At 65.3% G+C, this 54,413-nt stretch carries 64 protein-coding genes and 1 pseudogene (3 of these 65 only partly in view); 54 read left to right on the plus strand and 11 right to left on the minus strand.

Annotated features, from left to right (window positions below; translation table 11 throughout):
- The 4 genes in view from ML540_RS16770 to ML540_RS16785 are tightly spaced (at most 24 nt apart) and all read right to left on the minus strand, a layout consistent with a single transcriptional unit that may run on beyond the window.
- Window positions 1-651 carry the 5' portion of a sigma 54-interacting transcriptional regulator gene (locus tag ML540_RS16770; protein ID WP_243364105.1) on the minus strand. 906 nt of this gene lie to the left of the window's left edge, so the window shows 651 of its 1,557 coding nt (coding positions 1-651); the start codon lies at window positions 649-651; its stop codon lies off the left edge, out of view.
- Between the two features lie 16 nt (window positions 652-667).
- Window positions 668-1,255 carry an indolepyruvate oxidoreductase subunit beta gene (locus ML540_RS16775; RefSeq protein WP_243364108.1) on the minus strand — a complete coding sequence of 196 codons (588 nt, stop codon included), beginning with the start codon at window positions 1,253-1,255 and terminating at the stop codon, window positions 668-670.
- A complete protein-coding gene (gene iorA, locus ML540_RS16780; protein ID WP_243364110.1) occupies window positions 1,256-3,097 on the minus strand; it encodes an indolepyruvate ferredoxin oxidoreductase subunit alpha in 1,842 nt (613 codons plus the stop codon). It lies immediately after the preceding gene.
- A gap of 24 nt (window positions 3,098-3,121) precedes the next feature.
- Window positions 3,122-3,751: a tetratricopeptide repeat protein gene (locus ML540_RS16785; RefSeq protein WP_243364113.1), complete on the minus strand. Its 630-nt coding sequence runs from the start codon at window positions 3,749-3,751 to the stop codon at window positions 3,122-3,124.
- 179 nt (window positions 3,752-3,930) lie between these two features.
- Between ML540_RS16785 and ML540_RS16790 the strand changes: the two genes are divergently transcribed.
- From ML540_RS16790 to ML540_RS16915, 26 genes are all read left to right on the plus strand, one after another.
- Window positions 3,931-5,190, plus strand: a complete 1,260-nt coding sequence (locus ML540_RS16790) for a glutamate-5-semialdehyde dehydrogenase (protein WP_243364117.1) — start codon at window positions 3,931-3,933, stop codon at window positions 5,188-5,190.
- Window positions 5,191-5,847: a nicotinate (nicotinamide) nucleotide adenylyltransferase gene (nadD, locus tag ML540_RS16795; protein ID WP_243364119.1), complete on the plus strand. Its 657-nt coding sequence runs from the start codon at window positions 5,191-5,193 to the stop codon at window positions 5,845-5,847.
- A gap of 19 nt (window positions 5,848-5,866) precedes the next feature.
- Window positions 5,867-7,063 (plus strand): alginate O-acetyltransferase AlgX-related protein, encoded by a 1,197-nt coding sequence (locus tag ML540_RS16800; RefSeq protein ID WP_243364122.1) that lies wholly within the window; start codon window positions 5,867-5,869, stop codon window positions 7,061-7,063.
- The gene (locus ML540_RS16805; protein ID WP_243364124.1) at window positions 7,060-7,917 is read left to right on the plus strand and encodes a substrate-binding domain-containing protein; all 858 of its coding nucleotides are present in this window, start codon (window positions 7,060-7,062) and stop codon (window positions 7,915-7,917) included. The genes ML540_RS16800 and ML540_RS16805 overlap by 4 nt, the downstream gene beginning before the upstream one ends.
- A 112-nt stretch (window positions 7,918-8,029) precedes the next feature.
- Window positions 8,030-9,082 (plus strand): hemolysin family protein, encoded by a 1,053-nt coding sequence (locus ML540_RS16810; RefSeq protein ID WP_243364126.1) that lies wholly within the window; start codon window positions 8,030-8,032, stop codon window positions 9,080-9,082.
- A complete protein-coding gene (locus ML540_RS16815; RefSeq protein WP_243364128.1) occupies window positions 9,082-9,501 on the plus strand; it encodes a cytochrome c maturation protein CcmE in 420 nt (139 codons plus the stop codon). Before ML540_RS16810 ends, ML540_RS16815 begins: the two co-directional genes overlap by 1 nt.
- 43 nt (window positions 9,502-9,544) lie before the next feature.
- Window positions 9,545-11,431: a heme lyase CcmF/NrfE family subunit gene (locus tag ML540_RS16820; protein ID WP_243364144.1), complete on the plus strand. Its 1,887-nt coding sequence runs from the start codon at window positions 9,545-9,547 to the stop codon at window positions 11,429-11,431.
- 1 nt (window position 11,432) lies between these two features.
- Window positions 11,433-12,092, plus strand: a complete 660-nt coding sequence (locus tag ML540_RS16825) for an ABC transporter ATP-binding protein (RefSeq protein ID WP_243364147.1) — start codon at window positions 11,433-11,435, stop codon at window positions 12,090-12,092.
- Window positions 12,086-12,757 carry a heme exporter protein CcmB gene (locus tag ML540_RS16830; protein WP_243364149.1) on the plus strand — a complete coding sequence of 224 codons (672 nt, stop codon included), beginning with the start codon at window positions 12,086-12,088 and terminating at the stop codon, window positions 12,755-12,757. Before ML540_RS16825 ends, ML540_RS16830 begins: the two co-directional genes overlap by 7 nt.
- Window positions 12,758-12,759: 2 nt before the next feature.
- The gene (ccsA, locus tag ML540_RS16835) at window positions 12,760-13,422 is read left to right on the plus strand and encodes a cytochrome c biogenesis protein CcsA (RefSeq protein ID WP_243364167.1); all 663 of its coding nucleotides are present in this window, start codon (window positions 12,760-12,762) and stop codon (window positions 13,420-13,422) included.
- Between the two features lie 8 nt (window positions 13,423-13,430).
- Window positions 13,431-13,571 carry a CcmD family protein gene (locus tag ML540_RS16840; RefSeq protein ID WP_243364168.1) on the plus strand — a complete coding sequence of 47 codons (141 nt, stop codon included), beginning with the start codon at window positions 13,431-13,433 and terminating at the stop codon, window positions 13,569-13,571.
- A gap of 7 nt (window positions 13,572-13,578) precedes the next feature.
- Window positions 13,579-14,166 (plus strand): tetratricopeptide repeat protein, encoded by a 588-nt coding sequence (locus ML540_RS16845; protein WP_243364170.1) that lies wholly within the window; start codon window positions 13,579-13,581, stop codon window positions 14,164-14,166.
- 288 nt (window positions 14,167-14,454) lie between these two features.
- The gene (locus ML540_RS16850) at window positions 14,455-15,615 is read left to right on the plus strand and encodes an ABC transporter substrate-binding protein (RefSeq protein WP_243364172.1); all 1,161 of its coding nucleotides are present in this window, start codon (window positions 14,455-14,457) and stop codon (window positions 15,613-15,615) included.
- 180 nt (window positions 15,616-15,795) lie between these two features.
- Entirely contained in the window at window positions 15,796-16,683 is an 888-nt protein-coding gene (locus ML540_RS16855) for a branched-chain amino acid ABC transporter permease (RefSeq protein WP_243364175.1), read from the plus strand.
- Between the two features lie 10 nt (window positions 16,684-16,693).
- Entirely contained in the window at window positions 16,694-17,722 is a 1,029-nt protein-coding gene (locus ML540_RS16860) for a branched-chain amino acid ABC transporter permease (protein WP_243364176.1), read from the plus strand.
- A 3-nt stretch (window positions 17,723-17,725) separates the two neighbouring features.
- Window positions 17,726-18,511 carry an ABC transporter ATP-binding protein gene (locus tag ML540_RS16865; RefSeq protein WP_243364179.1) on the plus strand — a complete coding sequence of 262 codons (786 nt, stop codon included), beginning with the start codon at window positions 17,726-17,728 and terminating at the stop codon, window positions 18,509-18,511.
- Window positions 18,504-19,211: an ABC transporter ATP-binding protein gene (locus ML540_RS16870; protein ID WP_243364181.1), complete on the plus strand. Its 708-nt coding sequence runs from the start codon at window positions 18,504-18,506 to the stop codon at window positions 19,209-19,211. The genes ML540_RS16865 and ML540_RS16870 overlap by 8 nt, the downstream gene beginning before the upstream one ends.
- A gap of 18 nt (window positions 19,212-19,229) precedes the next feature.
- On the plus strand, window positions 19,230-20,693 hold the full coding sequence (guaB, locus tag ML540_RS16875) for an IMP dehydrogenase (protein ID WP_243364183.1): 1,464 nt from the start codon (window positions 19,230-19,232) through the stop codon (window positions 20,691-20,693).
- The gene (guaA, locus tag ML540_RS16880) at window positions 20,693-22,246 is read left to right on the plus strand and encodes a glutamine-hydrolyzing GMP synthase (protein WP_243364184.1); all 1,554 of its coding nucleotides are present in this window, start codon (window positions 20,693-20,695) and stop codon (window positions 22,244-22,246) included. The genes guaB and guaA overlap by 1 nt, the downstream gene beginning before the upstream one ends.
- Before the next feature lie 4 nt (window positions 22,247-22,250).
- Window positions 22,251-22,730 carry a Sec-independent protein translocase protein TatB gene (gene tatB / locus ML540_RS16885; protein ID WP_243364186.1) on the plus strand — a complete coding sequence of 160 codons (480 nt, stop codon included), beginning with the start codon at window positions 22,251-22,253 and terminating at the stop codon, window positions 22,728-22,730.
- On the plus strand, window positions 22,723-23,304 hold the full coding sequence (gene hisB / locus ML540_RS16890) for an imidazoleglycerol-phosphate dehydratase HisB (protein WP_243364189.1): 582 nt from the start codon (window positions 22,723-22,725) through the stop codon (window positions 23,302-23,304). Before tatB ends, hisB begins: the two co-directional genes overlap by 8 nt.
- A complete protein-coding gene (locus tag ML540_RS16895) occupies window positions 23,304-23,954 on the plus strand; it encodes a hypothetical protein (protein WP_243364192.1) in 651 nt (216 codons plus the stop codon). The genes hisB and ML540_RS16895 overlap by 1 nt, the downstream gene beginning before the upstream one ends.
- Window positions 23,951-24,688 (plus strand): 1-(5-phosphoribosyl)-5-[(5-phosphoribosylamino)methylideneamino]imidazole-4-carboxamide isomerase, encoded by a 738-nt coding sequence (gene hisA, locus ML540_RS16900; RefSeq protein ID WP_243364195.1) that lies wholly within the window; start codon window positions 23,951-23,953, stop codon window positions 24,686-24,688. Before ML540_RS16895 ends, hisA begins: the two co-directional genes overlap by 4 nt.
- Before the next feature lie 144 nt (window positions 24,689-24,832).
- Window positions 24,833-26,128, plus strand: coding sequence for a S1C family serine protease (locus ML540_RS16905; protein WP_243364198.1), 1,296 nt, complete (start codon window positions 24,833-24,835; stop codon window positions 26,126-26,128).
- An 82-nt stretch (window positions 26,129-26,210) separates the two neighbouring features.
- Window positions 26,211-26,423 carry a heavy-metal-associated domain-containing protein gene (locus tag ML540_RS16910; RefSeq protein ID WP_243364200.1) on the plus strand — a complete coding sequence of 71 codons (213 nt, stop codon included), beginning with the start codon at window positions 26,211-26,213 and terminating at the stop codon, window positions 26,421-26,423.
- A gap of 114 nt (window positions 26,424-26,537) precedes the next feature.
- A complete protein-coding gene (locus ML540_RS16915) occupies window positions 26,538-27,173 on the plus strand; it encodes a class I SAM-dependent methyltransferase (protein WP_243364202.1) in 636 nt (211 codons plus the stop codon).
- A gap of 148 nt (window positions 27,174-27,321) precedes the next feature.
- On the opposite strand, the gene ML540_RS16920 is transcribed toward ML540_RS16915, so the two are convergent.
- Window positions 27,322-28,260: an MDR/zinc-dependent alcohol dehydrogenase-like family protein gene (locus ML540_RS16920; protein WP_243364204.1), complete on the minus strand. Its 939-nt coding sequence runs from the start codon at window positions 28,258-28,260 to the stop codon at window positions 27,322-27,324.
- Between the two features lie 96 nt (window positions 28,261-28,356).
- Between ML540_RS16920 and ML540_RS16925 the strand changes: the two genes are divergently transcribed.
- The 10 genes and pseudogenes from ML540_RS16925 (at window position 28,357) to ML540_RS16965 (ending at window position 36,444) form a co-directional block, all read left to right on the plus strand.
- The gene (locus ML540_RS16925) at window positions 28,357-28,743 is read left to right on the plus strand and encodes a cupin domain-containing protein (protein WP_243364206.1); all 387 of its coding nucleotides are present in this window, start codon (window positions 28,357-28,359) and stop codon (window positions 28,741-28,743) included.
- A gap of 114 nt (window positions 28,744-28,857) precedes the next feature.
- Window positions 28,858-29,076, plus strand: a pseudogene (locus ML540_RS18020) (AraC family ligand binding domain-containing protein); the annotation flags it as partial.
- 111 nt (window positions 29,077-29,187) lie between these two features.
- A complete protein-coding gene (locus ML540_RS16930) occupies window positions 29,188-29,634 on the plus strand; it encodes a helix-turn-helix transcriptional regulator (RefSeq protein ID WP_243364210.1) in 447 nt (148 codons plus the stop codon).
- On the plus strand, window positions 29,631-31,229 hold the full coding sequence (locus tag ML540_RS16935; RefSeq protein ID WP_243364213.1) for a dephospho-CoA kinase: 1,599 nt from the start codon (window positions 29,631-29,633) through the stop codon (window positions 31,227-31,229). The genes ML540_RS16930 and ML540_RS16935 overlap by 4 nt, the downstream gene beginning before the upstream one ends.
- Window positions 31,230-31,331: 102 nt before the next feature.
- Entirely contained in the window at window positions 31,332-32,516 is a 1,185-nt protein-coding gene (locus ML540_RS16940; RefSeq protein WP_243364222.1) for an acyltransferase family protein, read from the plus strand.
- 25 nt (window positions 32,517-32,541) lie between these two features.
- Entirely contained in the window at window positions 32,542-33,264 is a 723-nt protein-coding gene (locus ML540_RS16945; protein ID WP_243364225.1) for a rhomboid family intramembrane serine protease, read from the plus strand.
- 102 nt (window positions 33,265-33,366) lie between these two features.
- Window positions 33,367-34,125, plus strand: coding sequence for an ABC transporter ATP-binding protein (locus ML540_RS16950; RefSeq protein WP_243364228.1), 759 nt, complete (start codon window positions 33,367-33,369; stop codon window positions 34,123-34,125).
- Window positions 34,126-34,138: 13 nt separating this feature from the next.
- The gene (locus ML540_RS16955; protein WP_243364238.1) at window positions 34,139-35,296 is read left to right on the plus strand and encodes a SufB/SufD family protein; all 1,158 of its coding nucleotides are present in this window, start codon (window positions 34,139-34,141) and stop codon (window positions 35,294-35,296) included.
- A gap of 226 nt (window positions 35,297-35,522) precedes the next feature.
- Window positions 35,523-35,891 (plus strand): response regulator, encoded by a 369-nt coding sequence (locus tag ML540_RS16960; protein ID WP_243364241.1) that lies wholly within the window; start codon window positions 35,523-35,525, stop codon window positions 35,889-35,891.
- Window positions 35,892-35,994: 103 nt separating this feature from the next.
- Window positions 35,995-36,444 carry a metal-dependent hydrolase gene (locus ML540_RS16965; protein ID WP_243364244.1) on the plus strand — a complete coding sequence of 150 codons (450 nt, stop codon included), beginning with the start codon at window positions 35,995-35,997 and terminating at the stop codon, window positions 36,442-36,444.
- 76 nt (window positions 36,445-36,520) lie between these two features.
- On the opposite strand, the gene ML540_RS16970 is transcribed toward ML540_RS16965, so the two are convergent.
- The 5 genes from ML540_RS16970 to ML540_RS16990 all read right to left on the minus strand — a co-directional run bounded on the left by ML540_RS16970 (window position 36,521) and on the right by ML540_RS16990 (window position 39,691).
- Window positions 36,521-36,982 (minus strand): hypothetical protein, encoded by a 462-nt coding sequence (locus tag ML540_RS16970; protein ID WP_243364245.1) that lies wholly within the window; start codon window positions 36,980-36,982, stop codon window positions 36,521-36,523.
- 89 nt (window positions 36,983-37,071) lie between these two features.
- On the minus strand, window positions 37,072-37,842 hold the full coding sequence (locus ML540_RS16975; RefSeq protein ID WP_243364247.1) for a J domain-containing protein: 771 nt from the start codon (window positions 37,840-37,842) through the stop codon (window positions 37,072-37,074).
- Window positions 37,839-38,309 (minus strand): YkgJ family cysteine cluster protein, encoded by a 471-nt coding sequence (locus tag ML540_RS16980; RefSeq protein ID WP_243364249.1) that lies wholly within the window; start codon window positions 38,307-38,309, stop codon window positions 37,839-37,841. Before ML540_RS16980 ends, ML540_RS16975 begins: the two co-directional genes overlap by 4 nt.
- The gene (locus tag ML540_RS16985) at window positions 38,296-38,718 is read right to left on the minus strand and encodes a CoA-binding protein (protein WP_243364258.1); all 423 of its coding nucleotides are present in this window, start codon (window positions 38,716-38,718) and stop codon (window positions 38,296-38,298) included. Before ML540_RS16985 ends, ML540_RS16980 begins: the two co-directional genes overlap by 14 nt.
- 85 nt (window positions 38,719-38,803) lie before the next feature.
- Window positions 38,804-39,691: a DMT family transporter gene (locus ML540_RS16990; RefSeq protein WP_243364261.1), complete on the minus strand. Its 888-nt coding sequence runs from the start codon at window positions 39,689-39,691 to the stop codon at window positions 38,804-38,806.
- Here ML540_RS16990 and ML540_RS16995 point away from each other — a divergent pair.
- Window positions 39,678-40,904, plus strand: coding sequence for a M24 family metallopeptidase (locus ML540_RS16995; RefSeq protein ID WP_243364271.1), 1,227 nt, complete (start codon window positions 39,678-39,680; stop codon window positions 40,902-40,904). The genes ML540_RS16990 and ML540_RS16995 overlap by 14 nt on opposite strands.
- 55 nt (window positions 40,905-40,959) lie before the next feature.
- On the opposite strand, the gene ML540_RS17000 is transcribed toward ML540_RS16995, so the two are convergent.
- Entirely contained in the window at window positions 40,960-41,397 is a 438-nt protein-coding gene (locus tag ML540_RS17000; protein WP_243364281.1) for a CBS domain-containing protein, read from the minus strand.
- Between the two features lie 279 nt (window positions 41,398-41,676).
- Between ML540_RS17000 and ML540_RS17005 the strand changes: the two genes are divergently transcribed.
- On the plus strand, window positions 41,677-42,321 hold the full coding sequence (locus tag ML540_RS17005) for a protein-L-isoaspartate(D-aspartate) O-methyltransferase (protein ID WP_279343512.1): 645 nt from the start codon (window positions 41,677-41,679) through the stop codon (window positions 42,319-42,321).
- A 23-nt stretch (window positions 42,322-42,344) separates the two neighbouring features.
- Entirely contained in the window at window positions 42,345-43,280 is a 936-nt protein-coding gene (locus tag ML540_RS17010; RefSeq protein WP_243364283.1) for an Mrp/NBP35 family ATP-binding protein, read from the plus strand.
- An 87-nt stretch (window positions 43,281-43,367) separates the two neighbouring features.
- Window positions 43,368-43,907 (plus strand): CDP-diacylglycerol--glycerol-3-phosphate 3-phosphatidyltransferase, encoded by a 540-nt coding sequence (pgsA, locus tag ML540_RS17015; RefSeq protein ID WP_243364285.1) that lies wholly within the window; start codon window positions 43,368-43,370, stop codon window positions 43,905-43,907.
- Window positions 43,908-44,034: 127 nt separating this feature from the next.
- A complete protein-coding gene (locus ML540_RS17020; protein ID WP_423747900.1) occupies window positions 44,035-44,364 on the plus strand; it encodes a hypothetical protein in 330 nt (109 codons plus the stop codon).
- Window positions 44,365-44,370: 6 nt separating this feature from the next.
- On the plus strand, window positions 44,371-44,688 hold the full coding sequence (locus ML540_RS17025; protein WP_243364287.1) for an FtsB family cell division protein: 318 nt from the start codon (window positions 44,371-44,373) through the stop codon (window positions 44,686-44,688).
- Window positions 44,672-45,550 carry a tetratricopeptide repeat protein gene (locus tag ML540_RS17030; RefSeq protein ID WP_243364288.1) on the plus strand — a complete coding sequence of 293 codons (879 nt, stop codon included), beginning with the start codon at window positions 44,672-44,674 and terminating at the stop codon, window positions 45,548-45,550. Before ML540_RS17025 ends, ML540_RS17030 begins: the two co-directional genes overlap by 17 nt.
- Window positions 45,551-45,640: 90 nt before the next feature.
- Window positions 45,641-46,468: a hypothetical protein gene (locus ML540_RS17035; protein WP_243364290.1), complete on the plus strand. Its 828-nt coding sequence runs from the start codon at window positions 45,641-45,643 to the stop codon at window positions 46,466-46,468.
- A 114-nt stretch (window positions 46,469-46,582) separates the two neighbouring features.
- Window positions 46,583-47,596: a class 1 fructose-bisphosphatase gene (gene fbp / locus ML540_RS17040; protein WP_243364292.1), complete on the plus strand. Its 1,014-nt coding sequence runs from the start codon at window positions 46,583-46,585 to the stop codon at window positions 47,594-47,596.
- The gene (gene tsaD / locus ML540_RS17045; RefSeq protein ID WP_243364295.1) at window positions 47,593-48,651 is read left to right on the plus strand and encodes a tRNA (adenosine(37)-N6)-threonylcarbamoyltransferase complex transferase subunit TsaD; all 1,059 of its coding nucleotides are present in this window, start codon (window positions 47,593-47,595) and stop codon (window positions 48,649-48,651) included. Before fbp ends, tsaD begins: the two co-directional genes overlap by 4 nt.
- Before the next feature lie 6 nt (window positions 48,652-48,657).
- Window positions 48,658-48,825 (plus strand): hypothetical protein, encoded by a 168-nt coding sequence (locus ML540_RS17050; protein ID WP_243364297.1) that lies wholly within the window; start codon window positions 48,658-48,660, stop codon window positions 48,823-48,825.
- A gap of 6 nt (window positions 48,826-48,831) precedes the next feature.
- Window positions 48,832-49,245: a thioredoxin gene (gene trxA, locus ML540_RS17055; protein ID WP_341482671.1), complete on the plus strand. Its 414-nt coding sequence runs from the start codon at window positions 48,832-48,834 to the stop codon at window positions 49,243-49,245.
- A gap of 3 nt (window positions 49,246-49,248) precedes the next feature.
- Window positions 49,249-50,178: a thioredoxin-disulfide reductase gene (trxB, locus tag ML540_RS17060; RefSeq protein WP_243364309.1), complete on the plus strand. Its 930-nt coding sequence runs from the start codon at window positions 49,249-49,251 to the stop codon at window positions 50,176-50,178.
- 21 nt (window positions 50,179-50,199) lie between these two features.
- Window positions 50,200-50,937 (plus strand): outer membrane protein assembly factor BamD, encoded by a 738-nt coding sequence (locus tag ML540_RS17065; protein ID WP_243364311.1) that lies wholly within the window; start codon window positions 50,200-50,202, stop codon window positions 50,935-50,937.
- 37 nt (window positions 50,938-50,974) lie between these two features.
- On the plus strand, window positions 50,975-51,799 hold the full coding sequence (locus tag ML540_RS17070; RefSeq protein ID WP_243364312.1) for a hypothetical protein: 825 nt from the start codon (window positions 50,975-50,977) through the stop codon (window positions 51,797-51,799).
- A gap of 8 nt (window positions 51,800-51,807) precedes the next feature.
- The gene (gene fusA / locus ML540_RS17075) at window positions 51,808-53,862 is read left to right on the plus strand and encodes an elongation factor G (protein WP_243364314.1); all 2,055 of its coding nucleotides are present in this window, start codon (window positions 51,808-51,810) and stop codon (window positions 53,860-53,862) included.
- Between the two features lie 3 nt (window positions 53,863-53,865).
- On the plus strand, window positions 53,866-54,413 hold the 5' portion of the coding sequence (gene rsmD, locus ML540_RS17080) for a 16S rRNA (guanine(966)-N(2))-methyltransferase RsmD (RefSeq protein ID WP_243364316.1). The gene runs 49 nt beyond the window's last position; the window shows 548 of its 597 coding nt (coding positions 1-548); the start codon lies at window positions 53,866-53,868; its stop codon lies beyond the right edge, outside the window.
- On the plus strand, window positions 54,408-54,413 hold the 5' end (the start) of the coding sequence (coaD, locus tag ML540_RS17085) for a pantetheine-phosphate adenylyltransferase (RefSeq protein WP_243364318.1). The gene runs 507 nt beyond the window's last position; the window shows 6 of its 513 coding nt (coding positions 1-6); its start codon is at window positions 54,408-54,410; the stop codon falls past the right edge of the window. The genes rsmD and coaD overlap by 55 nt, the downstream gene beginning before the upstream one ends.

The following is a 54,413-nucleotide window of genomic DNA, read 5'->3' on the forward strand; positions in this document are numbered from 1 at the left end:
GTCGATCTGCCGGAGCACCAGGCGCATGCTCTTGGAGACCGCCACCACCTTGTGCTTGACGTGGGCCTCGGCCCCGGGTTCGTGCTCGGCGCGGGACTTGGACTTGGGTTTGACCAGTTCGTCGCGCAGGCGCTCTGCCGCGATGGCGAAGACGCCCCCAGCGGCCATCATGAAGTCCCGCTGGTGCTCAAGGAATATGGGCGGGGCCTTGGGCACGTCGGCGCACAGCGCCCCCATGGCGATCTGCTGGCCCGTGTAGCGCTGTCCGGCCACCAGCACGGGCACGCAGATGAAGGCCAGGTTTTCCAGCTCCTGGGCCGGGCGGCCGTAGAAGTCCGGATGGTCGGCCATGTTGTCGATGATGACGCTTTGCCGCGTGCCCAGGGTCTGGCCCGTGGCGATGGGACCCGGCCCCTGGGGCGCGTTGAAGAAGGTCTCCCGGCCGCGCGACAGCGACAGGCGCAGGTTCTTCAGCGGCACGTCCAGAAGTTCCAGGTAGACCCGGTGATAGCCCATGACCTCCACCATGCGGGCCAGCATGGCGTCCAGGCAGTCACGCGCGGAACGCGAGGGCACCGACTCGTCCAACAGGGCGCGCAGGGCCGTGAGGAACTTCTGGGAAAGGCTCTCGCCGGATGAGAAGACGTTCATTCTAATCTCCCCCAGGTCAGCCGCGGACGGCCTCGGCCCCCAGGGCCAGGGCCTTGAGGTTGATCTCGGCCAGGGCGGGCTTCAGGTATTTGCGCACCGAACGTTCCAGGGCCTCCATGCCAAACGGCAGGGCGTGAGCAGCGCAGGCCGCTCCGAGAAGCACCGTGTTGGCGCTCTGGGCCGATCCGGCCTTTTCGGCCAGGGTGCGGCAGGGCAGGAACCACGCCTGGGAGGCCACGGCCTGGGCCTTGGCCCGTACCGACTCCAGCGAGGGATAGTCCGCCTTGCCCGTGGCCACCGACAGGGGAGGCAGGGCCTCGGAATTGCTCAAGAGCTTGCCGCCGGGCTTCACGTAGCACAGGGCCCGCAGGGTCTCCAGGAGTTCGAATCCCAGGAGCACGTCGGCCTCGCCGTGGGTGATCTTGGGGCTCAGGTAGCCGATGAGCACCGTGGATTCCACCACGCCCCCGCGCTGGGCCATGCCGTGGATCTCGCCCGAGGTGACGGGCAGGCCCTCGTCCAGGGCGGTGAGCGAGACGAGCTTGGTGGCGGTCAGGGTGCCCTGTCCGCCCACTCCGGTGAAGAATATACGCGTGCGCTGCATCTATGCGCCCCTTTTCTTGGCCTTGAAGGACTTGTCCAACTGCAGGCAGAACATGCACCCGGAGCACATCTCCTCGTCCACGCGGACCGCGCCCCCATCCTTGAGGAAGGCCGGGCAGGCCAGGGAGCTCAACACGTCCAGGCATCCGGCGGTGGTCTCGGCCACCGTGGCCACCTGGGACTTGGGCTTGCCGCTGGTCCTGCGTTCGTGGATGACGCACGGGTCGCGGAAGATGATGACCCGGGGGCCGGAAAGTGCCTTCATCTCTTCCAAGGCCTTCTTGGCGGCCTTGTGGTTGAGCGGGGAGAGAGTCTTGACGTGCTGGACGCCGCAGGCCCTGACGAGGGGCTCGATCTCCACCGGGCGCTCGTTGGGGCCGATGGCCGTGTGGTCCACGCCCGGGTGGGGCTGGTGGCCGGTCATGGCCGTGGTGCGGTTGTCCAGGATGACCACCAGGATGTCGTGGTTGTTGTAGACGGCGTTGATGAGCCCGGTGACTCCGGAATGAAAGAAGGTTGAGTCGCCGATGAAGCCGATGGTAGGCCGGCCGGAAGCGGTGGCGAAGCCCGAGCCCGTGGAGATGCTCGAACCCATGCACACGAGGAAGTCGGCCGCGGAAAGGGGCGGCAGAAGCCCCAGGGTGTAGCAGCCGATGTCGGAGGAGTAGAACGCCCCGTCGCCGAACACCTCGCGCACGGTGAAGTAGGAGGCCCGGTGCGAGCACCCCGCGCACAGGTTGGGCGGGCGCATGGCCAGCCCCTGCTGCGGGGCGCAGTGGTCCACGGTCCGGGCCTGGCGGCCCATGGCCGAACGCAGGGCCTGGCGAGCCAGGTCCGTGGAGTATTCGCCCCACAGCGGCAGGGTATCGCCCTTGCCCAGCACCGTAAGTTCCACACCGTGGCGCTGCAGGAGCGCCCGGATGTGGTTTTCAACCAGGGGATCGAGCTCCTCGAGCACCAGAAGCGTTTTCAAACCCTTGACGAACTCAAGGATCAGCTCGTCGGGCATGGGGTAGCTGAATCCGAGATCCAGCACCTTGACCTGTCCCTCCATGCCTTCCTCGTGCAGGGCGTCCGCAAGGTAGCAGCGGCTGATGCCCGAGGCCACCACGCCCATGTCGCCCGCGCCCGAGACCTTGTTCCAGGGGGAGCGCTCGGCCTCGTGGCCGATGGCCTCCAGGCGGTCCAGCAACTGGCGGTGATGCACCCGAGAATGGGCCGGGATGGGCACGAACTGCGAAAGCTTGCGCTCGAAGGGCTTGTAGGGTTTCTCCTTGGGGAGGCTGCCCATCTTCACCGGACCGCGCACGTGGTTGACCCGGGTGGTGGTGCGCAGAAGCACGGGCTGGCCGGTGCGGGTGGCCAGGTGCAGCGCGTCGCGGGTCATGTCCTTGCATTCCTGGGCCGTGGCGGGCTCGAAGCAGGGCAGCCCGGCCAGGCGGGCGTAATGGCGGTTGTCCTGCTCGTTCTGGCTGGAATGGCAGCCGGGATCGTCGGCGGACAGAAGCACCAGCCCGCCCGGAGCGGTGATGTAGGAGAGCGTGAGCAGCGGATCGGCCGCCACGTTCACGCCCACGTGCTTCATGGTCACCAGGGTGGGCACGCCGGCCAGGGCCGCGCCCGCGCCTACTTCCAGGGCCACCTTCTCGTTGGTTGAGTACTCGAAGTAGTAGTCTCCCTCGCGGCTCAAGCGGAAGAAGGTGTCGGGCACTTCCGAGGAGGGAGTGCCCGGATAGCAGCTCACGAACCCGACGCCGCCTTCGAGGGCTCCGCGCACGATGGCTTCGTTGCCGAGCAGCAGGAGCTTTTCGCCTGCGGTGTCGGCCAACAGGGGGCTTGGCATGGATGCTGATCCTTTATGGAACGGTTATTTCATTTTGGCTTTGATTTCGGCGATCTTGGCTTCGTAGAAAGCCTTGTTGGCGCCCGCGCCGGCATCCTTCATGCGCTCGTAGGCGGCCAGGGCCTCGTTCCAGGCCTGGGCTTCCTCGGCCACTCCGGCGAGCTGGCGGGCCACCACGGGCTGGAAGCCCTTGGGAGCCTTGGGCAGGAAATCGGAGAGGATCTTCACGGCCTGGGCCTTGTCGCCGCCAAGAGCCACGGCGGAGGCCCGGCCTATGACGGCCAGTTCGCGGATGCCGTCGGGGGCGGTCAGGGACAGCTGGTTCCAGGCGTCGGCGGCCTTGTCGAAGACGTTCTGTTCCTGGGCGGTGCGGGCGAGCTCCAGGAGGGCCGCTCCCTTGGTGGAGGAGGGCGCGCTCTTCAGATAGGCTTCCAGGGCGGCCAGGCGCTCGGGGCCGGTCTTGGTGGCGATGATGGCCCCAAGGTCGTTCTCGGCCTTGATCTTGGCCTGCTGCGCGCTGGAGGTGTACCAGGCGTAGGCGGCCACGGCCACCAGGGCCGCGATCACTGCGGCAGCGGCGGTGCGCCAGTATTGGGACATGAAACGTGCCAGGGGGCTCATCTGCTCGGGACGCTCGAAGGTGATGTCTGCCATGGGGTGCCGCTTATTTGGGTTTGGGTGGTTGCAGATTGCAAAATACCCGCCGCGTTGGCGGCGGGCGGGGCCGAAAGGCGCTTCATCTATACCCAAAGGCCCGTGCCTGTCAAAAGGCACTCGTTGACGCGGGCGCTTGCCCGAGGCTATCTGATGGAGACCAGTTACGCGGAGGTCGCATGAGCATTCACGAGCAGATGGCGGCCCTGGCCCGACAGGCCAAGGACGCTTCCCGTTTGATGGCCAAGGCTCCCGGAGCCGCCAAGGACAAGGCCCTGGCCATCCTGGCCGGCCTTCTGGAGTCTCGCGCGGATTTCATCGCCGAGGCAAACGCCAAGGACATCGCCCAGGCCCAAAGCGCGGGCATGGACTCGGCCAAGCTGGACCGCCTGCGCCTGACCCCCAAGGTGCTGGCCTCCATGGCCAAGGCCTGCCTGGACGTGGCGGCCATGGACGACCCCGTGGGGGCCATCGAAACCATGTGGCAGCGGCCCAACGGCCTGATGGTCGGCAAGATGCGCATTCCGCTCGGCGTGGTGTGCATGATCTACGAGTCGCGCCCCAACGTCACCGTGGACTCGGCCATCCTGTGCCTCAAGGCGGGCAACGCGGTGGTGCTGCGTGGCGGCTCTGAAGCTTTTCATTCCAACATGGCCTTGGCCGGGCTTTTGAGCCAGGCCCTGGAGGAGGCGGGACTGCCCGGTGGGGCCGTGCGCCTGGTGGACACCACCGATCGCGCCGCCGTGCCCGCCCTGTGCAAGCTCGACGAGTTCATCGACGTGATGATCCCGCGCGGCGGCGAGGGGCTCATCCGCTCCGTGGTGGAAGCGGCCACCATGCCCGTGCTCAAGCACTACAAGGGAGTGTGCCACCTGTTCGTGGACGAGGACGCGGACCTCGCGAACGCGGTCACCGTGGCCGACAACGGCAAGTGCCAGCGCCCCGGCGTGTGCAACGCCCTGGAGTGCCTGCTGGTGCACGAGAAGGCCGCCAAGGCTTTCCTGCCCATGGTCGCCTCGGCCCTGGGGGGGAAGGGCGTGGAGTTTAGGGCCTGCCCGGCCTCGCTCCCCTTGCTCGGCCCCACGGCCAAGCCCGCCACGGACGCGGACTGGGGATACGAATTCCTGGACTACGTCCTGGCCGTGCGCGTGGTATCCGGCATGGACCAGGCCCTCGAACACATCGCGGCCTACGGCTCCAACCACACGGAGTGCATCCTGACCTCGAACCACGGCCGGGCCATGCGTTTTTTGCGCGAGGCCGACGCCTCCATGGTGGGCATCAACTGCTCCACCCGTTTCAACGACGGCGGCGAGCTGGGCCTGGGCGCGGAGATCGGCATCAGCACCTCCAAGCTGCACGCCTACGGCCCGATGGGCTTGAAGGAGCTCACCAGCCTCAAGTTCGTGGCCTTCGGCCAGGGGCAGGTCAGGGCGTAGATGCCGAAGCTCGGGTTTCTCGGGGGAACCTTCAATCCGGTCCACATCGGGCACGTGCGCCTGGCCCTGGAAATGGCCGAGGCCCTGTCGCTCGACCGGGTGGAGCTCATCCCGGCGGCGCGCCCGCCCCACAAGCGGGGGGAGGGCATGCTGCCCTTCGAGCTGCGGGCCGAGCTTCTGGCATTGGCGGTAGAAGGCATCGAGGGGCTTGCGGTCAACCTCATGGAGGCCGAGCGCCCGGGTCCGTCGTACACCTGGGACACCCTGACCGAGCTTGTCCGCCTCCATCCCGGGGCGGACATCCACTTCATCATGGGCGCAGTCGACCTGGTCAACCTGCACCTCTGGCGGCGCGGGCCCGAACTCGGGACCCTGGCCAACCTCGCGGTGTCCACCAGGGACAGCCTGGGCCGCGACGAAGTGGCCGCCTATCTGGCGGACCACCCGGAACTGGGCTGCGAGCCCGCCGGCCCCGGAAAATGGCTCATGCCCTCGGGCAATTGCGTGGAACTCGTGGACGTCCCCCGGCTTGACATCAGCGCCTCCTTTATACGAGAGCGCTTCCGGCGCGGATCCAATCTGCGCTATCTGGTCCCTCCCGGAGTGGAGGGGCACATCAACCGGCTGCGGAGCCAGGTTCTCGAGATTTGGTCCTGAACCTGCCCCGGCGCATAAGGTGCTGCGAGTGAATCACGTGTTCACGGGCCGCAGGCTCGTTTCGGCGGGCTGCGCGGCTTTGTTCTGCCTGGCCATCTACCTCCCGATTTCGGCCCAGGTGTTCAACCTGGCTCCCGCCGGCAAGCTGGCCGAGGCCACCAATACGCCTTTTCCCGAATTTTCCTGGGACGCAAGCTCCGCCAAGGCCATCGCGAAGGCGTTCACCTCGGGCTGGCTGGACAAGAACTTTCCGTTCCGGGGAGTGCTCATCCGCTGGTACAATTACTATTCGGCGTCGCTGTTCGGCTCCATGTCAGCCAACTCCCCGGTGGCCGTGGGCAAGGACGGCTGGCTCTTCCTGGCCCGCGACCGCACAATCGACGTGCTGGAGGAGCACCGCGCCGTCAACCCCTTGAGCGAGGCCCAGCTGCAGGGGCTCGCTGCGGGCTTCGAGGAGCGCAGGAAGTGGCTGGCCGAGCGCGGCATCAAGTATCTCGTGGTGGTGGCTCCCAACAAGGACACCATCTATCCCGAATATCTGCCCGACGCGTACCGGCAGGAGGGCAAGATCTCGCGCATGGACCAGGTGATGGAATACATCAATTCCAAAACCTCGCTCGACGTTCTCGACCTGCGCCCGGCCCTTCTCGAGGCCAAGAAGGCCGCCCAGGTGTTCTATTCCACTGACAGCCACTGGAACGCCTATGGCGCGTTCCCCGGCTACCAGGCGGTCATCGAGCGCCTGGCCCGCAGTTTCCCAGGCCTCAAGCCCATGCAGGCTTCCCAGTTCTACCCGCAGGAGTACACCTTTCTGGGGGGCGATCTCTCCTTCATGGTGGGCATCGAGGAACTGGTCACGGAGCACAAGATCCTGATGCTCCCCAAGACGCCGCTCAAGGCCAGGGGCGAGAGCACCGGGTTGTTCAAGCCCGGGTACTCGCAGGCCGCCCAGGCTTCGGTCCTGGACGATCTGAAGCTGCCCAAGGCCCTGTTTTTCCACGATTCGTACTTCTGGGAAATCCTCGGTTTCCTCGGGGAGCATTTCAGCCGGGGCGTCTACGTCTGGGTGAAGCCCGGTCTCGAGGGCAAACAGAGCCTCTTCGACAAGGAACTTATCGAGGCCGAAAAGCCGGACGTCGTGGTGGAGGAGATCGCCGAGCGGTTCTTCCTGCCCCCGCAACCCAAGGTTTCCGCTCCTGGGGAGGCGCCAGAGTGAAAATCCTAACGGCAATCCTCTTTTGTCTTCTGGCCGTCGTCGACACTTCGGCCGCCGCTTCGGGAACGGACGCCTTCGCAGGCCTATCGGGCGAACTGCGCATCGCGGGCAGCGACGTGGGCCTCGTGGCCGCCAGGGAGGCGGCCGAGCAAATCACGGCCGAGCACCCCTCCGTGAAGATCACCTTTTCCCTGACCGGCGCGGGCAACGGCCTTCGGCGCGTGCGCCTGCGCCAGGCCGACATCTGCCTCTACGACCGCGACCCGGCCAACGCCTCCCGGGCCGGCGCCCCGCTGGAGTTCATCGCCTACGGGATCGACCCCGTGGCCGTGGTGGTCAATCCGGTCAACACGGTGGGCTCGCTCAGCCTGGAGCAGATCAAGCAGCTCTTCGGAGCCAGGATCAGGTTCTGGAACGTCGTGGGCGGCCCCAGTTTCCCGGCCATGCCCCTGTACATCGAGGCGTCCGAGGAGGAGGGCAGGCCCTCCACCAGGGCGGGCAACGTGAGCGTCTCCAGCCAGCCGGCCATGCGCTTCACCCTGGCCCGCAACAAGGAAACCCTGGGTTACATCAGCATGCGCGACCTGGACGCCAGCCTCAAGCCCATCGCCGTGGAGGGCTCCGCTCCGAACCTGGAAGCCTTCCGCGCCGGGCGCTACAGGATCTACCGGGTCATGCACGCGGCTCTTCCCCAGGCCTGCCCCCCCCTGGCCAAGGCGTTCATGGACTACCTCGCCGGACCGCAGGGGCAGGCGATCCTCGCGCGCACGGGCTATGTTCCCCTGGCGGACAAGCCGTCATGGGCGAGCGTCCTGCCGGTGGACTTCCCGGACAGGCTCGCCGACGGACAGTAGGGCAGACTTTACAATGCCGGGGAATATCTTAGTATGTTCCAAAACCGGAATGTGACGGACGAACCCGTGTTCCTTCCCCGTCCCGCCGCAAAAGCACCATCGGCCGCCCACAATGTTTGAACTGCTGCTGGCCATCGCCGTGGCCCTGGTCATGTCGTCGTTCTGCTCCGTGAGCGAGGCCATGCTCTATTCCCTGCGCTGGAGCTGGATCGAGCGGATGCGCACCGAGGGCAAGCGCTCCGGCGAGATCATGTACCAGATGCGCATGAACATCGAGCGGCCCATCACCGCCATCCTCACGGTGAACACCATGGCCTGCGCCGCCGGTTCGGCCGTGGCGGGCGCCCTGGCCGTGGGGGTGCTCGGCGAGGATAAGCTCGTCTACTTCACGATCCTTTTCTCCGTGGTCATCCTCGTCTTCGGCGAGATACTCCCCAAGACCATGGGAGTGGTCTACGCCCGCGCGCTTGCGCCGTATCTGGCCGCGCCGCTCAAGGGAATGGTGGTGGTGCTCACGCCGCTCATCTGGGCCAGCGGCTTCCTCACCCGGATGATCACCCCCAAATCCAAGGGGCCAGACGCCTCCGAGGACGACATCCGCGCCGTGGTGACCCTCACCAGTCGCGCGGGCAAGATCAACGCCCTGGAAGAGAGGTCCATCACCAACATCCTCTCCCTGGACGTCAAGCACGTCAGCCAGATCATGACCCCGCGCACCGTGGTCTTCTCTCTGCCCGCGGGCATGAGCGTGGCCGAGGCCCGCGACGAAAACCCCCTCTGGCCCCACAGCCGCGTGCCCGTCTACGAGGAGGACGATCCCGAGAACATCGTGGGCATCGTCTTCCGCCGCCAGGTGTTCGAGGCCCTGGCCAACGACCAGCACGGCTTAAGGCTCGCCCAGCTCATGAAACCCGTGCAGTTCGTGCTGGACACCATGTCCCTGGACAAGGTGCTCATCCGGTTCATCGAGTCCCGGATGCACCTGTTCGTGGTGCTGGACGAATACGGCGGCGTGCAGGGCGTCATAAGCCTCGAGGACGTCCTGGAGGAAATCCTGGGCAAGGAAATCGTTGACGAGACCGACCAGGTCGCGGATATGAGACAGCTGGCCAGGGTGCGGCGGGAGAAACTCCTGCGCAACCAGACCCCGGCCAAGGAGAATTGATGGCCGGCAGCAGGAAAGGCGTCTACGCGGCCGCGGTGGTCCTCTTTCTGGGGGGCCTCGGCGGCCTGATCTATTCGGGACTGGACGAGGGAACCGTGTACTTCCTCAACGTGGGGGAAGCGCTGGCCATGACCCCCGACAAGCTCGCGCAGGCCCGGCTCTTCGGCACTGTGGCCGAGGACGGGATCGTGAACGAGAAGGGCCTTGGCGTGAGCTTCAAGCTCATCGACAAGGACGACAAGTCCAAGACCATCCCCGTTGAATACAAGGGGGCCGTCCCCGACACGTTCAAACCGGGCGTCGAGGTCATCGTGGAGGGCGGCGTGAACCCCGCCAAGGGCGTCTTCAAGGCCACCACGCTCATGACCAAGTGTCCGTCCAAGTACCAGAAAGAAAACAGGAAAGAGGCCAAGGGCTAATCCGCCCGGAAGTCTTGCGCCCTATTCGTCAGGGGGAGAACGTATGCATTTCGCCGCCTACTGGGCGCTTTTGTTGTCTTTGATGGGGGCCTTGGCCCTGGCCGGACTGGCCGCTTGGCAGCTGTGGAACCGCGACGCGGACAAGATCTCCTGGTGCGAGGCCGGGCAGAGCGTGCTCTTTTCGGTGTTCACCGCCGTGTCCGTGGTGCTCTTCGTGGCCCTTTTCAAGCGCGATTTTTCCTACGAGTACGTGGCCAGCTACACCGACCGCGTGCTGCCCATGTTCTACGCCGTCACGGCCTTCTGGGCCGGGCAGGCCGGCTCGCTCCTGTTCTGGGCCTGGATGACGGCGCTCTTCGGCCTGGCCTTCTCCATGACCAGGGGCTACGCGCGCCTCGCCCCCGAGACCAAGCTCCATTTCTGGATGTTCTTCCTGGTCGTGGAAGCGTTCTTCCTGCTCCTGCTCACCGGGCCCAGCAACCCATTCCTCAAGCTCTCCCCCGTGCCCGCCGACGGCAAGGGCCTGAACCCCCTGCTGCGCAACCCGGGCATGATCTTCCACCCGCCGCTCCTGTTCCTGGGCTATGCCGGGTTCACCGTGCCCGGATGCCTGGCCCTGGCCGCCTGGATCACCGGCGAGCGCACCTCCTGGATCAAGAATTCCCGGGCCTTCACCCTGGCCTCCTGGGTGTTCCTCACCGCTGGCATCATCCTGGGCTGCTGGTGGGCCTACATGGAACTGGGCTGGGGCGGCTACTGGGCCTGGGACCCGGTCGAGAACGCCTCCCTCATCCCCTGGTTCTCGGCCACGGCCTTCATCCACACGGCCATCGTGGAGACCCGGCGCGGCGCGCTCAAGCGCTCCAACGTGGTGCTCATGGCCCTGACGCTTCTTCTGTGCCTGTTCGCCACCTACCTGGTGCGCAGCGGGGTCATCGAATCCCTGCACGCCTTCGGCGAGGGCGGAGTGGGGCGGCCGCTTCTGGTCTTCATCCTGGTCGGGCTGGGCGTGTCGCTTTACGTGGCTTTCACCGGCAGGCCCGCCACCGCCTCCAAGCCCGTGGACGGGCTGGTGTCCCTGCCGGGCATGCTCATCGTGCTGGCCTGGCTGCTCATGGCAGCAGCAGCCGTGGTGCTTCTGGGCACCATGTGGCCGGTGATCTCCAAGCTCTGGAGCGCCAATTCCGTGGGCCTGGACGCCAACTTCTACAACCGCGTCTGCAACCCCCTGTTCGTGCTGGTCGGAGTGGTCCTGACCTTCTGCCCCTGGCTCGGCTGGAAGGAGGGCTTCCGCCAGCCCCGCTGGGCCATGGCCGCCTTTGCGGTCATGATCGTCTCCGGGGCCGCCTTCTTCGCCATGGGCTACCGTAAGCCCGTGCCCCTGGTGGGCATGGCCTCGGGAGTGTCCTCCCTGGTCGGGCTGGCCGCGCTGCTGGCCACCTCCAAGGGCGCGCGCAGCCTGAAGGGTGGCCTCGGCGCGTGGCTCCTGCACGCCGGGCTGGCCCTGGTGCTGGTGGGCGTGGCCTTCTCCGGGCCGTACCAGGAGGTCAAGGAAGCCGTGGTCTCGCCCGGCCAGACCTTCGAGGTGGGCTCCTACACCCTGACCTACGTCACCGTGGAGGACTTCTCCGAGCCCGGTTACACCGGCGGACGGGCCAAGATCCTGGCTTCCAAGGGCGGCCAGACGCTGGGCGAGCTGACCCCGGAGCGGCGCATCTACAAGGGTTTCCCCCAGCCCTTCGCCGAGGTGTCGGTGATCCCGTCGCTGGGCGAGGAACTCTACGCCACGCTGCTGGCCTTCAACGACGAGAAGAGCGCCAGCGTCAAGGTGAGCGTCAACCCGCTGGTGAACTGGTTCTGGATCGGAGGCACGCTCATGTGCCTGGCCGGATTCCTGTGCCTGACCCGCGCCCAGGGGCAAGAGGACTGATGTGCTGAAGCTCTCGGGCGTGGCCAAGTTCTACGGGGACCGTCTGGTCTTCAAGGGCGTGGACGTCCAGGTGCGCCCGGGGCGCGCCCTCATGGTGGTCGGGGCCAACGGTGCGGGTAAGTCCACGCTGCTTCGGATCATGGCCGGGCTGTCCAAGCCCTCCGCAGGAAAGGTGGAGGCTCGCGTGGACCGCCACGAAATGGCCTACCTGGGCCATCAGACCTTCCTCTATGCCGAGGCCACGGCCATGGAGAACCTGCGCTTCTGGACCGGGCTCTACGGCCTGGGCCTGGACGAGGCCGCCCTGGAGGCGGCGCTTACCCGCGTGGGGCTGAAAAAATTCGCCCATGAACGGGCCGGGCACTTCTCCCGGGGCATGGCCCAGCGGCTCAACCTCGCCCGGGTGTTCTGCATAGCGCCCAGGCTTCTCTTTCTCGACGAACCCGACACCGGCCTGGATGAGGCCTCCAAGATGGTGCTCCACCAGGAGATCGCCCGCGCCCGCGAGGGCGACCGCGCTGTGGTCTGGGTGAGCCACCACCTGGAGCGCGATCTGCCCAAGGCTGACGACGTGCTGCACCTGGACCGGGGCCGCGCCGCCTACCTGGGGCCGGTCTCCGGGTTCGACGCCTCGGTCATGGCCGGAGAGTGCGCATGCTGACCTCGTCGCTGCGTATCGCCTCCAAGGACCTGCGCCTGTGCCTGCGCGGCGCCCAGGGGCTGGCCCAGACGGCGCTTCTCGGGCTTCTGGTCATCTTCGTCTTCAGCCTCTCGCGCAAGCCTGGCGAGGAGGTTCCGGCCCTGGCCGCCGCGGCCATATTCTGGCTCTCCACCCTGTTCGCCCAGGTGCTGGTCTACAGCGGCCTGTACAACCTGGAGGAGGGCAACGGCTCGCGCCTGGGCCTGGCCATGTCCCCCATCCCGCCGCAGGCGGTGTGGTTGGGCAAGGCCCTGGCCGGACTCGCCCTGGTGCTGTGCTGCCAGGTGGTTTTTGCCGTGGCGGTCGCGGCCTTTTTGGGGCAGGGTGTGGCCGGTTCGCCGGTCCTGGGCTTGGCCTGCGTCCTGGTCGTTGACGTGGGGCTCGCCTCGCTGGGCTCGCTCATGGGGGCGCTGGCCTCGGGCAAGACCTCGCGCGAATCCCTGCTCACGGTGATCTTCTTTCCCCTGATCATCCCGGTTCTGCTCTCGGGGATACGGGTGCTGGAGGGGGTGATCCTGGGCGGCGATGCCGGGCTCGACTGGCTCGGGATCGCCGTGGCGTTCGCGGCGGTGTTCTCGGCCGCGGCGCTGATTCTGTTTCCGTTCATCTACACAGGCGAGGAATGAGGATGACAGTCGTTCTGGCCGCCTTGGCGGCCGTGGCACTGGCCGCGGCCCAATGGTTCATCTGGGTGTACGCTCCCGTGGAAGAGACCATGGGCGTGGTGCAGAAAATCTTCTACATCCACCTGCCCATGTCCCTGTGGGCCATGGCCAGCTTCCTCGTGGTGTTCGTGGCCTCGGTGATGGTGCTCCTGGACAAGGGCGGCAAGTGGGACCGGCTGGCCGGGGCCTCCTGCGAGCTGGGCGTGGTGTTCTCCGGGCTGGCCCTGGTGACCGGGTCGCTGTGGGGCAAGCCCATCTGGAACGTCTGGTGGACCTGGGACCCCAGGCTCACCACCACCCTCATCATGTGGTTCGTGTACGCGGCCTACCTGATCCTGCGCCAGAGCGGGGTGGGGGGCGAGCGTGGCCCGGTGGTGCGCGCGGCCCTTGGCGTGGTGGCCTTCGTGGACGTCCCGCTGGTGTTCTATTCGGCGCGCAAGTGGCGCTCCATCCACCCGACCGTCTTCGGCTCCCAGGGCGGGGGGCTCGAGCCCGAGATGCTCGTGACCGTGCTTGTGAGCATCGCGGCGGTGGGGATTTTCTGGGCCGCGCTCCTTTCCCTGCGCTCCCGGCAGCTGGGCCAGGCGTCGGCCATCCGGAACGTGTTTCTGCATCAGGCGAGGTGATGTGACCCATGGGCAAGGAAAACTATCTGCTGGCGGCCAACGTGCTGGTCTGGCTCGGACTGTGCGGCTACGTGGCCTTCGTGGCCTCGCGCCAGAAGCGCCTGGAGCGCCGCTTGAAACAACTGGAAACTTTGCAAGATGACGACTGAGGCCCCCATGCGTGTGAATAAGGCCGTGCTGGCCGTGACCTTCGTCGGCCTCTTGGCCATGTTCGCGTGGTCCTTCCTGTACCGCGCCCAGAACCCTTCCCTGACCGCGGCCCTGGACACGCGCGGCGCGCAGGCTCCCGGAGGCGAGGGGGGCATGGGCGGCATGGGGTCCATGGGAGGACCGGCCATGAAGGCTGTGGTGGACGCCATGGCCAAGCTCAAGGAGAACCCCGAGGACCCCGAGGCCCTGCACCAGGCCGCCGATGCCTTCGCCGAGGCCGAGCTGTGGGACAAGGCGTCGCAGATGGCGGAAAAGGCCCTGGCCAAGAATCCCGCCGACAAGGAACTCCTGAATCTCTACGGGGTGATCCTGTTCCGCCTGGAGCGCCCTTCGGAATCGGTCAAGGCTTTCGAGGAACTGCTCAAGCTCGATCCGGCCAACGTCCACGCCCGGTTCAACCTGGGGGCGGTCTACAAGTTCGGCCTGCAGGACCCGGCCAAGGCCAGGCCCTATTTCGAGGCCGTGCAGGCCGACCCCAAGGCCGATCCCGAGATCAGGGAACAGGCCAAACAGGAACTGACGGACGGAAAGTAGGCAGACGCCCGGCCCCGGAATGCGGGGCCGGGCGTTTTTTCTTGCGCGACGTACCCGCGCAATCCGTGGCGGGCTTCTCGTTGTTCCAATACTGGAGCGGGCCGGGCCGGTTTCGTTACGCAGAGCGGAACGTTACGGAAGCGTTGCATTTTCTGCTACCTTCGTTAAATAGCTGCTTGGGCAATTGCCGGTTTTTCCTTTCTTGTGAAATCCCGGTTTCAGCAGTCCGTAGTGGCCTTGCGTTCCCTGGAACGCGACCCAAAACCCTTTTTCGGAGGTAAGGCAGGCATGAACTTCAAGCGTGGCCTGGTCATGGCTCTCGCCATGGCCGCATTCCTGGCTGTCGGCAACCTGGTCCTGGCGGCCGATGTGATCAAGATCGCCGTCCCCTCGCCCTTCACCGGCTCCGCCGCCGGATACGGCGACAACGTCAAGGCCGGCGTGGCCATGAAGATCGAAGAGGTCAACGCCAAGGGCGGCGTGAACGGCAAGATGCTCGAGGCCGTCTACTTCGACGAACAGTGCGATCCCAAGGAAGCCGCCACCGTGGGCACCAAGATCGCCGGCGACAAGGACCTGGTCGCCATCGTGGGCCACCTGTGCTCCGGTGCCCACCTGGCCGCCCTGCCCAACTACGTGCGCGTGGGCGTGCCCGCTCTCTCCCCCACCGCCACCAACGTGACCATCTCCGACAAGGGCAAGGACGCCAAGGGCCAGCCCTGGAGCTTCCGCAACGTGTACCTGGACGACTTCCAGGGCGTCTTCCTGGCCGACTACATGCTCAAGGTGCTCAACCTGAAGAAAGTGGCCGTGTTCTATGAGAACAACGACTACGGCATCGGCCTCAAGGACGCCTTCGTGAAGCAGGCCAAGGCCAACGGCCTGACCGTGGTGGGCGAGGAAGCCTACATGAAGGGCGCCACCGACTTCACCCCCCAGCTGACCAAGCTGAAGGGCTCCGCCCCCGAGGCCCTGTTCATCGCCGGCTACTACGCCGAGGGCTCCCTCATCGCCGACCAGGCCAAGAAGCTGGGCATGAGCGTGCCCAAGTTCGGCGCCGACGGCCTGGACAACGCCGACTACATCAAGCTGGCTGGTCCCGCCGGTGACAACACCTACCTGACCACCCCCTTCCTGGCCGAGACCGCCGGTCCCGACGCCAAGGCCTTCATCGACGCCTACAAGACCAAGTACAAGCGCGATGTTGACTGGATGAGCGCGAATGCGTATGACGCCGCCGGAATGATCATCGAGGCCATTTCCAAGGTCGGCCCGGACCGCGCCAAGATCCGCGAGTACCTGGCTTCCATCAATTCCAAGGAAAAGGCCTACAAGGGCATCACCGGCCTGACCTACTTCAACGAGAAGGGCGACTGCGTGAAGCCTGCCTACGTGAAGATGGTCAAGAACGGCCAGTTCGTGCCCGCCGAAAAGCAGATGACGAACTAGCCGCCACCGGCTTAAGTTGATTCGAAACAGGCTGGATGACCGTCCAGCCTGTTTCTTTTCATAAGATTTCCGCATATACGACGCGGATCGCGGGCGCGGGGGGCCTGAATCTTCCCCCACGCCGGTCCACGCGGCGGCGCCGGGTCCCGGCTCGCCAACACAATTGGTTCGGAGAAGGCCGTGTTCGAACAACAACTCTTCAATGGCTTGACCCTGGGGCTTATCTACGCGCTCATCGCCGTGGGCTACACCATGGTCTACGGCGTCATCGAGCTCATCAACTTCGCCCACGGCGAAGTGTACATGCTCGGGGCGTTTCTGTGCATCACCTTCATCCAGGGCCTGGGCATCCCCCTGTTCCCGGCCATCGCCCTCTCCATGGCCTGCTGCGCGGCCATAGGCGTGTTCATCGACCAGATCGCCTACAAGCCCCTGCGCAAGGCCCCGCGCCTGGCCGCCCTCATCACGGCCATCGGCGTCTCCATCTTTCTGCAGAACATCGCCATGATCATCTGGGGATCGCGCCCGGTGCCCTTCACCCGGTCCGCCGTTCCCGCCGCCTTCAGCGAAACGGCCTTCACCCTGGGCTCGGTCAACGTCTCGGGCCTGCAGGTCTTCATCTACGCCGCGACCATCGCCATGATGGTGGGCCTCACCCTCATCATCAACAAGACCAAGGTGGGCACGGCCATGCGCGCCCTGGCCCAGAACCCGGTCAGCGCGGCGCTCATGGGCATCAACGTCAACCGGGTCATCTCCTTCACCTTCGCCCTGGGCTCGAGCCTGGGCGCGGTGGCCGGCATCCTGGTGGGCATGTATTACAACACCCTCTCCGCCACCATGGGCTACAACGCGGGCGTCAAGGCGTTCGCCGCGGCGGTGCTGGGCGGCATCGGCTCGGTGCCCGGAGCCATGCTCGGCGGCGTTGTGCTGGGCGTGGCCGAAACCCTGGGAGCGGGCTACGTCTCCTCCCAATACCGGGACGGCCTGGGCTACGCGGTCATGATCGCGGTCATTCTGCTTCGTCCCTCGGGCCTGCTCGGCAAGAGCGTGGCCCAGAAGGCCTAGGAGGGCGGACATGTCAGGAAACAAAACCGCAATCAAACTGCTCGGGCTGGCCGCCCTGCTGGCCTTCCCGATGCTGCCGGTCAGCAGCGAATACGTGATGCACGTAGCCGTGCTCATCATGGTCTACGCCGTGCTGGCCATGGGGCTCAACGTCCTGCCCGGATTCTGCAACCTGCTGGACCTCGGCTACGTGGGCTTCTACGGCATCGGGGCCTACACGGCGGGCATCCTGGCCCTCAACCACAACGTCAGCTTCTGGATCATCGTACCTGGGGCCGTGGCCATTGGAGCCTTGTGCGGCATGCTGCGCGGCGCTCCGACGCTCAGGCTCTCCGGCGACTACTTCGCCATCGTGACCTTCGGGTTCACCGAACTGGTGGTGCTCTTCCTCACCAACGAGATATGGCTCACGCGCGGTCCCCTGGGCCTGCCGGGCATCCCCCCCATCGGCCTGAGCCTGGAGTTCCTGGGCATCGACTGGCGCTACGACTTCCTGAGCGAGATTCCCTACTACTATCTTGGACTGGTCATGGTGGGCGCGGTCTATGTGGTCATGTGCCGCATCGAGGACTCGCGCCTGGGCCGGGCCTGGCTGGCCATCAAGGAAGACCCCCTGGCCGCAGCCAGCTGCGGCATCAACCTCATGGCCTACAAGACCGTGGCCTTCGCCTTCTCCGCCGGCGTCGGCGCCCTGGCCGGCTGCTTCATGGCCCAGTGGTCCATGTTCCTGGCCCCGGACGTGTTCAAGTTCTGGGAGTCCTTCCTGGTGCTGTGCATGATCGTGCTGGGCGGCCTCGGCAACATCAACGGGGCCATCGTGGGCGCCGTGGTGCTCATCGCCCTGGGCGAGATCCTGCGCGTGGTGCTGCCCAAGTTCGGGCTCCCCGCCGAGACGCGGTTTCTGGTCTACGGCCTCATCATGATTCTCATCATGCGCTTCAAGCCCGGCGGCTTCTTCCCGGCCATCGCCGCCACCAGCAAGAAGAGCAGGCTCATTTTGGACCTCAAGGCCAGGCTTCAGGCCGAGAGGGCGGGGTAGGGCATGGACACCATTCTCAAGATCGACGGCGTGAGCAAACGCTTCGGCGGCCTCCTGGCCCTGGCCGACGTGAGCTTCGATGTGGCCAAGGGCCGCATCCTGGGCCTCATCGGCCCCAACGGCGCGGGCAAGACCACCATGTTCAACTGCATCGCGGGCATCTACAAGCCCACCGAAGGCCAGATCGTTTTCGACAAGGACGGCGGCCCGGCGGACGTGAGCGGCTCGCGTCCCGAGCAGATGACCCAGATGGGCGTGGCCCGCACCTTCCAGAACATCCGGCTCTTCGGCTCGCTGCCGGTGCTGGACAACGTGCGCATCGGCCGCCACTGCCGCGCGGACCAGGGATTCTGGGGCGCGGTGCTGCGCACCAAGGCCCAGAAGGCCGAAGAAAAGCTCCTGGTGGAGCAAAGCATGGAGTACCTGGACTTCGTGGGCCTGAAAAACAAGGCCCTGGACCTCTCCAGCTCCCTCTCCTACGGCGACCAGCGCCGCCTGGAGATCGCCCGGGCCCTGGCCAGCGAGCCCAAGCTCCTGCTGCTGGACGAACCCGCCGCGGGCATGAACCCCCAGGAGACCGCGTCCCTGGTGGACCTCATACACGCCATCCTGGAAAAGGACGTCACCGTGGTCCTCATCGAACACGACATGAAGCTGGTCATGAGCATCTGCGAACATCTGGTGGTTCTTGACCACGGGGTCAAGATCGCCGAGGGCGGCCCGCGCGAGATCAGGGAAAACCCGGAGGTCATCGAGGCCTACCTGGGCAGGGGGGCGGCCCATGCTTAGTCTTACCGGCATCAACACCTATTACGGTTCCATACACGCCTTGAAGGGCGTGACGCTCACCGTGAACCAGGGCGAGATCGTCACCCTGATCGGCGCCAACGGCGCGGGCAAGACCACCACGCTCATGAGCATCTCCGGCGTGACCCAGCCCAAGCAGGGCGCAATCGAGTTCCTGGGCGAGGACATCACCAAGCTCTCCACGGAAAAGATCGTGGCCAAGGGCATCACCCAGGTGCCCGAGGGGCGCATGATCTTTCCGCGCCTCACGGTGCGCGAAAACCTGCTCATGGGAGCCTATCTTCGCAACGACAAGGACGGCGTGAAGGCGGACGAGGAGAAGGTCTACGAGCTTTTCCCCAAGCTTTTGGAGCGCTCCAAGCAGCACGGCGGAACGCTCTCCGGCGGCGAGCAGCAGATGCTTGCAATCGGACGCGCCCTCATGGCAAGACCCAAGGTGCTGCTCCTCGACGAGCCGAGCCTGGGGCTCGCGCCCATCGTGGTGGAGAACATCTTCGAGATCATCCAGCGCATCAACCGGGAAGGCGTGACCATCCTGCTCGTGGAGCAGAACGCGCAGATGGCCCTGCACATCGCCCACCGTGGATACGTGCTTGAAACCGGCGTGGTCACCCTTGAGGGGCCCGCCAAAGACCTGCTTGAAAACCCCAAGGTTCGCTCTGCGTACCTCGGACTCGACTAATCCGCCTCTGGAGGGCGTATGGACGACAAGATTACCGGCCTGGGCCTCACCTTCGACGACGTATTGCTGATTCCCGCCTATTCGGAGGTCCTGCCCGATCAGGTGGACGTCTCCACCTCGCTCACTCCGGAGATCCGGCTGAACATCCCGCTTCTTTCGGCGGCCATGGACACCGTCACCGAGTCGCGCATGGCCATCTCCATGGCCCGCAACGGCGGCGCTGGCGTCATCCACAAGAACATGTCCGTGGCCCAGCAGAAGCTCGAGGTCGAGAAGGTCAAGAAGAGCGAGTCGGGCATGATCATCGACCCGGTGACCGTGCACCCGGACATGACCGTGGCCGACGCCCTGAAGGTCATGGCCGAGTTTTCCATCTCCGGGCTGCCCGTGGTGGAGAACGACGGCCTGGTGGGCATCGTCACCAACCGCGACGTGCGCTTCGTGGACGACGACGTCACCAAGGTGCGCGACGTCATGACCAGCGAGAAGCTGATCACGGTGCCCGTGGGCACGCCCCTGGAGATCGCCAAGGAGCACCTGCACGAGCACCGCATCGAGAAGCTTTTGGTGGTGGACGAGAACAAGAAGCTCAAGGGCCTCATCACCATCAAGGACATCGACAAGATTCAGAAGTACCCCAACGCCTGCAAGGACCCCCTGGGACGCCTGCGTGTGGGCGGGGCCATCGGCGTGGGCCAGGGCCGAGAGGAGCGCGTGGAGGCCCTGCTCGAGGCCGGGTGCGACTTCATCGTCCTGGATTCGGCCCACGGCCACACCAAAAACATCATCACCGCCGTGGAGGCCATCCGCTCCCAGTTTCCCACCATCCAGCTGATCGCCGGAAACGTGGGCACCTACGACGGGGCCAAGGCCCTCATCAAGGCCGGGGCGGACGCCGTGAAGGTGGGCATCGGACCCGGTTCCATCTGCACCACCCGCATTGTGGCCGGCGTGGGCGTGCCCCAGATCACGGCCATCATGGAAGCCGTGCGAGCAGCCCGCGAGGCGGGCAAGTGCTGCATAGCCGACGGCGGCATCAAGTTCTCCGGCGACGTGGTCAAGGCCATCGCCGCCGGGGCCGACACGGTCATGATGGGCTCCATGTTCGCCGGAACCGAGGAAAGCCCGGGCGAGACCATTCTCTACCAGGGCCGCACCTACAAGATCTATCGCGGCATGGGCTCCATCGACGCCATGCGCGAGGGCAGCGCCGACCGCTACTCCCAGGACAACAAGTCCAACAAGCTGGTGCCCGAGGGCATCGTGGGCAGGGTGCCCTTCAAGGGGCACGTGGCCGAGTCCATCTACCAGATGGTGGGCGGGCTGCGCTCCGGCATGGGCTACGTGGGCGTTTCGACCATCAAGGAACTGCAGGTGAAGCCCCGCTTCACCCGCATCTCCCCGGCGGGGCTGCGCGAATCCCACGTCCATGACGTGATCATCACCAAGGAATCCCCCAACTACAGGGTGGAGAGTTACTGATGCAACACAACGACACTGTCGTCATCCTGGACTTCGGCTCCCAGTACACCCAGCTCATCGCGCGCCGCGTGCGCGAGGCCGGGGTCTACTCGGAAATCCATCCCTGCACCTTGAGCGCCGACAAGCTCAAGGCCATCGCCCCCAAGGCGGTCATCCTCTCCGGCGGACCGGCCAGCGTGCGCGACGTGGATTCCCCCCAGCTGGACCCCGCCGTGCTCGAGCTCGGCGTGCCGGTGCTGGGCATCTGCTACGGCATGCAGCTCCTGGCCAACACCCTGCCCGGAGGCGCGGTGGCCTCTGCCAAGGAGCGCGAATACGGCCGGGCCGAGCTGAGCTTTTCGGGCAAGAGCCCCCTCTGGGAAGGCATCGAGGCCGCCGGGGCGCACACGGTCTGGATGTCCCACGGCGACCACGTGGTCTCCATCCCGGACGGGTTCGAGGTCATCGCCCGCACGGGCAGCGTCGAGGCCGCGGCCATGCAGGACGCATCCCGGAACATCTACGCCCTGCAGTTCCACCCCGAAGTGGCCCACACCGAGGACGGCGTGGCCATCCTGAACAACTTCCTGTTCAAGATCGCCAACGTGGGCACCGGCTGGACCATGGCCAGCTACGTGGAATCCGAAGTGGCGGCCCTGCGCGAGAAGCTGGGGGACGACCACGTGGTCTGCGCGCTCTCGGGCGGCGTGGACTCCACGGTGGTGGCGGTGCTCCTGCACAAGGCCATCGGCAAGCGCCTGCACTGCATCTTCGTGGACAACGGCGTGCTGCGCCTGCACGAGGGCGAGGAAGTCGTCAACTACCTGCGTGAGCACTTCGACCTGAACCTCAAGTACGTCCAGGCCCAGGACCGCTTCCTGGACCGCCTGGAGGGCGTCGAGGACCCGGAGAAGAAGCGCAAGATCATCGGCCACACCTTCATCGAGGTCTTCGAGGAAGAGGCCAAGGCCATCCCCGGCGTGAAGTGGCTGGCCCAGGGCACCCTGTACCCGGACGTGATCGAGTCCGTGAGCTTCAAGGGCGGCCCCAGCGTGGTCATCAAGAGCCACCACAACGTGGGCGGCCTGCCCGAGAAGATGGACCTCAAGCTGGTGGAGCCCCTGCGCGAACTCTTCAAGGACGAGGTGCGCAAGGTGGCCTACGAGCTGGGCATGCCGGAAAGCATCATCTGGCGCCATCCCTTCCCGGGACCGGGCCTGGCCATCCGCATCATCGGGGCCATCACCCGCGAGCGCCTGGACATCCTGCGCCGCGCCGACAAGATCGTGCAGGCCGAGCTTCTGGCCTCGGACTGGTACCGCAAGGTCTGGCAGGGATTCGCGGTGCTCCTGCCGCTCAAGACCGTGGGCGTCATGGGCGACGACCGCACCTACGAGAACGTGTGCGCGCTGCGCATCGTGGACTCCCTGGACGCCATGACCGCCGACTGGTCGCGCGTGCCCACGGACATCCTGGCGCGCATCTCCAACCGCATCATCAACGAGGTCAAGGGAATCAACCGGGTCGTGCTGGACATCTCCTCCAAGCCGCCCGCGACCATCGAATGGGAGTAAGCGCATGTTCGGCATCGGCTCCACCGAGTTCCTGGTCATCCTGGTGGTGGCCCTGGTGCTCATCGGGCCCCAGAAGCTGCCCGAGCTTTTGAAGGCCGTCGGCAAGGGCATCAACGAGTTCAGGCGCATGAGTTCCGACGTGCGCAGCACCCTTGAACGCGAGATCGAAAGGGCCGACGAGGCCAAGCGCATCGAGGAGACCAAGAAGGAGCTGTTCGGCGACGCTCCGGCCCAGCCTGAGGAGGCCCAGGCGGCCACCGCCGTCCCTGAGGCGGCCGCGCAGCCCCAGGCCGACGCGGCCCCGCAGGCCGCGCCCGCGCCCGCCGCCGTTGCCGAAACGCCCGGGAACGGGCATGATGCATCCGGCCAGCCTGCGGCGCAGGCCGCGGCCGACCAACAGGCGCAACCGGCCGAAGCCGGACACGCGGCCCCCGTTCAGGCCGCCAAACCGGAAGCTCCGGCCCAGGAAAAGAGCCATGCGTAAAGCCCGGATCACCCGCACCACCAAGGAAACCTCCATCGAGCTGGAACTCGAGCTCGACGGCCAGGGCACGGCGGAAGTTTCCACGGGGGTCGGATTCGCCGACCACATGCTGACCCTGCTGGCCTTCTGGTCCGGCATGGATATCAAGCTCTTCTGCAAGGGCGACCTGCACGTGGACGCGCACCACACCCTGGAGGACATCGGCCTGTGCCTGGGGCAGGCCCTTTGCGACGCCCTCGGCGACAAGGCCGGGATCAACAGGGTGGGGCATGCCCGCTTCCCCCTGGACGAGGCGCTCTCCGAGGCCGTGGTTGACCTCTCCGGCCGGGCCTATCTGGTCTACGAGGACGGCCTGCTGCCGGCTCAGGTGGCTGGCGAGGAAAAGGATGTCTGGCGGGAGTTCTTCAAATCCCTGGCCTTCAAGGGCCAGATGAACCTGCACGTCCGCATGCTCTACGGCAAGAACGCACACCACCTGCTGGAGTCGTCCTTCAAGGCGCTCGGGGTGGCGCTGCGCCAGGCCGTGGCGCGTGAGAGGGCCGGGGTGCCCAGCACCAAAGGGAGCCTAGGCTGATGCGTTCCAACCGCGCGATCATCGTTCTTCTGGTCCTGTCCGTCGTTTTCGCTTCCGCCTGCCAGCGCCGCAAGCCCCAGGTGGAGCCCAAGATGAACCCCCAGTTCACCGTGGCCGTAGCTCCGTTCACCGTGGCCCACGAACCCTGGGAACTGCTGAGCGGGTACATGCCCGAGCGAGTCATGGCCCCCAAGGCCGACGCCCTGGACGACCTGGACTCCATCCTGGCCAAGGCCATGAAGATCACCCCCGAGCGCAACATCATCGCCGGGACCAAGGCGAAGTCCTGCGCGGACTCCGTGCGGCGCGCCCCCGAGGCCAGCAGGATGGCCACCCTCAAGTACTGGCAGGAAGTGGGCAAGTGTCTGGACGCCCAGTACCTGCTGGTGCCCGTGGCCGTGCACTGGAAGGAGCGCGAAGGCTCCGCCGCCGGGTCCACAAGCCCCGCCTGGGTCATCCTTGACCTGTATCTGGTCAACGTGAAGACCGGCGGAATTACGAACCACTTCCACTACGACTACCAGCAGCAGGCCCTTACGGACAACATTCTCGAAATGGACAAGTTCTTCAAGCGCAAGGGCCAGTGGGTCACTGCCGAGGACCTCGCCCGCGAAGGCATCGAGAAGGGCCTCAAGGAGTTCGGGCTGTGATTCTGTACCCGGCCATCGACATCAAGGATGGCCAGTGCGTACGCCTCAAGCAGGGGCTGGCCGACCAGGTGACGGTGTTCGACCCGGACCCGGTCAGCGCCGCCGGGCACTGGCTGGACAAGGGGGCCAAAGCCCTGCACGTGGTGGACCTGGATGGGGCCTTCGAGGGCGTGCCCGCCAACAAGGATCTCGTGGCGGCCATCTGCAGGCGCGCCGGGAACGTCCCGGTGCAGCTGGGAGGCGGCATCCGCGATCTGGCCACGGCCAAGGCATACGTCGCGGCGGGCGTTTCGCGCCTGCTCATAGGCACCATGGCCCTGGCCGACCCTGACCGGTTCGGGGAGCTCTGCGCGGCCCTGCCCGGCAAGGTGTGCGTGTCCCTGGACGCCGACGGCGGCCGCCTCAAGACCAAGGGGTGGGTGGAGGACTCGGGCCTCACCGTGGACGACGTGCTGCCCCGCCTGGAAGCCCAGGGCACGGCTTGTCTCGTCTATACCGACATCAGCCGCGACGGCATGCAGTCGGGGGTGAACATTCCGGCCATGGAGGCGCTGCTGTCCAAGACGAAGCTGCCGGTCATCGCGGCCGGGGGCGTGGCCACCCTGGACGACCTCAAGGCCCTGGCACCGCTTGCCGCCAAGGGGCTGCACGGTGTGATCAGCGGCCGGGCCATCTACACCGGGACGCTCGATTTCACCAAGGCCATGGCCTGGCTCGAGAACGGTCGATCCTGACATCTCGTTACCGTTCTGCTCCTTCTCTAGGCCACCCCTTGCGGGGTGGCCTTTTTTGTTTCGGCGAGTGGATTGTTTTCGTTGAATTATATACGTCTTAACGATACTATGGGCGCGTAATTCAGAACGGGAAGGGAGTAGCCAATGCGTGTTTTCATGCCGGTTGTTGTGGTTCTCTTGGCCGTGGCCCTTGGCGCATGCGTCGACAAGACAGTCATGAAAGAACATGCGGTCATCGAGGTTCCCGACGGGAAGGAGACCAAGAGCATCAATCTGGGCAAGATGGTGGTGAAGGTGCCTCGCGGCCAGGTCATAGGCCAGCTCAAGGCAGGGTTCGCCTGTTTCGTCGTTGGACAGAAGACCTGGAGGGGCGGCAGCAGAGGCGCGGGTGATTCGGAATTCTCCTCCATCTTTTTCGAGGAGCTCAAGCGAAACAACTACAATGTGGTCGGAGACCCCACCGACCTGTTCGGCTCGAAAAGCCCGGCAGCCGAAATCTCCGTGGGCGGACTCATTACCTCCATTGCCTCCGACGTCTGCTATCCCAACGCCAACGCCTACTTCATGGACAAGATGAACGGCCGCAGCAAGGCGAGCATAAGCGTGGAATGGCAAGTCTACTCCAATATGGACAAGAAGGTGATCTTCAAAACGGCCTCAACGGGGGAAGCTGAGCGCAATTTCTCGGACGGCAACGCAGATGAGGTGATGTATCTGGCCTTCACCAGCGCCGTGCAGGGGTTGCTCGCGGACAAGCAGTTCCTGGATGCGGTCATGGACGCGGGGAAGGGCTCCGGCAACATGGGCGGATTGACCGACGCGACGCAGGCCAATCCGCCGGCAGCGCAAGCCGGGGATGCCACCGGCCCGATCACCGTGGCCGCCCAAGCTAAACAGACGCGCACCCTGGCGGAAGTTCAAAAGAGCGTCGTGGTGTTGGAACTGGGGGGGCACGGCTCGGGTGTGCTGATCGGTGACGAGGGATATATCCTTACCAACCACCACGTGGTGGACGGCGTGAAGAGGATGCGCGTGCTTTTCTCCAACGGCACGAAAGCCGAGGGTGTCGTCGTCAAATCGGAACCCAAGCAGGATGTGGGACTCCTGAAGATCGAGTCGCCGCCGGTCAAGGGGCTCCCCCTGCGCCTGGAAGATCTTGCCCCGGGGACCGAAGTGTACGCGGTGGGGGCTCCCCTTGATACCGCAAACAGAGGAACCATCACCAAGGGTGTCGTCAGCTCTTACCGTTTCAAAAAAGACGGATCCCGCTGGCTGCAAAGCGACACGTCCGTGACCTTCGGAAATAGCGGAGGCCCCATGGTGGACGCGCAGGGGCGCGTCGTCGGGCTGACGTCCTGGGGGTCCGGTGAGTATAAAGGCCTGTCGTACTTCGTGCCCATCGCGGACGGCCTGCGGGCTTTGGACATCCAGACGAGGTGAGCCGGGCGGAAAGGATTTCTCTTGCGGTCACGAAAGCGAGGTGTAAAGTTGCAGCTGAAATCCAAATGGAGTCCGTAAGCGCATGAGAACACGCACCATCGAAGTCAAAGGCATGAGCTGCAACCACTGCGTGCAGTCCGTCACCCGGGCCCTGTCGGGCATCGAGGGGCTTACCAACGTGAAGGTCGATCTGACCTTCGGCACCGCCACCTACGACGAAACCAAGCCCGTGGCCGACGATGTGGTCAAGGCCGCCATCGAGCGCATCGGCTTCACCGCGGGCAACTACAGGTAACGTAAGGGGGGCTCAAGTCCCCCCTTCGGCTGCACCGGCGGCGCTTGTCCGGGCCGTGCCCTTTCGCGCAGGCACAGCCGGAATGTCGATGTCGTTCCCTTCCGGTGGCACCCTATGTCCATCCCCGTCCCCATGGATTGGCACACCACCCCGAAAGTACCCTCCAGCCTGAGCCTGCCGGACCTGTTTCGTGAACGCGTCCGGGCCGGGTCGCGCGTTCTGGACGTGGGGTGCGGCGAGGCCGGGATCGCTCCGGAAATCGAGGCTGCGGGCGGGCTCTATTTCGGTGTGGACGTGAACGGGCCCAGCCTGGAGCGCGTTTCCGGCATGCGCCGGGTAGCCCAAGGGGAGGGCGGGCGTTTGCCCTTCAAGGACGCGTGTTTCGAACTTGTCCTGCTCCGGGCGGTTCTGACGGTGCTGACGGACCCGGCGTGCCGTCTGGCCGTGCTCCGCGAAGCCTTCCGGGTGAGCCGTGGTGTGGTCGGCGTCCAGGACTTCCTCCAGAGCTGGGATGCGCCGTTGTACGCGGCGCGCTACCTGGAGGGCCAGTCCCTGTCCGCCGAGCGCGGCACGTTCCCGGTGCGCCAGGAGGGGCGGCTGCTCTACTGGGCCAGACACTATACCCCCGAAGAGCTATCCCGTCTCGTCATCGCCGCCGGAGGCCGCGTGGACGTCCTCCACGAAGCGCCCGCGCCCACCCGAAGCGGCAATGTCATCCGGGGGGTGACGCTTCTGGCGTCCTCCGCGTAACGAATCAATAAAGCGGGGGGCGCGAAAAGCCGCGCTCCCCAGCATCCTTCACATCGATCGAGGCGAAGCCGAAGGGGATTCCCAAGGGACCAGTCCCTTTGGCCTCCGGAGGCATCCTCCTCCCGCTCTTCCTCTCCCTATTGCTTCATCACTTCGACACCCGCACCAGCACCTTCATGGCTCCCGGGCGTGAGGCTGCCGCGAAAGCCTCTTCGAAGCGCTCCAGCGGGTATGTCGCTTCGATCAGCCCGTACGGGTCCACCAGTCCGCGCGCCAGCCAGTCCAGGGCCAGGGCGGTGTCGCCGCAGCGCGAGCCCAACAGGGTGATCTCCCGCACCACCACGCGCGAAAGGTTCAGGCGGGTGTCGGCCTCGGTGGTGGACTTGAGCACGATGACACCCTCGGGGCGCACCAGGTCCAGGGCCTGGGAGAGCCCCCTTGGGCTGCCCGTGGCCTCCACCACCAGGTCGAACGGTCCTGAAATCTCTCCGGACATGGCTGTCTCGACGCCGTGGGCCGCCGCCAGAGCCAGTTTCTCCGGATGCTTCCCCGCCAGGACGAGCCCCGGGCACAGGTGCCTGAGGCCAAGCGCAGCCAAGAGGCCCAGCTTGCCGTCGCCAAGCACGGCCACACGGTCCGTGGCCCGGACGTGCACCTGCTGGCCCACCTCCAGGGCTGCGGCCAGGGGCTCGGCGAACACGGCCGCCTCGTCGGAGAGCGTGTCCGGCACCACGTGGCAGTTGGCGGCGGGCACGGTCAGATACTCGGCGAATGCCCCGTCCTTGCCGAGGATGCCGAGCACCGTGCGGTCCGGGGCGTGCCGGTGGTCCCCGGGGCCCGGGGCGATGTTGATGTCGGCGACGACGCGCCTGCCCACGAGTTCGGGAGATGAGGGGGCCGCTTCCACCACGCCCACGAACTCGTGTCCGGGGGTGCCGGAGAAGTTCATGTAGCCTTTGAGGAGCTCGATGTCTGTATTGCAGATGCCGGCCAGCAGCACGCGGACCAGGACCTCGTCACCGGAAGGTTCCGGCCGGGCGGTCTGTCCGGTGGTCATGGAGCCGTGGTGGAACAGGACGCGCAGCATGGGGACTCCTTTCGGGGCGGATACGATTCTACAAGACGCGCGGCGCGTCAGCCGGATAGAGCCCGGAAAACACGCACCTTCAGGAGGTTTACGACCATGAACGATGCAGGAAAGCTGTTCGAGGCCGCCACCGTCATCCTGGGCGACCGGACGCTGAGCGCCGGCAACCAGGAATGGAATCCCCATCCGGTTTTCGAGGGCGTCTGGATGAAGAACCTGATGCTCGGCAAGGATACCGGAGGGCGTCTCAGTTGTCATCTCGTGCGTATCGGGGCGCGGCGCGCCATAGGCGACCACACGCACGACGGCTCGCTCGAACTGCATGAGGTGCTCTCGGGCCGGGGCGTCTGCCGCATGCCCGGCAGGGAGGCGGACTACGGCCCGGGCGTGTGCATGGCCATTGAGGCGGGCGTCCGCCATGCGGTGGAGGCCCGGGACGAGGACCTGTACCTCCTGGCCAAATTCACGCCGGCCCTGGCGTGAGGCGGTTTTGAGTCCGGACGGTCCCCCTCGGCCGGGCGACCGTCCGGCCGGGCCGGATAGGGCTCGAAACACCCGGACATTGACCCCGGCGGGTTTTCGTAGCATCCCACGCGGATGAAAGCTTGTGTCAGCATTTGCCGCCCTGGTCCGCCTGGGCTCGAGATACTGCGCGTGTCCGGCGCGGTCGGCGAGATCGCCGCCCATGAGCACGCGTCCTGGTGCATTCTGGCTGTGGAGCGCGGTGAGCGCGTGGTTACGTCCAAGGCCGGTCCGGTCCGGCTGGGGCCTGGTGACGCGCTTGTCATCCCGGGGCGCACGGCGCACGCATGCTCAAGCCCGGAGCCCGGGTGCGCGTTTTGGGCCCTGAACTTCGTGGTGGACGCCCCCTCGCCACGCGGTTTTTCCCCGGCGCGTTTGGACGCCGCCTCTGTGCCCGGAGGCTCGATGGCCCGGCTTCTCCTCGCGGTGGAGCGGGGGGATGACAGGCTGGCATTGCCCGCCCTCCAAGGTGTTCTGGACCGGGCCGCGGCTTGCTCCTCGCCACGCCAGGACGGGTTCCCGGCGCGGGGAACAGGACGCTCCGCCGTCGCCATGGTGCGGGAGCTGCTTGAATCTCCGGGCGAGCCCGACGCCTCGCTCGATCATCTGGCCCGGCACGCCGGGGTAGGCCGGGCACTCCTGTGCAGGCTCTTCAGGCGAGAAACAGGGATCACCATCAATGAATACAGGACGCTGGCGCGCTTGCGCCGGGTGCGCGGGCTTCTCTTGCGTGGTTCGTCCCTGGCCGGGGCTGCCGCCGACGCCGGTTTCCACGACCAGAGCCACATGACGATTCGATTCAAGAAATACATGGGCATGACCCCGGGGCTGTACGCCAGGGCGGCAAGATGACCGGCTCCACCCTGCATGCAGAGGCGGCCGGGCCGGGCCGCCTGGACCAATTCTGGGCCGACCAGCTGGCGGAGCAGTCCATCACGCGCTCGAAGATCCAGGAGTGGATCAAGGCCGGGCTGGCCACGGTTGACGGGCAGGCCGTACGCAAGTCCTCCCATAAGCTGCGCGGCGGCGAGCGCCTGGAGCTGACAGTGCCCGAGGCCCGCGCCGTGCCCGAGCCCGAAACGGGCGGCATCGCCGTTCTCTACCGCGACAAATACCTTGCCGTGGTGGACAAGCAGCCCGGGCTCACGGTCCATCCGGCCCCGAGTTGTCCCGAGGGCACCCTGGTCAACCGCCTGCTGCACCATTTCCCGGAACTCAAGAACATCGAGGGCGAGCGCCCCGGCATCGTCCATCGCATCGACAAGGACACCTCGGGCCTGTTGGTGGTGGCACTGAGCGAGCCGGTCCGCCTGAAGCTTTCCGCCGCGTTCGCCGGGCGTGAGGTGAAAAAGACCTACCTGGCCCTGGTGCACGGCCGCCCCGCCAAGGACGAAGGCTTCATCGACGCCCCCATCGGGCGCGATCCCGGCCACAAGACGCGAATGTGCGTCCTGAAGGGAGGGCGCGAGGCCAGGAGCGCCTACCGGGTGTCGTGGACATCCCCCGACGCCAAGGTCAGCCTTGTGGAGGTGGACATCGCCACCGGGCGCACCCACCAGATCAGGGTGCACCTGGCCCACCTCGGCCATCCCCTGGTCGGCGACGCTCTCTACGGTTCCATGCTCCATGCCATGCTCAAACGCCGCGACAGGCTGCTCGCGACACTGGCCTCGCGCCAGATGCTCCATGCCTGGAAGTTGTCGTTCACGCATCCCGCCACCGGCCTGGACATGGCCTTCACCTGCCCGCCGCCCCGCGATTTTTGGCGCATCCCCCTCTATCTGACCCGCACCGTCCAGAGGGTCGGAGTGGTAGGCCTGCCGGGCAGCGGCAAGAGCGCGGTGATGCAGGCCCTTGCCGAGCGCGGCTGGCCGGTGTGGAGCGCCGACCGTTGCGTGGCCGAGCTCTACGAGCCCGGCGCGGACGGCTGGCACATACTGCGCTCCCGTTTCGGCGATCGCTTCGCTCCCTCACCCGGCTCCCCGGTGGACAAGGGGGCCTTGCTTGAGGCCATGCGCGGCTCGGAGGGGTTTCGGCGCGAACTCATGGAGATTCTCTATCCCCTGGTGCAGAACCGCCTGGAGGGCTTCTGGCAGATCAGCTCCCGCTCCCGGGCGGCCTTCGCCGAGGTGCCCATGCTGCTGGAAGCCGGATGGCTGGGAGGGGGGGCGGTGGATCTGGCCGTGGGGGTGCGCTGCCCTGCGCCCGTGCGCCACGAACGGCTGGCGGGCAAACGCGGCTGGGACCAGGACATGATCGCCCTGGTGGATTCCTGGCAGTGGCCCGAGGAGAAGAAGCTCGCGGCCTGCCGGTACACCGTGGACAACTCGGGCACACTCGAAGACCTGGAACACGGAGTGGATGCGATGTTGGCGGCGCTGCTCAAGGACCGCACCGCCCGGACCTCGTCGCTTTTGGCCTGGATGCGGGCAAACGAGTATGCTTGATCCGGCACGCCTCCGTCCTCGGCAGGTGACAAGCCCTTCACAAGTGGTATACGTTCCGAACGAATGAACAACGCGCCCGCCCCCGCACGCCGGATCGCTTCCTTGGATGGCCTCAGGGGTGTGGCCGCGTTCATCGTCATCATATCCCATCTTGTGGTCGGTTTTTTCCCCGCCTTGTACTTCGGCTCGGAAGGACACGCCTGCAAGGCCGTGCAGGACGCCATCGCCAAGTCCCCCCTGTTCGTTCTCTACAGCGGAACGTTCGCCGTGTATGTGTTCTTCGTCCTGAGCGGCTTGGTCATCTCCGCGTCCGCCGCCAGGACCCGCTGCCCGCTGCCGCTTCTGATCGCCATCCGCTATGCCCGGCTCACGATTCCCATCCTGGTGAGCGTCTGCTTCGCCTTCGCCATGGTCCACCTGCTGCCGGGCGCGGCGCAGCGCGCGGCCCATCTGGTCGGTCACTGGTGGCTCGATTTCATGTACCAGCCCATGAACCTTCCCTTCAGCTTTGCGGTGAAGGAAGCCGCCTACACGGTCTATCTGACGGGATTATCCTACTACAACAACGTGTTGTGGACCATGCGCATCGAATTCGCGGGTTCGGTGGCCATCTATGTGCTCTATGCGGTCTGCGGCAGGTCCGTGCGCGTGCCGGCGTTGTGCCTTCTGTCCCTCGTGACCTGCTTCGCCATCCGGGACTGGCCCACCAACCTGATGGGCTTTTTTCTCGGCGCCTTGATGTTCGAGGCGTGGGACAGGGGACTTATAGCCCGGAACTCCCTTTGCGGGGCGCTACTCGTCCTGGCCGGTCTCTTTCTGGGAGGACTTCCCTTCGCCCCGGTTTCAGGCTCGGTGTACGAAGGGGTCTCGTCCTTCGTGGAGGCGTTCAGCCCCGCGTTCAGCACGGTTCGCGCCGCCGGAGCCACGGCCCTGATTCTGGGACTCTTCATGTGGAAGAGGGCGGGATCGCTGTTCGAATCCCGGATGCCCCAGTTTTTCGGAAGAATCTCCTTCGCGCTCTACCTCATCCATTTTCCGCTCCTGTGCATCGGGATGTCCGAGCTTTACTGGCGGTACGGGCAATCCGGTGCGGCCAGCGTGGCCGCCATCGCGCTCTGCTACATCGCCGTCACCATCGCGACGGCGTACGCCATGACCGTGCTGGTGGACGAACCCACGGTCAGGTTCCTAGCCCGGGTCCGCAAGGCGTGGCCCTTCCGGTCCGCAGCCCTGGAGACCGCTCCGGCTGAAGTCCTCGAGACGCGCGGGACAAGCCGGGACTTTTGACCCGCGCCGGCGCTTACGCAGTCGTATGATTCCCATCAAGGACAACATTCCGCGCATACGCAAGCCCATCGTGGTATGGGTGCTGTTCGCGATCAACCTGACGGTGTTCCTGGGCGAAATGCTCATGCCTGAGCGCTCCCTGAGCGTTCTTCTGCATCTCTACGGGGCCGTGCCCCTGCGCTTCACCGACCCTCAATGGGCGCTCATGGCCGGTTTCCCCCCTGGGGGCTGGACCTCGGGCCTGACGTACATGTTCCTGCATGGCGGCTGGCTGCACTTTTTGCTCAACATGTGGGTGTTCTGGATCTTCGCGGACAACGTGGAAGACGCCATGGGGCATTGGCGCTTCCTGTTGTTCTACCTGCTCTCGGGGCTGGCGGCCCTGACGCTGCACGTGGCCTTCAACCCGGCCTCGGACATGCCCGTGGTGGGGGCCTCCGGGGCCATCGCGGGCGTCATGGGGGCCTATTTCCGGCTGTTTCCCCAGGCGCGGGTTGTGGTGCTCATCCCCATTGTATTCATCCCCTGGATCGTGGAGCTTCCGGCCGTGGTCTTTCTGGGGATATGGTTCCTCCTCCAGGTGAGTTCGGGGCTTTTTTCCGGCGCATCCTTGAACGATGGGCAATCGGTGGCCTGGTGGGCCCACGCGGGCGGTTTCGTCTTCGGAATGCTCCTGGTGAAGGTCTTCGGAAAGCTCGACTGCCGCTACTGCTACCTGCCGGACTCCAGAAGCTACGAAAGGCGCTGAATGTTTCCGTTTCCGGCACGCTGGACATCGCCGCCCATCTGACTTACGCCTCCTGCCTCGGACGCATCCGGCAATGTTTCCCTTCTCAAACGCGAGGCCTCAATGCTCAGCATAGAAAACCTGCACGTGAAGATCGGCGAGAGGGAGGTGCTCAAGGGCATCAACCTGGAGATCAAGGATAACGAGACGTTCATCCTGTTTGGCCCCAACGGTTCGGGAAAGACCACGCTGCTCATGGCCCTCATGGGCTTCGGCAACTACACCATCACCGAAGGCCGCATCATGTTCCGCGGCCACGACATCACCCACGCGCCCATTCACGAGCGCGCCAAGCTGGGCATCGGCATGTCCTTCCAGCGTCCGCCCACCATCCATGGCCTCAAGCTCAGGCATCTGGTCTCCATGGCCTCCCAGGGCAGGCCCGTGGACGTGGACGCCATGGCCAAGCGGGTGAACATGACCGATTTCCTGGAGCGCGACGTCAACGCGGGATTCTCGGGCGGCGAGATCAAACGCAGCGAAATTCTGCAGCTCATGAGCCAGCAGCCGCATCTGGTGCTTTTCGACGAGCCCGAGTCGGGCGTCGATTTGGAGAACATGAAGCTCATCGGCAACACCGTGCGCGACCTGCTGGCGGGCGAGCGTCCCCCCTGCCTGGACCGCAGCCTGCGCGAGCTCAAGACCCACCGCACAGTGGCCGGGCTCATCATCACCCACACCGGCTACATCCTCGAATACGTCAATGCCGACCGCGGCCAGGTGATGTACGAGGGCAAGCTGTGCTGCGAGTCCAACCCCCGGGACATCCTCGACCACATCACCCGTTTCGGCTACCAGGAATGCCTGCGCTGCCTGGCTTAAGCGGAGTTCAGCCATGAAGCCCATCGATCTCAAAGACTTCGATTTCAAGGCCCCGGCCCCCGGCGAAATCCCCGACCTCACCAAGCTGGACGAGGCCGACAAGCACCAGCTCCTCATGGCCGGGGTGGACGTCTCCGCCAACGCCGTGAGCGGCACCTACATGCACATGGACCACGGGGCCGTACACTGCAAATCCAAGCAGAAGGGCGTGGAGATCCTCGACATCAAGACCGCCCTCAAGAAGTATGACGGCCTCAAAGAGTACATGTGGACCCAGGTGGACAAGGACAAGGACGAGTTCACCCGGGCCGCCCAGGACAGCCTCCACGGCGGCTACTTCATCCGCACCGAGAAGGGCGCCAAGATCGCCGAGCCCGTGCAGTCCTGCCTGTTCATCAAGGGCGACATGACCGGCCAGGCGGTGCACAACATCGTCATCGTCGAGGAAGATTCGGAACTGCACATCATCACCGGCTGCTCCGTGGCTCACGGTTCCAAGGGCGCAGCCCACATGGGCATCTCGGAGTTCTTCGTGAAGAAGAACGCCAAGCTCACCTTCACCATGATCCACAACTGGGCCGAGAACACCGTTGTGCGGCCCCGCTCCGGTGGCATCGTGGAGGAGGGCGGCGTCTACCTGAACAACTACGTGCTTTTGAAGCCCGTGCGCGACCTGCAGATGTACCCCACCATCACCCTGGCGGGCAAAGGCGCCGTGGCCCGGTTCAACTCGGTCATGGTGGCTCCCGAGGGCTCTTACGTTGACACCGGCAGCCGCATCATCTTGGCTGCTCCCGACACACGGGGCGAGACCATCGCCCGCACCATCACCACCGGCGGCACCATCATCGCCCGGGGCCACATCGCGGGCAACGCCGTGCCCGCCCGGGGCCATCTTGAGTGCAAGGGCCTGATCCTGGGCGGGGGCGTCATCCACGCCATCCCGGAGCTGGAAGCCACCGTGGACGGCGTGGAGCTGTCCCACGAGGCCGCCGTGGGCAAGATTGCCCAAGAGGAGATCGAATACCTCATGGCCAGGGGCCTGGACGAGGAGGAGGCCACCTCCACCATCGTGCGCGGCTTCTTGAATGTGGACATCATGGGCCTGCCCGAGAAGCTGCAGCAGGTGATCAACGACACCATCTCCGAGTGTGAGAAGGACATGTTCTAGCCGGACGGTTTCTCAGGAACGCGGGCCGGGCCGGATGCGGAAGCATCCGGCCCGGCCTTTTCGTTGTTGGCGGTTTTGCGTGAGCGCGTCTCAAGATATCATTTATGCGTTATCAGATGCATGATTATAAATGTTGAGCGGGAATCTTGATTTGCTGGGTCAGTGGTTGTACCCTCCCTGTTCCTTGAAGGCGATACGTTTAAGCCGAACAGTCCTGGGAGACGTCATGAAACATTCGGTATTCATAGTCGAGGACAATCCCGTCTGGTGCGACGGGCTGCGGTCCTTCTTCGAAAGCACCGGGGATTTCCTCCCCACCGCCTTCACCGACCCCAACGAAGCATGGAACGCCATGCTCCTGAGCCCGCCCGACCTGGCGCTTATCGATATCATCATGCCCGGGCTGAGCGGTCACGAACTGGCGGAACTCATGCATGACAACGCCATCCCCACCAAAGTCATCTTCCTCACCGCCATTCTCACCCAGGAGGAATCCAAGGCCCGGGGCTACCGCGTTGGAAACCAGACCGTCATAGGCAAGCCCTTCAAGCTGGACGACCTTCTGTCACTCGCCCGCAACGCGCTTACCGTCTGACTCGCCACCGCCCCCGGCTTTTTCATCGCATCGATCCGGAACCTGTCGCGAGGACGTCCAGGCATACTTGCCAGCCTGACCGGCCGGGTGTTACGCCAACGCCATGCCCGGATTCAAAGGACATATCGCAGGTTCGCTGGCCGCCACCGGCGCGGTGCTCGGCGGCGCGTGGTGGCTTGGGCTCTACCGGCCCGAGCCCAAGGTCATGGCCATCCTGGCCGCACTGGCCGTGCTCGGTTCGCTCTTTCCCGACGTGGACACCAATTCCAAAGGACGCCACCTCTACTACGGCGCGGCGGTCATCGCCGATGCGGCGCTCATCCTCAAGGGGCTGTACCGCTACGCGGCGCTGCTGGGCTTCTGCGCCTTGCTGCCGGCCGTGGGTTCGCACCGGGGTTGGACCCATACCTGGTGGGCCGGGCTGGTCATACCGAGCCCAATCGTCATCGGACCCATGATGCTCATGGGCCTGGCCTGGCAGATACTGTTGCCGTTCTACCTGGCCGCAGTGCTGGGGTATTACTCGCACCTGCTGCTGGACGGGACGTTCTGAGCCCGTCTTCCGCCCGCGTCTTGTCAGCGTGCCGGCCCGAGAGGCGCTCCGTTCGTTTGTTACTTGGAAGACGTGTTCACCGTTTCTTGAACTCGAAGCGATCGTATACGTCGATGCCGTGGAACGTAAACACCATAGGCGAGCACGTGCCGGAGGTGATCAGGTGCAGATCAGTCTTGAAGGACGCGCCGGGGTGGATGCCGTACTTCTTCAGGAATTCCGGGCCAGGCGGCGTGCCCCCGGAAAGCGTCAGCTCCTGGGCCTTGGTCGGCTGGAAGAGTGAATTCGCCAAGGACTTGGCCGGGGCGAAGGTGAAAATCACCCTGTAGGGCTGGTAGGGCAGGCGGGCCGAGGGATTCTTGGGCTGGGGGATGGGCTCAACGGCGATGATGCTGATCGCGCCGGGATAATTTTCGTAGGAGCAGGGGCCGCCCGCGCGTTGTGCCTGGGGCAGGGCCGTTTCTGGCAGGAGTATGGAAACAAGGGCTAGAAACGCCAGGAAGGTCAGGAATCTCATGTGGGTGACGCGTTTTACCATGGACTGGACGTCCTTGCTCGGTTTCGCGGTTCCGGAGGCGGCAAATGGCGCTGTCGCGTGTTGTGGCCGGACGATTCCGGCCCCGGAATTCAACCGAGGGTGAGCCGCAGATACAAATCGCCCCTCCAGGGGCCGATCCTTCGCCCGAGGCCCTTGAGCCGGACGGACTGGCCCAGCGCGTAGTCCTTGGGCAGGGTGAACTCCACGGTCTTGGTTTCTCCGGAAAGCCCCTGGGACACCCCCACCCGCAGCTTCGCCCCCGGCAGCAGGCTGGCCGGGGGCACCTCCACGGTCTGTTCGTCGTCGAGCTGCTTGAGCAGCAACCCCTTGATGGCGCCCCACACGCCGTCGCTCAAGTCCATGGACCACTTGGACTTGCCCATGTGCACGTCCAGGGTGCGCTGGGCGGAGGCGCGTCCCGGATCGACCGGGCCGGTCGCCTTGGACTTGCGCAGCTCGTTGTAGATGTCCTCGAATACCTGGCGGGCGAAGGCATCCTTGAGCAAATCCTGCAGGACGTCCTCGCGCCGGAAATAGTAGTTGGTCTTTTCGGGGTCCTGCTGGGATGCCTTGGTGTAGGCGTTCTTGGCCTTGCGCCGGGCATTGGGATCGGCCTTGGGCGCCTCGCGCGCCTGTTCCCGTTCGGGGCGCTGCGTTGCCTTGGGCGGACCTTCGGCCATCACCTGCTTGAGCAGCAGGTAGGCCTCGTTCAGGTGCTGGAACTTGCGCTTGGCCAGGGTGTCGCCGGGATGCAGGTCGGGATGGTAGCGGAAGGCCAGGAGGCGGTAGCTCTTCTTGAGCTCCTCCGGCCCGGCGTCGGGAGCCAGGCCCAATATGCGATGGGCCTCGGTCACGTTCACGGCTTGCCGATCCCGTCCAGGCGCAGGGCGTTGGGCGCGTTCTGGTCGTTTCTGACTCCCACGCCCTGCCCCTTGAGCGATTCCAGGCCCTGGCGCACGAATTCCTCGTGGGTGAGCTTGGGGTTGATGCCCGCGCAATACTCCAGGGAAAGCTCCCAGCTGGAGGCGTCGAGCAGGTTGCCCCTGAAGAAGGGCCAGGCCCGGCAGATGTCCGGGCGGGCCGGATGGATGGAGCAACCGTCCTGGAAGAAGATGCAGAACCCGTCCTCGCGCACGCCCAGGTGCACCTTGGGGCCCTTGCAGGTGGTGTGCGCGCCCAGGAACTCGGCCAGGGACAAGCCCAGATGGAGCGCCAGGCGCTCCTGGTCCTTGGGGGCGAGCACGATGCCGCCCTCGCCCTGGCAGCAGTGGCCGCAGCGGCGGCATTCAAAGGCTGATTTCCCGGTGTCCATGTCAGTAGTCTTCATGCATGAGCCTGCGGTGTTCCACCATGAGGCACAGGTCCTCAATAACCATGATGGGGGATTGGGCCAGGATGCTGCGGGCCTCGAAGCTGAAGATGCCCAGCTGCATCCAGAAAATCTTTGGGAGCACGGACAGGGCCAGGGTCTCGCGGGCGTGCTCCGGGCAGTGTTCCGCGGCCCTGAACAGGTTTACGATGTCCACAGGGTTGGGAAGCTCGGCCAGGTTGGCGTAGGTTTGCAGGCCCCATACTCCCTTGCGCACCGGGTGCACTGGGTACACCGTGAAGCCGTTGTCAATGAGGTAGCGCCCGACGCGGTCCACCGCGCTGCCGGGCTTGTCCTTGGCTCCGACGATGGCCACAGAGGCGCAGCCGGTCAAAGCCACACGCATTTCGGCGTCGCCTAAGAGCATGAAAGCCGCCTTGTCCGAGACGTATTGAGGAATGTTCGGCCCGCGAAAGGCCCGAAGGCACTTCTAACCGCAAAGCGCTGCCCTCTCAAGAAGAATGTCCCGCCAGGCGGGCCCCGGCCAGGATCAGCGCCACAGCGGCCCACTGCCATCCGGTGATGGATTCCCCCAGAGCCAGCCATCCCAGGGTCAGGGTGAACACCGGAATCAGGTTCACCGCGCCCGCCACGCGCCCGGCCGGAAGCCTGGACAGGCAGAAGTTGTAGAGCCCGTACGCCCCCACGCTGACGCCCAGGCCCAGGTAGCCCACGGCCGCCAGGGCCTGCCATGAGAGCTGGTCCGGCCAGGGGGAGAAGAACAGGGCCGGGAGGAAGAACACCGCCCCTGTGATAACCTGGAAGGCCGTGAGGAAAAGCGGCGAAAAGTGGCGCACCAAGTGCTTGACCATCAGCGTGTAGACCGTGGCGCAGCCCATGGCCGCGAACTCCAGGAGGTTGCCGAGCACGGGGTCGGGCGAGTATTGGTCTTGCGGCGCGAAGGCGGAGAGCAGGGCGGCCCCGGCGCAGCCTAGGGCCAGCCCGGCCCAGTTGGTGGGCGAGGTGCGCTCGCCCTGGAACACGCCGGCAGCGCAGGCCACCATTACGGGCAAAAGCGCCGTGATGACGCCCGCCTGCGACGCCTGGGTGAGCGTGAGGGCCCTGGCCTCGAACACGAAATAGAGGCACGGCTCGCTAAGCGCCATCACCAGAAGTTTCGGCAGGTGCCGCCTCACGAGCGTCGCCGGCGGAATGCGCCGCCAGTACAGGCTGAACGCCGCCAGGGCCAGAAGCATCCGGCCCAGGACGATCAGCCACGGATCGAGGAAAGCCAGGGCGGCCTTCATGGCCACGAAGGACCCGCCATACAGGAGCATTGCCGCCACCAGGGCGGCGTGCGCCCAAACCGTGGCCGGAGAAGTGCGTATGTTCGAAGCCATTGAAGTCATGCCTGCCGGAGAACTCGTCCGGCGTCATGCGGCCTGCCGGTCCCTTTTGGCCAGGTTCGCCCCCGACGCGGGGGGGCTGGCCGTATTTTCCCGGTTGGCCATCTACTACCTGACGGGAACATTTGGCAATGGCGTACTCTGGCTGCCCGTGGAGGGCGAGCCGGTGCTCATGGTGCGCAAGGGCATGGAACGGGCCAGGATGGAATCGCCGCTTTCGCGCGTCGTGCCTTTCCGCTCCTATTCCGACATCCCCGGCTTGTGCCGGGAGGCCGGTTCGCCCCTGACGGAGGTGGCGGCGGCCGAGATGAACGGGCTGTCCTGGAGCCTTTCCGGGCTGCTCACGTCCAAACTCAAGGACGTGCGTTTCGTCCCGGGCGACATGGTGCTAGCCCGGGCCCAGGCCGTGAAGAGCCCCTGGGAGCTTAACAAGACGCGCCTGTGCGGCGCCCGGCACGCCAAGGCCCTGACCGAACTGTTGCCCGGACGCATCCGCCCGGGCATGAGCGAGCGCGAGGTGTCCCACTCGGTGTGGGAGGTCTTCTTCGAACTCGGCCATCCGGGAATGCTCCGGATGGGCGCGCACGGCGAGGAGATTTTCCTGGGCCATGTGGCGGCTGGCGATTCCGGCAACTATCCCAGCGTGTTCAACGGCCCCTTGGGGCTTCGCGGCGAGCATCCGGCCATCCCCTTCATGGGCTACGCGGGGCAGGTGTGGCGAAAGGGCCAGCCGCTCTCCGTGGACTGCGGTTTCGCCCTGGAGGGCTACAACACCGACAAGACCCAGGTGTACTGGGCCGGACCGCGATCGTCGGTGCCGGATGAGGTGGCTTCGGCCCACGCCTTTTGCATGGACGTGCAGGCCTGGACGGCCGAACGCCTGAAACCCGAGGTCTCGCCCGCCGAGATCTGGGCGCATTGCTCGGACTGGGCCGTTCGGGAAGGCTTCGACGCCGGATTCATGGGCCTGGGCGGCAACAAGGTCCCCTTCCTGGGGCACGGCATCGGCCTGGTGATCGACGCCTGGCCCGTGCTGGCCAAGGGCTTCGACGAGCCCTTCGAGGAGGGGATGGTCATGGCCGTGGAGCCCAAGATGGGCATTGCGGGTGTGGGCATGGTGGGCGTGGAGAACACCTTCGAGGTCACGGCCTCGGGCGGCGTGTGCCTGACCGGCGGCGGCTCCTTCGACATGATCGCCGTGGAGTAGGGCGCGGCTGCAAGTGAAAAAAATCGAGGCCCCGCCGGTGCGGGGCCTCGTTGTTTCAGCGCTCGCCTCGGTTCTCCAAGGCGTCCATGAGGCTGATGGTGAGGCGCAGGAAGTCCGCCTCGGTGATGATGCCCACCAGCTTTCCGGCGTCCACCACGGGCAGGCAGCCGTACTTGTGGTCCAGGAGCATCTGGGCGGCATCGCGCAAGAGGGCGCTCGAACTCACCACCACCACGTCCGAGCGCATGATCTCGCGCAGGGGGATGCCCGCGTCCAGTTCGTCCTGGGTGGATGAGTCGATGTCCGAGAGCTTGGACACCGCCAGGGCCAGCATGTCCCGGTGGGTAATGAGGCCGATGAAGGCGTCCTTGGCGTCCACGATGGGCACGTGCCGGACGCGGGCCATCTCCATGATCTGTTTCGCCGTGTAGAGGGTGTCTGTCTCCAGCAGGGTGAACAGTTGGGTGGTCATGAGGTCGCCGACGGTAAGCATGGCGTTCTCCTGTTGCGTGCCGGCATCTCGGCACGAGCCGATAGTGACGTTGCAGTCGCTTTGTCGACGAGTTCTATCCGTTATCCAGTTTATTCGAGCTGTTGTGTGCAAAAAATACATTCCTTTGCCAGACTCTCCAGTATGCATTATTTACCAAGTTGTCCGGGCGGTGTAAACCCCGGCGCGCAGCCCTCGATTTTTTTCTCCGTCCGGTGCAACCGTCTGGCGTCCGAGGAAAAAAACGGATAGCATCCATGGCCGTCACGTCGGAGAAGCCGCTTGGAAATCGATCCCAAACGCAGCCGCGAGCGCATGGTGCGCGACCAGATCATCGCCAGAGGGGTGTCCTCGCTGGCCGTGCTTTCCGCAATGCGCAAGGTTCCCCGCCACCTCTTCGTGGAGGAGGCCCTGAAGCCGCAGGCGTACGAGGACCATCCCCTGCCCATCGGACAGGGGCAGACCATCTCGCAGCCTTACGTGGTGGCCTGGATGACCGAGCTTCTGGACGTGAAGCCCGGCATGAAGGTTCTTGAGATCGGGACGGGCTCGGGCTATCAGACCGCGGTCCTGGCGGAGATGGGCGCGGTGGTCCATTCCGTGGAACGGGTGCCCGAACTGCACCAGCTGGCCAAGAACCGGCTGGCGGCCATGGGCTATGGCAACGTCCATCTGAAGCTGGACGACGGCACCCTGGGGTGGCCTGAGTCGGCCCCCTTCGACAGGATCCTGGTGACGGCGGGAGGCCCCAAGGTGCCCGAGCCTTATCTCGAGCAGCTGGCCGACCCCGGGCTCCTGGTCATCCCCGTGGGGCCGGAGCGGCGCAGCCAGAACCTGACCCTGGTGCGCAAGCAGGATGGAAAGATCGGGCGCAAATCCGTCGGACAGGTCATGTTCGTCGATCTCGTCGGCCGCCACGCATGGTAGGCCGACCGGAGGATACAAGGAAAATGAAGATCAAGAAAAAGGGCGAGGCCGAATCCTCGGCGTGCAAGAGCTGCGCGAAATCCAGCACCTGCGGGTCGAAATCCTCGCCGGACGGCTGCAAGGACGCCAAGACGCAAAAGCAGGACGAGCGCATCTCCTCGGCCCTGTCCCGGATCAAGTACAAGCTTTTCGTGATGAGCGGCAAGGGCGGGGTGGGCAAGAGCTCCATCACCGTGAACCTGGCCGCCGCACTGGCCCGCAAGGGCCACAAGGTGGGAATCCTGGACGTGGACCTGCACGGACCCAGCGTGCCGCGCATGCTCGGGCTCTCCGGCAACCTCGAGGCCAACGAGAAGGGGGAGGTGGTCCCCAAGGCCTACGACGAGAACCTCTCCGTGGTGTCCATGGAATCCCTCCTCAAGGATCCGGACCAGGCCGTGCTCTGGCGCGGCCCCATGAAGACCTCGGCCATTCGCCAGTTCATCGGCGAGATGCAGTGGGGCGAGCTCGACTATCTGGTCATCGATTCGCCCCCGGGCACCGGAGACGAGCACATGACCGTGCTGCGCACCATCCCCGACGCCCTGTGCGTGGTGGTGACCACGCCCCAGGAGGTCTCCCTGGCCGACGTGCGCAAGGCCATCAACTTCCTGCAGTACGCCCAGGCCAACATCCTCGGGCTGGTGGAGAACATGAGCGGGCTCATCTGCCCGCACTGCTCCAAGGAGATCGCCCTGTTCAAGAAGGGCGGCGGCGAGGAACTGGCCAAGAAATACGGCATCGACTTCCTGGGCGCGATTCCGCTCGATCCCGTCACTGTGGTGGCCGGGGACATGGGCCGGCCGGTGGTCCTCATGGACGAGCCCTCGCCCGTGAAGGACGCCCTCATGGCCTTAGCCGACAACATCGACCAGGCCGCCCAGTCCAGCCTGGAGGCCCACGCCACGCTCAGGCGCTAGTTTTTTCGCCGTGCGCGGGGAGGGCGGGCGTTTCGTCCGCCCTCCCGCGCCTGCGACGAAACATCCGCCGCGACAGGGGAAACCGCCATGATGAACCTGCCCAACGTGCTCACCCTGGCCAGGATCGGCGTCGTGCCGATCCTCGTGCTGATGCTCTATTTCCCCGGACCGGCCATGTGCTTCGCGGCCATGATGGTGTTCATCCTGGCCTCGGTGACGGACGTCGCCGACGGACTGCTGGCCCGGCAAATGGGGCTGGTGACCAACCTGGGCAAGTTCCTGGACCCCCTGGCCGACAAGCTCCTCATCGGCTCGGTGATGATCATGCTGGTACGCCTTGGCTGGGTGGAAGCCTGGGTGGCCGTGCTCATCATCGGCCGGGAGATGGCCGTGACCGGGCTTCGGGCCGTGGCCTCGGACCAGGGCATAGTCATCGCCGCGGACAAGTTCGGCAAGCTCAAGACCATCATCCAGACCTTCGCCCTGTGTCCGCTCATCCTGCACTTCCCCGTCTGGGGCGTGGACCCGCAGCCCTTCGGTGACATGCTCCTCTACGTGGCCCTGGGCCTGACCATCGGTTCGGGGGCCAACTACATGTACGGCTTCTTCAAGAATTGGCAGGGCTAGCCGGGCTTTCGCCCTGCCGCGGCCTGCCGTGTTCGCCTGGTCTGTAACTCCTGTTGTCCCGGGGCGCTCTTGAAGAAGCACCCGCCGCAAGCGCCGGGATTGCCTTTCCGGGTGAACTGGCGTACGAATGTTGAAGCTTCCAGTCCTGTTCGGTCCGGGAGAGAACGGCGGGCGCAATATGGAAAAGTTAAGGTCCGACGCACTTGCGGCACGCATCATCAACTGTCTCCAGACCATCCTGGAACTCGAGCCCTTGCTGTGCCGGATGGACACGGGACATGTGCTGCTCTCGGAGTTCAAGGTGCTCAAGGCGTTCCTGAACGGCATGGACGGTGTGGAGCTTGACGAGGATGATGTGGCGCGTATAGAGACGGCAACAGAACGTTTTCTTCAGGAACTGAAGACCCCAGCCACGCTCACGCATCACGGCGCGGCGACAAACACGACACTCCAATAGCCAACCATGATCATACGGCGCTTGCTCCTCGCACTCATCCTCACCTGCAACGCCATACTTCTATACAATCTCATCTGGAGCGACAAAGGCATCTTCGCCTATCTCGACCTGAAGAATCACCAGAAGCAGCTGAAGCTCAGACTGGAAAACCTGGGCGGGCGTTCGCTGGACCTGAGCCAGGAGATTCGTTGGCTCAAGTCCGACAAGGCGTTTACGGAAAAAATGACGCGTGCTCACGGGAATTACCTGCGCGACAACGAAATCATCTATCTATTCCCCGGGAACACCCCTGAAGGAAGCGTTGGCGATGACATCAAAAATTGACTTTTACCGCGAAGTCTTAAACGACGACCCCAACTCCCGCGTCTTTTTCCCCCTGGCCAAGATGCTTGCCGGGCAAGGAGAATCCGAGGAGGCTGTTCAGATCCTCGCGCGCTCCATCGCTTTCCATCCCGGTCATCTCGAGGCCAAATTCCTGCTCGTCGAGCTGCTCACCCGCCTGGGGCGGGACGACGAAGCCCTGACCGCCTTCGAGGGGCTGTCCTCTCTTCTTTCCAGCTATCCCTCGGTGTGGACCTTGTGGGCTGCCAAGGCCCCCGGTCTCTCCAGGGACTCCGCCCTGGCGCTCAACTTCCTGGCGTTGTCGCTGCAGGGCAAGGACGTTTCCTGGCTGTCGCTCATGGAGAATGGCCTGGCCGCCGCTTCGGGACGGAAGGTCCCGGCCGAAGGGCCGTGTGAGGGCCCCGGGGAAGGACCCGGAGAAACCGAAGACGCCGCCGAAGGCCAAGGGGAAGCCCCATCCGGCTTCAGCCTGCGCGGTGCGGACGAAGTCCTGGCCCTGACCAGGCAGATCGAATCCCAGGAACGCCACGCGCCCTCGGACCAGCTCCCCCCCGAATGCGCCTCGCAGGCGTCCGCCGCCGTGAAGACGCGCACCATGGCCGACCTGCTGGCCCGCCATGGGGACTACTCCTCGGCCCTGGAGATCTACGGGGAACTCATGCCCCTGGCTTCGACCGAGCAGGAGAAACAGCAAATTTCCTCGCGCATCGAGGAGATCAACGCCCTGATGGCCGCCGGGATCGCTCCCGTGAAGCCCTCCCAAGCCCAGCCCAAGTCCAAGGCCAAGCTCGTGAGCATGCTCGAAGCCCTGGCCAACCGCCTGGACGCCAGGGCCACCGCCTGAGCCGCTTGATATCGCCCGGCCCAAGGAGTACATGGGCCGGGTACGCTTGGGGCGAACCCCATCACACACCCGGAAACAAGGAACTGCGGCATGTTTAAACGCGTTTTCCTGGCCCTGCTGGCCTGCGCTCTTTTCGCGGCCGCCGGCTGCGACACCGTCAAACCCTATTGGAAGAGCACCAGGAAGTTCTATAAGGACTACGTCAACGTCGATCCCACGGTTGACCTCAAAGACACCGGCGATGCCGATCCGTCGCAACGCAAGCTGGCCAATCTCTTCACCCCCGTGGACGAGCGCCTCGAATACCTCCTGCGCGCCCTGTCCGCCCAGGACCTGCCCCCAGACCGCGAGTGGTGCCAGGCGTTCATGGACTCCTTCCCCTGGCTTTCCGGCATGGCCATCCTGACCGACACCGGCCTTGTGAACTTCAGGCTGCCCGCGTTCAGCATCAAGCAGGTGGATTTCGCCCCCATGATGGAGTTCGAGAGCATCTACAAGACCCGCAAGATGGCCGCCTATGTGGCCACCTCGGAGCTTGGCGCGGAGATCATGGTGGCCAAGCCTCTCTACGTGGACAATGAATTCAAGGGCCTTCTGGTGGCCCATTTTGATCCGGGCAACCTGATCAAGTTCTCTCCCGAGCCTGGACAGCTGATCATGGTCGCTCCCGGCGCATCCCTGTGGGGCGGCGACGACTCCTCGGCAGCACAAGCCCTGGCCCAGCTCAACTGGAAGAACATCCTCAAGAGCGATGTGTCCGGCGAGCAGCGCATCGGAGGAACCCGCTATCTGTGGCAGTCCCGTTTCGTGGCTCAGGCGCGCCTGATCTACGCCGTGTCCGCCGTGACCGCTCCGGCCAAGGCCGCCAAGCCCGCGCCTGCGCCGCAACCCGCGCCGCAACCCGCGCCGGCCCAGTAGGCCCGGTAGCCCGAAACGCGTCCCGGGCCTGCGTTCTCCGCGGACCTCGCCCGGGACCCGGCGGTTCGGACTCCCGTCCGGCCGTGCAAACACGCCAAAACAAGGAGCCTGCACATGCGCCAGGTAACCGTCACGGAACATCTTCTCCTGCACCAGAAGGAATCGCCCATGGCCACCGGGCGGTTCACCTCCATGTTCAACGAGCTGATCCTGGCGGCCAAGATCATCTCCCGCGAGGTGAACAAGGCTGGACTGGTTGACGTGCTTGGCCTGACCGGCGAGACCAACGTCCAGGGCGAGGCCGTGCGCAAGCTGGACGAATACGCCAACTCCGTGCTTATCCACCGCATGCAGCGCGCGGGCGTGCTCTGCGCCATCGCCTCCGAGGAGAACGCGGACCTGGTGGAAATCCCCGACCACCTGCCCAAGGGCGACTACATCCTGATCATCGACCCCCTGGACGGCTCCACCAACATCGACGCCAACGTCAACGTGGGCACCATCTTCTCCATCCTGCGCCGCAAGGAGAAGAGCGAATGCTCGGCTAGGCTGTGCGAAGTGCTGCAGAAGGGCGCTGAGCAGGTTGCCGCAGGATACTTCCTCTACGGAACCTCCACCATGATGGTCTACACCACGGGGCGCGGGGTCAACGGCTTCACCCTGGACCCCAGCGTGGGCGAATTCCTGCTCTCGCATCCGGACATCAAGACCCCGGAGCGCGGCAAGATCTATTCGATCAACGAGGCCTACTGGTCCTACTGGGACGAGCCCACCCGCGAGATCGTGGAATACTTCAAGAGCCCCAAGAACGAGCGCGGCGCGCCGTATTCCGGCCGCTACATCGGTTCGCTGGTAGCTGACTTCCACCGCAACCTCCTCTACGGGGGCATCTTCCTTTATCCCGCCGACAGCCAGGACCCCAAGAAGCCCCACGGCAAGCTGCGCCTCATGTGCGAGGCGAGCCCCCTGGCCTTCGTGGCCAGGCAGGCGGGCGGCGCGGCCTCGGACGGCGTGCGCGACATCCTGGACATCGAACCCACCGAGCTGCACGAGCGCGTCCCGCTGTTCATCGGCAGCCGCAAGGACGTGGAGAAGGTGGAGGAGATCTACCGCAAGCACAAGAAATGATCTGCCTGGGAGTCGAAACCTCCTGCGACGAGACCGCGCTGGCCTTGGTCGAGGACGGCGCGGTACTGGGCGAGCGTCTGGCCAGCCAGGAGGGGCTTCACGCCCTGTTCGGCGGCGTGGTCCCGGAGCTGGCCTCCCGCGAGCACCTGCGCAAGGGCGCGGCGCTCTACACCTCGCTCATGAATTCCACCGGCATCGATCCGTCGCGCGTAGGCTGCGTGGCCGTGGCCCGGGGGCCGGGGCTGCTGGGCAGCCTCCTGGTGGGCATGAACCTTGCCAAGGGACTGGCCTTGGGGCTGGGGGTGCCACTTGTGGGCGTGAACCACCTGCACGCCCACCTCATGGCCGCCGGTCTCGAACGCGGTCTGCCGTTCCCGGTGATCGGGCTTCTCATCTCGGGCGGGCACACCCACCTGTACCTCATCCGTTCCCCATTCGAGTTCGAGCTGCTGGGGCGCACCTTGGACGATGCGGCGGGCGAGGCTCTGGACAAGGCCGCCAAGATGGTCAACCTCCCGTACCCGGGGGGCAAGTTCATCGATCGGCTGGGCCGGGGCGTCACACCCGACGACACGCTCTTTCCCAGGCCCTACACGTCCAATCCCGGCCTGGATTTCAGCTTCAGCGGCCTCAAGACATCGGTTGCCCGCTACGTGGCCGATCATCCGCACCTGAAGCTGCCCGTGCTCCCCGAGGGGGAACTGCCCCACGTGCCGGGCCTCGGTCTCTTCTGCGCCTCCATCAATTCCGCCGTGGCCGACACACTGCGCATCAAGACCAGGCGCGCCATCGCCGCCCACCCGGAGGCCCGCGCCCTGGTGGTGGCGGGCGGGGTGGCGGCCAACTCCATGATCCGCACGGTTCTGGCCGGACTGTGCGCAGAGCACGGCCTGGAGGCGATCTTCCCCTCCTTGTCCCTATGCACGGACAACGCGGCCATGATCGCGCACCTGGGCTGCCTGCTGGCCGGGGCCGGCTACCGCCACGGCCCGGAGCTGGACGCCATACCCCGAGGCAGGCCCGTCCCCTTCGACTACGCCCGGGCGGCAGTGTAACCGGTGATGCGTATGCGGTCCTCCATGCGCCTGCCGGATGAGCTCGGCCCGTTCGATCCCGGCGGATCGGCTTGCCGGGCGGCCGAGTTTTGCGTTCCGGCGGCCGTGACCACGGGCGCGGATTTCGAAAAATTCGGGAATTATTCGCTTCTCAAAATCGAGGACGTTCTGTAAGAACCAATCAAGCCGGAACGCCCTTGCGACCGGCTTACCCGCTTTCGGGCGAGGCGGACTTTTTCGCTTCGTGAAGAAGAACAGCAAAGGAGAGACACAATGGCCATTCAAGTCACCGACGCCAATTTCGAAGAGGAAATCCTCAAGTGCCAGCTGCCCGTCCTGGTGGACTTCTGGGCTCCCTGGTGCGGACCCTGCCGCGCCATGGGTCCGGTGATCGACGAACTGGCCAACGAATACACCGGCCAGGTCAAGGTGACCAAGATGAACGTGGACGAGAATCCCTCCACCCCGAGCAAGTACGGCATCCGCGCCATCCCCACCCTGATCCTGTTCAAGGCCGGTGAAGTGGTCGAGCAGATCACCGGTGCCGTCTCCAAATCTTCCATCAAGGAAATGATCAGCCAGAAGGCGCTCTAGTCCATGAAAAGCTTCGACGCCGTGGTCATCGGAGGAGGGCCGTCCGGCATGACGGCCGCCCTCTATCTGGCCAGGAGCGAACTCAGCGTGGCCATGGTGGAGATGCTCTCCCCCGGCGGCCAGGTGCTGATGACGCACTTCATCGAGAACTACCCCGGATATCCCGAGGGGATCGAAGGCTGGAAACTGGCGGACATTTTCGCCAAGCACCTCGATTCCTATCCCGCCATCGCCAGGCTCAACGACGAGGTCAAGGCCATCGAACCCAAGGAAGGCGCTCACCGCATCCTGGTGGGCTCCGAATGGATCGAGGCCAGGGCCGTGATCATCGCCTCCGGCGCGCGCTACAAGCGCCTGGGCCTGCCGGGCGAGCAGGAGCTTCTCGGCAAGGGTGTCTCCTACTGCGCCCTGTGCGACGGAAACTTTTTCCGCGGCCAGGATGTGGCAGTCATCGGCGGCGGTAACTCCGCGCTCGAGGAATCGCTCTATCTTGCCAGACTGGTGAAAAAGCTCTACCTGATTCACCGCCGCGAGGACTTCCGTGCTCAGCGCTGCTACCAGGACCGTTGCGGGATCAATCCCGTGATACAGTTGGTGCGCAGTTCCGTCGTGGAAGAGATCGTGGGCACCGATAAGGTGGAGGCGGTGACGGTGCGCGACCTCAAGACCGATGAGCGCACGCGTCTGGATGTCCAGGGCGTGTTCATCTTCGTGGGGTACGAGCCCCAGGGCGGGTTCTTCCCGTCCGGAATCGAAACCGATCCCCAGGGGTTCATCGTTACGGACCAGAACTATCTCACCAGCATTCCGGGCATTTACGCCGCCGGGGACGTACGCTCCAAGAACGTCCGCCAGGTCGCTACCGCGGTGGGCGACGGCGCTGCAGCGGCAAGCACCGTCATCAGCTACCTGGAAACCCTGGGCCACCATTAACACAGGCTCGTAAGCACCATCATGACCAGAACCAACGTCCTGCGCGCCATATCCTTGGCGCTCCTCCTCTTCGGCCTTTCCGGCTGCGGGTTCATCGACTACTACTTCCTGCCCCCGCCGGAAGACACCGCCCAGGAACTCTGGGAGGCCGGGCGCGAAGCCATGAAGGAAAAACGCTATACCGAGGCGCAGGACATGTTCCTGAAGCTCAAGGACCGTTATCCCTTCAGCCCCTACACTCCCGACGGCCTCGTGGGCCTGGGCGACGCCTACTTCATGGACGACAAGTTCCTCCAGGCCGCCGACACCTACAAGGAATTCGAGGCCCTGCACCCGCGCCACGAGCAGATTCCCTACGTGCTCTACCAGATCGGCGTGGCCACCTTCCGCAGGCTCGACTCCATCGACCTGCCCCAGGACGGCCTGCAGGAGTCCATCCAGTACTTCACCGTGCTGCGCGACGCCTACCCCAACACCCAATGGGGAAAGGATGCGCCCGGCTGGATCATCAAGTGCCGCACCCGCATGGCTCAGCACGAGATATTCATCGCGGACTTCTACTGGAACACCGGACGGTTCGGGGCTGCCTGGCGGCGCTACATGTACACCGCCGAAAACTTCAAGGACCTGCCGGAGATCCTCCAGTACTCCAAGGAGCGCGCCCAGCTCTCCTACCTGGAATACCAGAAGACGCTCTCCGAGACGGAACGCCGCGAAGTGGAAGGCAGTTGGCGCAACTTCATGAAAAAATGGCTCTAACGAAAGGCGGCCTCCGGGCCGCCTTTTTCTTCACCATATGACCACGGACACACCCGAAACGCCCGCCGCGCTCACCGAAACCTTCGACGCCTGCCGCGTGGGCGACGCTCTGTTCGCCCGCGCCTACGCGAAGACCGGCGACAGGGGCAGGGCGCTCATCAAGAGCTCCATCGCCAGGCTTTTCGAAGCCCGGAATCCCGGCGGCCCCGTGGCCGCCACCCTGGCTGAACGCTTCCCCGGCGGGGGCGTGCGCACGCAATACGTTGCCGCCCGTCCCTGGTTCGCCCTGGTGTTGGACCCCGAAACCACCTCCCCAGCCCAACTGGTAGCCGCCGTCATGCCCGCAGTGGCCGCGCGCATCCCGCTGGTGGCCGTGCTGCGGCCCAAGGGGCGTGGCCCCTGGCCTCATGCGCTGCTCACCACCCTTGAACTGTGCGGCGTGGAGCAGGTCTTTTCGCCGACCCTAGCGCAACTCGGGGAGTGCTTATCGGCTCTGCGTGAGCGGCACGGCGTGGGAGGGGTGGCCTGCCTGGGTTTCGAGCCCTTCTGGAACCGCGTGCGGCCGCTGTGCGCCCCGGCCTCCGCCGTCCATTGGCTGCGCGCTCCGAGCGAGATAGGGCTGCTGGACCAGGCGTCCCTGGAGTGGGATCGCGAGGCCGTGGCCTTCGCTCATGCTGGCACGGCCTTGCGCGAATACCCGGACGCGGCAGCGCTCGCGGCCGCCGGCCATGACGCCGTGCTGGCTCGGACCGGAGCCGCCCCCGGCGCGTCGCTCACCCTGGAACCTGGGTGCGAAACCCTCTGGGACTGGCCCGAGATGCCCCGCGAGCTTTTCTTCGGCCGCCGTCTCGTCTATAGCTGATCCCCATCATGGCTTCGCATAGTTCACCGGGCAATCCGGCTCCGGGCAGACCGGGCATCGGCGCGCTGCGCAACATCGGCATCATCGCCCATATCGACGCGGGCAAGACCACGCTCACCGAGCGCATCCTCTACTTCGCGGGCAAGATCCACCGCATGGGCGAGGTCCACGAGGGCACGGCCACCATGGACTACCTGCCAGAGGAGCAGGAGCGCGGCATCACCATCACCTCGGCCTGCACCACCTGTTTCTGGGCCGGACGCCAGATCAACATCATCGACACGCCAGGCCACGTGGATTTCACCATTGAAGTTGAGCGCTCGCTGCGTGTGCTGGACGGGGCCGTGGGCGTGTTCTGCGCGGTTTCCGGCGTGGAGCCGCAGTCCGAGACGGTCTGGCGGCAGTCCGAGCACTACCGTGTGCCCAAGCTGGCCTTCGTCAACAAGATGGACCGTCCCGGCGCGGATTTCCAGGCGGTGCTCGCCTCCATGCGCGAGAGGCTGGGCGCGAACCCGCTGGCCGTTCAGGTCCCCCTGGGCGAGGGCCCCGAGTTTTCCGGCGTGGCCGACCTGATCCGCATGGAGAAAATCACCTTTTCCGGAGAGTCCGTCAGGCGAGAACCTTTGAGCGGCGCCGAGCGCGCCCTGGTCGAACCCTGGCGCGACAAGATGCTGGAAGCCCTGGCCGAGCATGACGACGCCCTCATGGAAGCCTATCTGAACGGGGAGGACATCCCCGTGGAGACCGTGGTCAGGGCCGTGCGCGCGGCCACGCTCTCTCGCGCCGCCACTCCGGTGCTGGCCGGGTCGGCCCTGCGCAACATGGGGGTGCAGCCGGTTTTGGACGCGGTGTGCGACTTCCTGCCCAGTCCCGCCGACATCGCCCCGGCCCATGGGATCAATCCCTTCACCAAGAATGGTGTGGAGCTCCCCCCGGACCCCAAGGCCCCCCTGGCAGCCCTGGTCTTCAAGGTGCTCATCGAGGCCGGACGCAAGCTGGCCCTGGTGCGGGTCTACTCCGGGGTGCTCGCCGAAGGTGAGGACGCCTACAACTCCACCCAGGCCAAGACCGAACGCCTGGGGCGCATCTTCCATCTGCACGCCGACCAGAAGGAGCCCCTGCAAAAGGCCGGGCCGGGCGAGATCGTGGCCCTGGCCGGCATGAAGCTGCCGCGCACCGGGGACACCCTCTGCCGGAAGGACCATCCGGTGCTTCTGGAGAGCATTTCGCTCTACAAGCCGGTGCTGTCCATGGCCCTGGAGCCGCGCAACACCGAAGAGCTGGACAAGCTCAAGGAAGCCATGTCCCGCTTGCTCCTGGAGGACCCCACGCTCACCTGCCTCCATGACGACGATACGGGCCAGCTGATCCTCTCCGGAATGGGCGAGCTGCACCTCGAAGTTGTGCTCGAGCGCATCCGGCGTGAAAGCGGCCTGGCCCCGCGGGCGGGAAAGCCCCAGGTTGTCTGCCAGGAGACCATCACCCGCGAGGCGCGCGGCGAGGCCGAGTTCCACCGGGAGCTGGGCGGGCAGATGCACTACGGAAAGGTGTCCCTGTCCGTTGTGCCCATGCCCCGCGAGCACGGGCGCGAGGTGCACGTGCCCCTGGACCCCAAGGTCTGGCCCAAGCCCTGGCTGGACGCCGTGGCCGAAGGCCTGGAGGACGGGCTGCTCTCGGGGGCGCTGCAGGGATTTCCCGTGCAGGACGTGTCCGTGCGAGTGGAGGAACTGGGCAGGCTGGAAGGCCAGTCCTCGGCCGTGGGCTACCGCATGGCCGCGGCCCAGGCCCTCAAGGCAGCTCTCCAGAACGCCGCTCCGGCCCTGCTCGAACCCATCATGAACCTGGAAATCTCCGTGCCGGACGACTTCGTGGGCGACGTGATAGGGCTTCTGGGCTCAAAAGGGGCCAAGATCGAAAACCTTTTCGACCGGGCCGGGCAGAAGGTTGTGCAAGCGCTCACGCCCTTGCGCAAGCTCTTCGGCTTCTCCACCGAGCTGCGTTCCGCCACCCAGGGCAGGGCGGGGCTGGTGATGCAGTTCGCCCGGTTCGATCTTTTGGACTAGGCCATGCGCATACTCGGAGGAATTTACAAGGGGCGCGACCTGCCCACGCTTTCGGGCGACGGCTGCCGCCCGGCCATGGCCAAGGTGCGCGAGGCGCTCTTCAACATGCTCGCCGCGCGCGGGCTCGATCTTCCCGGCCTGCGGGTGCTCGACGTGTTCGCGGGCACCGGAAGCCTCGGCTTCGAGTGCTTGAGCCGCGGCGCGGCCTTCGCCCAGTTCGTGGAGGCCAACAAGACACTGGCCCGGCGCATCGCCGACAACGCGCGCCTGCTGAGCCTTTCGCCCAGAGCCTACGCGGCCGCTCCCTCGGACGCCCTGAAGCTTCTGGCCAAGGCTCCCCGTGAGCCCTTCGGCCTCGTTTTCGTGGATCCGCCCTACGGACGGGACCTGTTCCTGCCGGTGCTGGAACTGCTCGCCAAGAACCGCTGGCTGGGCGAGGAGGCGTTCCTCGTGGCCGAAGTGGAAAAAGACCTTGTCATCGACACCTGGCCCGACTCCCTCGAACTGGAGACGGACCGACTCTACGGACAAACCAGGATACTCATATGGAC

The sequence above is a fragment of the Fundidesulfovibrio terrae genome (assembly GCF_022808915.1).
Lineage (GTDB): Bacteria > Desulfobacterota > Desulfovibrionia > Desulfovibrionales > Desulfovibrionaceae > Fundidesulfovibrio > Fundidesulfovibrio terrae.

Coding starts and splice junctions, on each gene's coding strand:
- ML540_RS16865 (WP_243364179.1), top strand. CDS start 17,726: ATGGACACCATTCTCAAGATCGACGGCGTGAGCAAACGCTTCGGCGGC.
- ML540_RS16785 (WP_243364113.1), bottom strand. CDS start 3,751: ATGGCAGACATCACCTTCGAGCGTCCCGAGCAGATGAGCCCCCTGGCA.
- ML540_RS17035 (WP_243364290.1), top strand. CDS start 45,641: ATGTTTAAACGCGTTTTCCTGGCCCTGCTGGCCTGCGCTCTTTTCGCG.
- ML540_RS16895 (WP_243364192.1), top strand. CDS start 23,304: ATGCGTTCCAACCGCGCGATCATCGTTCTTCTGGTCCTGTCCGTCGTT.
- ML540_RS16935 (WP_243364213.1), top strand. CDS start 29,631: ATGACCGGCTCCACCCTGCATGCAGAGGCGGCCGGGCCGGGCCGCCTG.
- ML540_RS17020 (WP_423747900.1), top strand. CDS start 44,035: ATGTTGAAGCTTCCAGTCCTGTTCGGTCCGGGAGAGAACGGCGGGCGC.
- ML540_RS16955 (WP_243364238.1), top strand. CDS start 34,139: ATGAAGCCCATCGATCTCAAAGACTTCGATTTCAAGGCCCCGGCCCCC.
- ML540_RS16850 (WP_243364172.1), top strand. CDS start 14,455: ATGAACTTCAAGCGTGGCCTGGTCATGGCTCTCGCCATGGCCGCATTC.
- ML540_RS16925 (WP_243364206.1), top strand. CDS start 28,357: ATGAACGATGCAGGAAAGCTGTTCGAGGCCGCCACCGTCATCCTGGGC.
- ML540_RS17010 (WP_243364283.1), top strand. CDS start 42,345: ATGAAGATCAAGAAAAAGGGCGAGGCCGAATCCTCGGCGTGCAAGAGC.
- ML540_RS17025 (WP_243364287.1), top strand. CDS start 44,371: ATGATCATACGGCGCTTGCTCCTCGCACTCATCCTCACCTGCAACGCC.
- ML540_RS16950 (WP_243364228.1), top strand. CDS start 33,367: ATGCTCAGCATAGAAAACCTGCACGTGAAGATCGGCGAGAGGGAGGTG.
- tsaD (WP_243364295.1), top strand. CDS start 47,593: ATGATCTGCCTGGGAGTCGAAACCTCCTGCGACGAGACCGCGCTGGCC.
- ML540_RS16930 (WP_243364210.1), top strand. CDS start 29,188: ATGGCCCGGCTTCTCCTCGCGGTGGAGCGGGGGGATGACAGGCTGGCA.
- ML540_RS16905 (WP_243364198.1), top strand. CDS start 24,833: ATGCGTGTTTTCATGCCGGTTGTTGTGGTTCTCTTGGCCGTGGCCCTT.
- ML540_RS17065 (WP_243364311.1), top strand. CDS start 50,200: ATGACCAGAACCAACGTCCTGCGCGCCATATCCTTGGCGCTCCTCCTC.
- ML540_RS16960 (WP_243364241.1), top strand. CDS start 35,523: ATGAAACATTCGGTATTCATAGTCGAGGACAATCCCGTCTGGTGCGAC.
- ML540_RS16995 (WP_243364271.1), top strand. CDS start 39,678: ATGTTCGAAGCCATTGAAGTCATGCCTGCCGGAGAACTCGTCCGGCGT.
- ML540_RS16830 (WP_243364149.1), top strand. CDS start 12,086: ATGCTGACCTCGTCGCTGCGTATCGCCTCCAAGGACCTGCGCCTGTGC.
- ML540_RS16985 (WP_243364258.1), bottom strand. CDS start 38,718: ATGCTCTTAGGCGACGCCGAAATGCGTGTGGCTTTGACCGGCTGCGCC.
- trxB (WP_243364309.1), top strand. CDS start 49,249: ATGAAAAGCTTCGACGCCGTGGTCATCGGAGGAGGGCCGTCCGGCATG.
- fbp (WP_243364292.1), top strand. CDS start 46,583: ATGCGCCAGGTAACCGTCACGGAACATCTTCTCCTGCACCAGAAGGAA.
- ML540_RS16840 (WP_243364168.1), top strand. CDS start 13,431: ATGGGCAAGGAAAACTATCTGCTGGCGGCCAACGTGCTGGTCTGGCTC.
- ML540_RS16910 (WP_243364200.1), top strand. CDS start 26,211: ATGAGAACACGCACCATCGAAGTCAAAGGCATGAGCTGCAACCACTGC.
- nadD (WP_243364119.1), top strand. CDS start 5,191: ATGCCGAAGCTCGGGTTTCTCGGGGGAACCTTCAATCCGGTCCACATC.
- ML540_RS16790 (WP_243364117.1), top strand. CDS start 3,931: ATGAGCATTCACGAGCAGATGGCGGCCCTGGCCCGACAGGCCAAGGAC.
- ML540_RS16965 (WP_243364244.1), top strand. CDS start 35,995: ATGCCCGGATTCAAAGGACATATCGCAGGTTCGCTGGCCGCCACCGGC.
- guaB (WP_243364183.1), top strand. CDS start 19,230: ATGGACGACAAGATTACCGGCCTGGGCCTCACCTTCGACGACGTATTG.
- ML540_RS17050 (WP_243364297.1), top strand. CDS start 48,658: ATGCGTATGCGGTCCTCCATGCGCCTGCCGGATGAGCTCGGCCCGTTC.
- ML540_RS16775 (WP_243364108.1), bottom strand. CDS start 1,255: ATGCAGCGCACGCGTATATTCTTCACCGGAGTGGGCGGACAGGGCACC.
- ML540_RS17030 (WP_243364288.1), top strand. CDS start 44,672: ATGACATCAAAAATTGACTTTTACCGCGAAGTCTTAAACGACGACCCC.
- ML540_RS16845 (WP_243364170.1), top strand. CDS start 13,579: ATGCGTGTGAATAAGGCCGTGCTGGCCGTGACCTTCGTCGGCCTCTTG.
- hisB (WP_243364189.1), top strand. CDS start 22,723: ATGCGTAAAGCCCGGATCACCCGCACCACCAAGGAAACCTCCATCGAG.
- pgsA (WP_243364285.1), top strand. CDS start 43,368: ATGATGAACCTGCCCAACGTGCTCACCCTGGCCAGGATCGGCGTCGTG.
- ML540_RS16810 (WP_243364126.1), top strand. CDS start 8,030: ATGTTTGAACTGCTGCTGGCCATCGCCGTGGCCCTGGTCATGTCGTCG.
- ML540_RS16980 (WP_243364249.1), bottom strand. CDS start 38,309: ATGAAGACTACTGACATGGACACCGGGAAATCAGCCTTTGAATGCCGC.
- ML540_RS17000 (WP_243364281.1), bottom strand. CDS start 41,397: ATGCTTACCGTCGGCGACCTCATGACCACCCAACTGTTCACCCTGCTG.
- ccsA (WP_243364167.1), top strand. CDS start 12,760: ATGACAGTCGTTCTGGCCGCCTTGGCGGCCGTGGCACTGGCCGCGGCC.
- ML540_RS16870 (WP_243364181.1), top strand. CDS start 18,504: ATGCTTAGTCTTACCGGCATCAACACCTATTACGGTTCCATACACGCC.
- fusA (WP_243364314.1), top strand. CDS start 51,808: ATGGCTTCGCATAGTTCACCGGGCAATCCGGCTCCGGGCAGACCGGGC.
- tatB (WP_243364186.1), top strand. CDS start 22,251: ATGTTCGGCATCGGCTCCACCGAGTTCCTGGTCATCCTGGTGGTGGCC.
- ML540_RS16945 (WP_243364225.1), top strand. CDS start 32,542: ATGATTCCCATCAAGGACAACATTCCGCGCATACGCAAGCCCATCGTG.
- ML540_RS16860 (WP_243364176.1), top strand. CDS start 16,694: ATGTCAGGAAACAAAACCGCAATCAAACTGCTCGGGCTGGCCGCCCTG.
- ML540_RS16990 (WP_243364261.1), bottom strand. CDS start 39,691: ATGGCTTCGAACATACGCACTTCTCCGGCCACGGTTTGGGCGCACGCC.
- guaA (WP_243364184.1), top strand. CDS start 20,693: ATGCAACACAACGACACTGTCGTCATCCTGGACTTCGGCTCCCAGTAC.
- ML540_RS16915 (WP_243364202.1), top strand. CDS start 26,538: ATGTCCATCCCCGTCCCCATGGATTGGCACACCACCCCGAAAGTACCC.
- ML540_RS16920 (WP_243364204.1), bottom strand. CDS start 28,260: ATGCTGCGCGTCCTGTTCCACCACGGCTCCATGACCACCGGACAGACC.
- ML540_RS16815 (WP_243364128.1), top strand. CDS start 9,082: ATGGCCGGCAGCAGGAAAGGCGTCTACGCGGCCGCGGTGGTCCTCTTT.
- iorA (WP_243364110.1), bottom strand. CDS start 3,097: ATGCCAAGCCCCCTGTTGGCCGACACCGCAGGCGAAAAGCTCCTGCTG.
- ML540_RS16970 (WP_243364245.1), bottom strand. CDS start 36,982: ATGGTAAAACGCGTCACCCACATGAGATTCCTGACCTTCCTGGCGTTT.
- ML540_RS16820 (WP_243364144.1), top strand. CDS start 9,545: ATGCATTTCGCCGCCTACTGGGCGCTTTTGTTGTCTTTGATGGGGGCC.
- ML540_RS17070 (WP_243364312.1), top strand. CDS start 50,975: ATGACCACGGACACACCCGAAACGCCCGCCGCGCTCACCGAAACCTTC.